This window comes from Ohtaekwangia sp., from assembly GCF_036568665.1.
GTDB lineage: Bacteria > Bacteroidota > Bacteroidia > Cytophagales > Cyclobacteriaceae > Ohtaekwangia.
In genome coordinates this window covers 1-42,224 of sequence record NZ_DATCSD010000334.1, presented here as the reverse complement: position 1 = coordinate 42,224, position 42,224 = coordinate 1, and the positions used below count along the sequence as shown (strand labels likewise).

The window sequence follows — 42,224 nt, the reverse complement described above, 5'->3', positions numbered from 1 at the left end:
AGTTGTGCTAATCCATTTCTGACCTGACCTCCTGCGCTATCAAAAAATCCTCCAATAAAAATGGTATTGGTAGAACTTTGCACAGCCATTGACATAATAATATAGTCTACCGCAGGTGCCCAACTGGTAGCAAGTCCTGTGGTAGCATCCAGTGCAGCGAGGCGTGAGCGGGGCTGGCCTCCAATGGAAGTAAATTCTCCGCCTACATATATAGTTGTTCCGGATATTTCAATCGCGCGTACAAAACTGTTGGCGTTAGGATTCCACGGCAGTAATGTTCCCGTAGAGAGATTAATGGCTGCAATAGAATTTCTGTCTTGACCATACACCTGGTCAAATATACCCCCGATATATAGGGTTGTTCCTGCTAACGCCAGCGCACTTACATATCCGCTTGGCTTGGGCGTGAAGCTGGCATCCAGTGTTTTATCTGCTTTAATGTGGATGAGATTTCCGACAGGTACGTTGTCCACCGCATCGATATAGCCTCCTATATACCAGCCGCCTTGTCCATCGGAAATGACAGAGGCCACTTGCCCGCTAATTGCCGGCATGTCGCTTGCCAGTGCTGCCGTGGTTGCGTCCAGTTCTACACCACATCCGGTATAGGCTCCTGCCTGTTGTATGCCAGACCCCATCAGCATGGTGTAGCCATTGGAATGGGCAATGCGGTCTACATTGTATTCCACATCATAAGCATCCAGCCGGTGGTCGTTAGATTGTGCGGCTGCAGGTATATATATAGCGGCTGCCAGTAACGTGAATGCAAGCGCGTATAGTTTTTGCATAGAGAGTGTTTTTTACGGTGATCAGATAAAATTTATCGTATCAGTTTCCGATGGGTTTCAGGTAACTTAAGCTTACCAGCAGTGCACGGTTTGTATTACGCGTATTATCGTTTGCCTGCTTCTGCAAATCCAGCAATCCCATTTCATAGCGGAAGTCGAGCGATAAACTTCCATTCTTCAATATATACTCAATGCGTCCGCCAGCGTTGGGGCCAATATCAAACCGGGAAGCGTTGCTCTTGCTGAAATCAAAATTTTCGCTCGACTGGTCGAAGCCTTGCATTTTATATTTACCGCTTATCCAATAGGCAGTATATATACCCAGTGTGAGATGGGCCTTAAAATTATCGAGCGATGGAATGATGAATCCATAGTCGATCATGATCGGTATTTCCAGGTAGTTGGCCTTAAGCTGATCGGTAATGGTGTTGCATACTTTATGGTAGTATCCTTTCTGGGTAAACTGCAGATCGACTTGTAAACCGAAATTAGTGTTGAGCTGTTTGAAGCTGGTGGCGCCAAAACTGAAACCGAAGTTTGATACTTCTTTCCACGGTGTTTTGGTTTTATAGTTGGAGAGTGTAGTGCCTGCTTTGGCTCCGATATAGAATTGCGCCTGAAGCAACAATGGAGTTGCTATAAGGAGAAGGGTAAATATTTTTTTCATGACAGGTAGAGTAGTAGAAGTTCAAAATGATACCAACAAGTGATCAATAAGGCTCCAGCACAAACTCTATAGTTGAAGGACCTTCTTTTATACTTGTATCACGATGGATGATCAATACGAGCTTGCGGGGCGTGAGGCTTTCAATGATCCATTCTTCTTTGGAAGCATCGGAGGGGATTAACTGAAGAATGGTATTGTTGTTTTTGATAGACCAGTTGCCGGAATCTGTTTTACCGCTAACCTGGATCCGGCTAAAGGAGGATGTGGTGTCGGTGGCTGGAGAGGGGCTAGTCAGGGTCAACCTGTATTGACTCAGATCAGAGGCGATGTCTTTTTCACCATCGATATATACCTCTGTAAGTTTCCAACCACCGGCAGCAATACACATCCTCGAGGGGCAGTCCGGAATATTTTCCGAACAGGATACTGAAGCCGAACCAACAGTTGCTAAAGCCAACGCAACAATTAATATTTTTTTTATCATACGCACAGTATTCTAATTACTCAAAACTATATCCAGCTGCAACTGACACGATCAGGTGTGTTTCATGGCTATACTATATAAGTGTGTATATATACCATTAACCTGACGGCCATGCAGTATATGTTTGCAATAACTAAAAAGAGAGAGGGTCTTTGCGCGTACATAACTTCTTAAAAGCCGATGGGCGAAGGTAGCAGATGCAAAGAGGTACTTGCATCACACGAAAATGTGAGCGTAAATTTTACGTGTTGTATAGTACAATTATACTATACCAGTTTCTCGTTGATGGCTTTTGATACGGCTTCAGTCTGACTACGCACCTGGAGCTTTTCGTATATATGTTTGATGTGAGTGCGCACAGTATCTATGCTGATGGAGAAGTGCGCAGCGATTAACTTGTAACTGTTTCCTTTGGAAAGACTCGCGAGAATTTCTTTCTCACGTGCGGTAAGCTGATAACGGTTGGCCTGGTCGGCCGGCAATTGTTGCAGTTGTGCTACCACGAGGCGTGCTATACCGGGGCTCATGGGCGCTCCGCCATTCATTACTTCGTGTATAGCCTCGATCAGTTTTTCGGGTAAGTATTTCTTTAACAGGTAGCCGGAAGCTCCTGCACAGATAGCATCGAGCACGTGCTTGTTATCGTCAAACACGGTGAGCATAAGTATATATACAGATGAGTCGAACGCGCGTATGCGCTTCACCGCTTCAATGCCGTTCATGCCGGGCAGGTCTATATCCATGAGGATCACTTCAGGTTGCAGGTTTTTTACCTGTTGCTCCACACGTGTTACTTCGCCAAAGCTCGATACGAGATTGAAATCGGGAGAAAGGGAAATCAACGCACTTACACTCTCGCGTAATTGCGGATTGTCCTCATATAAAAGAAGTCGGATTGCCACAACGCAATTTAGCGGATCGGCCCGTCAGTCATATACCCTGATTATGTGAGCGGTATCCGAAGGAAGATACTGGTGCCTTCCTGAGGTACGGATTCGATCTGTAAAACCGCGTGAATGGTCTCAGCGCGATAGCGCATATTCTTTAATCCGTTGCCCTGCGAGATAATATCTTTGTCGAAACCAATGCCATCATCGCTTATACGCAGGCGGATGCCCTGGGCAAAGCGCGTCAGGTGCACGATCAGTTTTTTACACCGGCTATATTTTGCTGCATTGTTGATGGCTTCTTTAAAGATGAGATAAAAATCTTTTCGCACGTTCAGATCCAGCCGTGCCGTTGCAAAATCTCCGTCTTCTATAAACTCATAGTATATATCCAGCGGTTCAAGAATTTCGGCCGTAAACTCTTTCATGCGGATAATTACTTTTTCCAGTGAATCATTTTCCGGGTTAATGGCCCACACTATATCGCTCATGCTTTCCTGCATCAGCGCAGCATTCTCGCGGATCGATCGCAGGCAATGTTGTGCTGCTTCTGTTTCGCGTTTCTCCAGGGCAATGTTGCTCATGATCTTGATGCTCGATAGCGTAGAGCCCATATCATCGTGCAGGTCGCGCGCTACTTTACTGCGGATTTGTTCTTCTACAAAATAGCGGCTGATCTTGGCACTGCAGATCGCAGCAATTTCCTGCACCATATTCAAGTGCCAGCGTTTATAGAAATTTTTCTTCGGATGTTCGGAGTCAATGATACCAAACACTTTTCCATCTACGATAATGGGAACAGTAAGCTCTGATAATCGCACCTGGTCATCTACTATATAGCGCCTGTCTTTGGCTGTGTCCGGAATGATTTCCGCTCTTCCGGTTTTGGCAACGGTACCTACTATACCTTGTCCCAATTCTACTTCTATAGGGTTAGAAACCCGGAAGGGCTCCAGGCTTTTGGGGCCGGCTGCTGCTTTCTGTATCAGCGTTTCGCTCTCATGCACCATGAGGTATACTACGCAATCTTCAAACTTGAGCAGCTCAACACAGTTGATAGCCACCGTCCAGAATACATCATTCACCGTGTTCTTGTGGAAGAGTGAGGTAGCAAACTGGTTGAGTATTTTTTGTGCTGTGAGCTTGCGTTGCAGTGTGATGATCCAGGAATATATACCATAGCCTGCAAAACTTACGGCTATAGCAATGAACCACCAGTCTTTCCAGAAGGGAGGCTTGATCGTGAAATAAATGGACGCAATGTTGGATGATGCCTTGCCGCTGGGATCAACTGCTTTTACTTCGAAGGTATATATACCATCGCCCAGGTTAATATAGTGTGCGTGATGGTTGTTGCCGGCTTCAATCCAGTCGTTATCAAAACCGTTCAGTTTATAGTAGTAGCGTACCTGCTGCGATAGAGTATAGGTAAGGGCAGCAAACTCTACCATCAATTCGTTTTTACGATGCGAGAATACTGGTTGCGATAACCCGGTAAATATACTATCGCCTAGCTGCGCTCGCGTGATTACCACCGGAAACTTCCCCGACCGTTGTACTAAGCTATCTGGATGAAATTTGATAAAGCCATTTCCGGCACCGGTTAATAGTTCTCCGGTGCTGCTTCGCGTAATAGCGCTGGTGAGATTGGCAAAAGGTAAACCATTGGTCTTGTCGTAGTGATGCAAAATTTTTCCATCGGTGCTGATGCAGGTAAGTCCTTTAAAAGTAGCCAGCCAGATGTTGCCGCGATGGTCGGCCTGCACCGCGTGGATTGTATTCTCCGGCAAGCCCGTTTCAATGGAATAGGTTGTTATACTCTTGCCAACGGAGGCGTTATACGAAAATTTACTCACGCCTCCGGAGGTTGTAGCGATCCATATATTTCCCTGGTTATCGGCAGCCAGATCATTTATCAGCGATGACCGTAGGTTATGCGCATTTTGCGCTACTGTGCTATAGCTGGTAAATTTTCGTGTCTTCAAATCGTATTGTGATATGCCGGTGCCATAGTCACCAATCCATACTGCGTGATGCTTGGGGTCTGATAGTAAAGCAGTAGGCCGCGAGGCAATGAGACCGTCCTCTTTTTCAGTGAGCAATCGCCATTCATGTTTGGCCGGTATATAGCGAAATACACCCAAGCGCATGGAAGCAAACCAGAAGTTACCTTCGGCATCTTCGGTCATCTCGTTGAAAAGATATTCTTCATTTTGCTGCGGAAACGGAAACGTAGTAAAGTGCTGATGGGTGGTATCCGAAACAAATATATACCGGTTGGTCAATACCCACAGGCGGTGACGGGAGTCTTCAAAAGTATACGAACAACGGGTGAGGGGTTTTCGGTCGATCGAGGTGACTGGTTTTGTTTCGCCACTGGCTTTGTTTACGGTGATCCACACGTTATGCGTATGTGAGCTGATATAGTATAGATCGTCATCGTCTTCATCCAGCACGTGATGTATACTTCCGGCTGAAGGTGTGGGTGTATCCGTAAATATAGGGGTGAACGAAAACAGGTCGGTGTGCTGATCGTGTACTTTTATACCTGCCGAGGTGCCCACCCACGTGATGCCTTCATTGGTAAATATATCGGTGATGGACTCGCGTTGCATGCTGAGCGGATCGGTATCATCGGTCAGTAAAGGTGCTGCTTCTTCAGTATCCGGATCAATGCGCCACAACCCGTTGGCAGTCGGCAACATGATCATATCGGCATGGCCGGGAGTATATTTCTTCCCCGACTGCGGATGGATCTCATTCAGCCGGTTGTTTTCTGTGCGGTATACATATAGTTTGTTTTGCCCGAAGAAGATGCGCTGCTGTTTCTCAGCATAATATAGTGCAATGAAATCGGCTACATCTTCGCCTCCGTGATAGGCAAATGTATTTTTGCGAGTATCAAAACTGAATAGCCCGGCCGTTGTGCCCAGCCAAAGTTCATGATCGGATTTACGCGCAATCTTTTTAATGGTGGTGTGTGAGCCGATCGATCTGCCGGGTAATGCTGTGTGAACAAACTCTCTCCACGGAAAACAATTGAACGTTCCGGTTGCTATATCGTAGTAACAGAGATCGCGTGCATCGGGAGCAATCCAGATACGACTTTGTGTATCGGCATATACATCCCAGATCAATGCGTTGCCCAGCGCATGGTTCTGTGCTGTTACAGGCGATGAGGATGTGAAGATGTAGAGACTGTCTTTTTCAGTATTCAGTACGTTGAGTCCGTTCCAGGTGGCAATCCATAATCTTCCCTGTTGATCTTGCTCGATCGCGTTGATGCGCTCGTGCGAAATAGTGAAGTGCTTATTGCCCGGGCGGTATATTCTGAATTGAAAGCCATCGTAGCGGTTCAGACCATTGGCTGTGCCGATCCACATAAAGCCGGTGCGATCTTTCAAAAAACAAGTAACGCGGTTGTCAGACAATCCGTGCTGCTCTGTGATCGTTTCAAAGTGATAATAGTACTGACCTTTCGCCAGGAAAGCAGACAACCAGAGCAGGATAAAAGTAACGAGGGGTCTCACAACTGAGAAAGTTAGTCATTAGCGCGATGAATTACGAACTGAAGCAGACAAGGTTTTGACAGAATGCAATTTAGCACGCTGGTCATACGTAATTCGTACCTCATTTTCATGGTTTTTATTTAGTTTTGCGGGAATCAGAGCATGGCACAGAACACATATAAATCAAATACATTTAAGAAACCGGAAAAGGAAAAAAAAGGCAAGGCATCTTCTAAGTCAAAAGTAGATCTGTCGTTTTTAAAAGATCCGCGCTTCAAACTGGCAACGGGCTTCTTCCTTATGATCGCGGGTGTGTATTTATTCCTCGCGTTGTTCTCGTTCCTCTTCACGTGGACAGCCGATTATGATATCATTCATCCGCAGGATAATGCATCGGTCATCGAATCGGGTAAAGGAATTGAAAACTGGCTGGGATATTATGGCGCAGTGATCTCTGATTATTTTATCAGCCGCTGGTTTGGTATCTCGGCATTCTTTATACCTCCGTTCCTTTTCATTGTAGGTTTTAAGGTTGTGTTCAATAAAGAGTTGTTGAGAATTTTTTCCTATACCATATTCTCGATTTTCTCCGGTATATGGCTTTGCCTGTTGCTCGGTTATATGATCTTTATTAATGAAGGTGTAAGCGAGTGGAGTTTTCTCGGGGGCGGATTTGGTCTTCGCCTTGCAGAGTTAAGCGAGAGTATGTTTGGCTGGGGCACATTTCTGATTCTGATCCTTTCGCTTTTTGTATTTATCATTTTCTATTTCAACGTAACGGCTATACCACTCTTTCAACCAAAAGATCCCAAGCCAATGGGCAACGATGCTATTCTCGATGACGAGAATCCTGCCATCGATAATGCTGCCACAGCTTCTGAATATACGGATGAGAAAGACAACTGGCCTGAACTGAAGAAAGGTGAGAAGAAGGAAGAGAAAAAAGAAGATGAGAAAATAGCAGAGCCCGTTCTGTTAGTAAAGCCTCCGGTAGAACCTGTTAAGCCGGTGAAGGAAGTAAAACTGGAAGTAGAGATTGCCGAGCCTGTAAAGAAGGAAGAGCCCGAGTTTATTATTGAAGAAACACTGGAGACGGACGAGCTTGCCGAAAAGCTTGTAGCCGAACAGGGCGTTTATGATCCTACACTGGATCTCAGCAATTTTAAATTTCCTACGCTCGAGTTACTCAATGAATATGATTCCGGTAAAGCAGGCGTAAGCCAGGAAGAACTCAACCAGAATAAAGATAAGATCGTTGCTACGCTGGTAAACTTCAAGATCGGTATACAAAGCATCAAGGCAACGATTGGCCCCACGGTAACCCTATACGAAATTGTGCCGGATGCCGGTATAAAAATATCACGTATCAAAAATCTGGAAGATGATATAGCGCTGAGCTTGTCGGCACTGGGTATACGTATCATTGCGCCTATACCGGGTAAGGGAACCATTGGTATAGAAGTGCCGAACAAAAACCGCGAGATGGTGAGCATTCGCTCGGTGTTTGCTTCGCAGGCATTTGCCAAAACCGATAAAGAACTTCCGGTGGCGATGGGTAAAACGATCTCCAACGAAGTGCTGGTGATCGATCTGGCCAAGATGCCACACTTGCTGGTGGCGGGTGCTACCGGTCAGGGTAAATCTGTAGGGTTGAATGTTATACTCGCTTCTCTATTATATAAGCGTCATCCATCGCAGCTCAAATTTGTGCTAGTCGATCCGAAGAAAGTAGAGATGTCGCTCTTCAGTAAGATTGAACGACATTACCTCGCGAAACTTCCTAACAGCGAAGAAGCAATTATTACTGATACGAAGAAGGTTGTGCATACCCTCAACTCACTTTGTATCGAGATGGAAAATCGTTACGAGATTTTGAAGGATGCCGGTGCCCGAAATCTGAAAGAGTATAACGCCAAGTTTGTGGCGCGTAAGCTCAATCCGAAAGAAGGCCACAGATTCTTGCCGTATATAGTATTGGTGATCGATGAGCTTGCTGACTTGATGATGACAGCCGGTAAAGAAGTTGAAACGCCCATTGCACGTCTAGCACAGCTCGCCCGTGCGATAGGTATACACCTGGTGGTTGCTACGCAGCGTCCTTCGGTAAACGTAATTACCGGTGTGATCAAAGCGAACTTCCCGGCACGTCTGTCATTCCGCGTTACTTCTAAAGTAGACTCGCGTACTATTCTCGATGCAGGCGGTGCTGATCAACTGGTGGGGCAGGGTGATATGTTGCTCTCTTCCGGCTCCGATGTTATTCGTTTACAATGTCCTTTTGTAGATACACCGGAAATTGAAAAAGTAGTAGAGTTCATCGGCTCACAGCGTGGTTACGATTCGGCCTATATGTTGCCGGAATACGAGGGCGATGATGAAGGTGGCGTTGCTGATGTAGATCTGTCTGACCGGGATGCACTGTTCGAAGATGCCGCGCGACTCATTGTCATGCACCAGCAGGGAAGTACTTCACTGATACAACGAAAATTAAAATTAGGCTATAACCGTGCAGGACGTTTGATCGATCAGTTGGAAGCTGCGGGTATTGTAGGGGCATTTGAGGGGAGCAAAGCGCGTGAAGTTCTCATTAAAGATGAGATGAGTTTGGAACAATTATTGACTGCATTGAAAGAAAAACACAATCAATTTTAACTTTGCAGACATTTTTAAGTTAACAAGGAATGAAAAAGTCGATTTTAGCCCTTTGCGCGATGATTTTGGTGATTTCAGCATCAGCGCAGTACGATCCGAAAGCACTTCAGTCACTGGATGCCATGAGTAAAAAATACAAAGCCATCCCGTCTTTTGAGGCGAACATTTCGTATGTACTGACCAACGATGTTGAAAAAGTGAACGAGGAATTTAAAGGCAAGATCACAGTGAAAGGTGATAAGTTCCGCCTGTCGTTACCGGAACAAGAAGTAATTAATAACGGATCTACCGTGTGGACGTACCTGCCGGAGGCAAAAGAAGTCAACATTGATAATTATGATCCTAACTCGGAAGATGTAAACCCATCCAAGATTTACGACATCTATAAAAAAGGATTCAAGTATCTCTACCTGCAGGATAAAACAGAAGGTGGCGTACTCTGCGAAGAAATTGACCTGGTGCCCGAAAAGAAAGATGCTCAGTTTTTCAAGATCAAGATGTTCATCACCAAGAAAGATAAAAGCATTCAAAGCTGGACGATGTTCGACAAAGGTGGTAACAAGTACAAGTATACCATCAGCAAGTTTACTCCGAACGTAAAGATTGAAGACAGCTACTTTGCATTCGATCCAAAGAAATATCCAGGCGTAGAAATTATTGATCTGCGCTAATATAGAATGATACAAGAAATAATTCTTAAAAAAAGGAAGCAGCCTGAACAAGGTTGCTTCTTTTGTTTTTAAACGTATTTACCTTTGCGCGCAAGTTTAATGTATATATCAACGGCCCATTCATGAACCGATCACAACTTTTTGAGCAGATTACAAAAAAGAAATCCTACCTCTGCGTAGGGCTTGATACCGATCTTCAGAAAATTCCGAAGCACCTGTTAGGCGCAGGCGATCCGGTGTTCGAGTTCAACAAACAGATCATTGATGCTACGCACAAATATACCGTTGCCTATAAACCAAATATAGCATTCTATGAAGCCCTGGGGCCGAAAGGGTGGGAAAGCCTGCAGAAAACACTAGACTATATACCGAAAAATATATTTACCATTGCCGATGCCAAGCGGGGCGATATCGGCAATACATCTTCACTATACGCGCGGGCATTCTTCGAACAAATGAATTTTGATTCGGTAACTGTTGCCCCCTATATGGGCGAAGATTCGGTAAAGCCCTTTCTAGAGTTTAAAGATCGCTGGGTAATTTTGCTGGCACACACATCCAATCCCGGGAGCAACGATTTTCAGTTGCTCGAATCCAACGGGCGCAAGCTATACGAAACGGTTATACTGAAGTCGCAGCAATGGGGAACACCCGATCAGTTGATGTATGTAGTGGGCGCTACACAAGCAGACAAGATGCAGAGTATACGCGCGCTGGCATCGGAACATTTCTTCCTCGTGCCGGGTGTTGGTGCACAGGGCGGTGACCTGGAAATGGTTTCGAAATTTGGTATGAACAAGCAATGCGGTTTGTTAGTAAACTCCGCGCGCGCTATCATTTACGCTTCTGCCGAAAAAGATTTCGCTGCATGTGCCGAAGAAGAAGCGAAAAAAGTGCAGGAGAGCATGGAGGTATATTTGCAGAAATATTTGTGATGTATATTTTGGTATAAGAAGGACTATATATCTCCCAATTGGGTGATTGACCTGCAAATGGCAAAGTTGTAAATCGGAGTTTGTTAGCTGATACATATACTCCGATGTCTGAATCTTTCCTTCACTACCTCTGGCAGTTTCAATATTTTAATAAACATACATTAACCACCAGCGATGGCGAGCCGGTATATATTTTCCATCCCGGCTATAAAAACACGCATGCTGGTCCTGATTTTGAGCAGGCACGTATTCGCATTGGTGATATAGATTGGGTGGGTAGCGTAGAAATACATATAGATGCTTCAGGCTGGATCGATCACCGGCATGAGCAGGACGCGGCCTATAATAATGTTATACTGCATGTAGTATGGAGTAATAACAAGCCGGCAATGCGTAATGATGGCACGTTGTTGCCTACACTCGAGTTGAAGAACCGTGTAGACCAGGAGTTGATCTTCCGCTATAAAAAACTCGCAGGCAACCCCGAAGAAATTCCCTGTGCATCGTCACTCCCGGCAGTTTCGGGAATTGTTATACTCTCCATGATGGATAAAGCTTTAGCAGAGCGATTGCAGCGAAAAGCATCTGTCGTATTCGATCTGCTAAAACAAAATCAGCAGCATTGGGAGGAAACGTGTTACCAGATGCTCGCGAAGAATTTTGGTTTCAAGATAAATGCCGATCCGTTTCTGCAGCTTGCACAAAATCTTCCTTACAAAGTATTACTAAAGCATGCCGATGCTGCGGTGAGTATAGAAGCGTTGCTCTTCGGTCAAGCAGGCTTCCTGGATGATGACAAAATACATGGCGATGATTATCTATCAATGTTGAAACGGGAGTATATATTTCTCAGCCATAAGTTTTCATTGCACGAGCGCAAGCTGAGCAAAGCACAGTGGCGTTTTCTTCGGCTGCGTCCTGCTAATTTTCCGACCATTCGGCTGGCGCAGTTTGCAGCATTGTTGCTGCATCAGAAAAATATAGTCAGTAAAATTCTGGAAGCCGAAACATATCCGGAACTGAAACAGCTCTTTGTAGCACAACAGTCGCCCTACTGGCGCCAGCACTATCAACCCGGTAAGCTGTCACGCGAAGAAATTCCGTGGCTCGGAGAGATGAGTATCGATAATATTATAGTGAACACCGTAGTGCCGTTGCTGGCTGCATATGGAAAGCTGAAGGATGATCAGGCCTATATCGACAGGGCCATCACCATATTGCAGGCAGTACCTTCCGAGTCCAATAGCATCGTAAGCCGATGGCAGGCGTTAGGTATAAAAACACTCACCGCCTTCGACTCGCAGGCTGCTATTGAATTATTTACCTGTTTTTGTTCTAAGCATAGATGTTTAGATTGCAACATTGGAGCGTCTTTGCTCAAGCCGGTTACATGATCGTTACAACAGTCGCCAATATACTTGTTATAGGGTCTATCGCATTTATGCTGTGGAGGCAGGAAGAATCGCTGCTGCGCAAAGTATACTGGCCTGCGCTTGTGTTGAAATTATTTTGTGGTATAGCCCTGGGGCTTCTGTATATATACTACTATAACATTGGCGATACGTTTGCCTACTATAAAGATGGTTCGGCACTGGCTAATGTAGCGCGAAGCGATGCGGAAGCCTATATAAAATTTCTCTGGAATGGAAACGATGCGTATCTCATCGTTAAGAGTCTGTATCTTCAGGAGCCTCGCGCACTCTTTATGAGTAAAATTACCAGCATCTTTTGCCTGTTGTGTGCCGATAATTACTGGCTGGTTTCCCTATACCTTTCGTTCGTGGCATTTTCAGGAGCATGGTTCCTAGTAAAACAACTGAGTCGTATAGATTCTATAGCGTTGCCTGCTATAGGAGCGTTTTTGTTTTTGCCATCTGCTGTTTTCTGGTCATCCGGAGTTATTAAAGAAAGTATAGCGATGGCATCGGTATATTTTATTACCGCGGTGTTTCTCAAAGCGTGGATGAAGCACCCCGTCAAACTATGGCACTGGCCGCTGGTACCGCTGGCGTTGTGGCTCTTATGGAGCCTGAAGTATTATTATCTCGCGGTGTTTCTGCCGGTAACCATTACCGGGCTCATTGTAAAGCGTATTTTACTTCCTCGTTTCACTGCTATACATCGCTGGCAATTTACCTTGCTCATCTGGCTGGTGGTGTTTACGGTGCCGCTCTATATAGCGAGTGTGGTGCATCCTAATTTTTACCCGGAGCGTTTCCTCGGAGTAATTGTAGAAAATTATAGAGCCTTTGCTGCGGCATCACCACCGGAAGATCGCATTGTGTATGAGCACCTCACGCCTCGTGCTTCGAGTATAGCCTTCTATTCACCGAAAGCATTAGCCTCCGGGTTGTTCAGACCGTTTCTGTGGGAAGCGCATAATGTAATGCAGCTACTGGTAGCTTTGGAAAATCTTGGTATGCTGGTGCTATTCATCATGGCTCTTGCGCAGTGGAAACACATGGTGAACTCTAAATACAGGTTGCTGATCTTCTCGGCTGCAGTATATATTGTCTTGCTCTGCATTTTTCTGGCACTTTCTACGCCCAACTTCGGTACATTGTCACGATACAGGGTGGGTTTTTTACCATTTTTCTTTTTATTGATCACGATCAACAATCCTTTGCTTAACAAGTTGTGTGCATTCGTGCAAAGATCGTGGCGTTGAGTGTTGTTCGGTAGAACCCTTCAATCTACCTTTGTCATTCTTTTAATTTGTCTATGGAGAATCCAGTGATCATTTTTGGCGCGAATCATCTCGGCCGCGCGGCTAAAGAAATTTTTGAAGCCAACGCCAATGTCGTTTATTGTTTTCTCGATGACGACAAGAAACTACACAACACAGAGATCGATAATGTTACCGTAATGGGCAGCACGGATGACGATGGTTATCTTAAACTGATCGGAAAAAAGTGCGAGGCATTTGTAGCAGAAGACGATAACAAATTGCGCAAGAACCTTGTTAAAATGCTGCAGGAAGTGCGCCATGTACAACCGGTAAACGGTATTCATCCTTCTGCGATCGTGGCTTCATCTTCGGATATGGGCCATGGTAATTTTATCGACCAGGGAGTAAAAATCGGGGCCGGAGCAAGCGTAGGTAATCATTGTCTGCTGCATGCCGGTGCTATACTGGGAGCTGAAGTAAAGCTTGGTGATTTTGTGCAGATTGGTGCCGGAAGTATAATTAGTGCCGGAGCAGAAATAGAAGACGAAGTGTTTATCGGTTCGGGCGTAACGGTTGTGTCGGGTATAACGATTGGCAAAGGTTCCAGAGTAGGAGCCGGTTCGGTGGTTATAGCTCCTGTGAAAGCCGGAGAAACTGTTTTTGGTAATCCTGCTCAGAAAGTAAATAGCTAGAAAAGAATATATAGTATATTATTGAGCCGTCTCGTTAACCGGTAATATTCACCCCCCTGGTACTATGCCTAAAATTTCGGAAACAGATCTGATCCTGAATAAAGACGGGAGTGTTTATCACCTCAGTTTATTACCTAAACATTTATCGGACATTATCATTACTGTGGGCGATCCCGGAAGAGTGTACCGCGTGAGCGAACATTTTGATGATATAGAGTTTGAGATGAACAAGCGCGAGTTCATCACACAGGTAGGTACCTATAAAGGTAAACGCGTTACCGTGATGAGCACGGGCATGGGCACCGATAACATTGAGATACTCATGACGGAGCTGGATGCACTGGTAAATATCGATCTGAAAACACGCGAAGTAAAAAACCGGAAGAAGAAATTAAAGATCATTCGCATTGGCACATCGGGTGCGCTGCAGGATGATGTACCGCTGGATTCTCACCTTGTAACCGATTACTCCGTAGGACTTGATAACCTGATGGCGTTCTATAACCTGGAGATGACGGAAGCCGAAGAAGAAATAGCTCGCGATATTCAAAAGAAGACAAGTGTTCCGTTTATGCCTTACGTGGTAAAGGGCTCTGAAACACTGCTGGAACAATTCGGTGATGACATGATTGTAGGGAACACCGTAACAACTCCTGGGTTCTACGCGCCACAAGGACGCTCACTGCGAACTCCTATAAAATTTCCGAAGCTGCTAGAAGAATTGAATTACTATCACAACAAGAGCAGCGATTTCTGGTTAACAAATTTTGAAATGGAAACAGCTGGCTATTATGCCATGGCTCGTTTGCTCGGCCACGAAGTGCTAAGCGTAAACGCGATCATTGCCAATCGCATCAAGAATAAATTTTCGAAAGATCCCAATAAAGTCATTGATGCACTCATCAGGAAAGTGCTCGACAGGATATAGTCAATACATTTACACGTGATTAGATAGTATCCTGGCTATACCGGGTATAGATATAGTATAGGTTGTTGCGGCTACAGGTAACTATTATCCCGTAGCCGAACAGATATACCGCGCTGAAGAAGCACTACAAACCAACTGTACTGTCCATCCGCATAATGTGCTTGCCAGCCGTGAGCGGATCATCGTTATAAAAGCCAGACAGAATCCGGTGTGCGATCTGTTCAATAATCAGTTCGTCATCCGATTTACCTTCCTTTCCCTTCCAGAAAATCCGGTTCGGGTGGCGTTTCATGTCTTCAACATAATACTTGGCACGGGTATACTGTTCGTCCGTGAAGGTGATCGTGAAGCAGGTTCTTACTTTATGTGTGTCCATAATGCGTACATTTTTACAATCGATATGCCAGTTAATTGTTTGTGAATTTTACTTAAAACCCGGATTGTCCCCAAAGCCCCGACCGTTGGCGAGCGAATATGTCCGCGGGTGGGACGAATAAAACCACACAAGGAAAAAATGACAGTGCAGGCAAGAGAATTGCGCTGCAAATATGTGGCAAGTTGGACTGTGGATTACAAAAACAGAGTGCTTGGGTGATTCTTTTAGAAAGAAGTTAAAACATCCGTCATGTTGGCATGTGATGAGCGATTCGCCCTGAAATTTGTGTTTATGGATTCAGAAGGGCTCATCTTTTTGGAGGAGCTCGCTTTTAAAAAGATTAACTTCGTACGGGAATTTTATATGAGAGATTGTACAGTTTTTACGCTTTCCAATGGATTGCGCGTGGTGCATAGAAGAGTAACAACTTCTGCTATAGTGCATTGTGGATTGGTATTGGATATTGGTAGCAGAGATGAAACACTAGTAAACCAGGGTATTGCGCACTTCTGGGAGCACATGGCCTTTAAAGGCACACGCAAAAGAAAGACACTCGATATCATCAGCAGCCTCGATTCTGTGGGAGGCGAACTTAACGCCTATACCGATAAAGAGAAGATCGCCTTCTATGCTTCTGTTCGTAAAGAGTACTTTGAGCGTGCAGTAGATTTACTGAGTGATATAACATTCTATTCCATCTTTCCGGAGAAAGAGTTGGAGAAAGAGCGTGGTGTTATACTCGAAGAAATGGCAATGTATCTCGATAGTCCGGATGAGTCGCTGCAAGATGAGTTCGAATCGATTGTGTATAAAAATCACCCCATGGGTATGAATATACTGGGGAGAGAAGAGACTATAAATGGTTTTCAAAAGAAGGATTTTACTACTTTTTTCAAGGAGCATATTAATACCCGAAAAATAGTTTTCTCTATTGTAGGCGATGTATCGCGCGATGAAGCAGAACGCCTGGCAAAAAAATACCTGGAGAATTTCAAGACGCACCAGCTCAATGGCAAACGTAGAAAATTTTCTTCATACAAGCCGGAGTACCAGGTGTTAGAGCGCATCGTTAAACAAGCCAAATGCGCTATAGGGGGGGAAGCTTACCCGATACGTCATGCCGATCGTATCCCCCTATATTTACTGGTAAATATACTTGGTGGTCCTGGTATGAATTCGCGACTGAACTTGTCACTTCGCGAACGTTATGGCTTGGTGTATTCTGTAGATGCGCACTATATACCTTATTCTGATACCGGCATGTTTGCCGTTTTCTTTGGTACAGAACCCAAGCAACTGGATAAATGTATAAACCTGGTGAAGAAAGAGCTGAACCGTTTTTGTGATAAGCCACTGTCGAAATCACAACTGGCAGCAGCAAAAGAGCAGATCAAAGGACAACTCGCGATGTCGGAAGAAAATAATCTTAGTCTCATGCTAATGATGGGGCGCAGCGTATTGCTCTATAACCGTGTACCCGAATTGGAAGAAGTGTTCGATACGATTGATGCCACCGATGCGTTAAGATTACAACAGGTAGCACAAGATATATTTGATGAGCGCAGGCTCAGCTATCTTACCATGGTGCCGGAGAATGGCAATAAGAAGTCTACGAAAGTGGAGGGGAAGAAAGTGAAGTAAAGGAAGTCTGAAAAGTCCGGAAGATGGGAAGTCCGGAAGGATTGAAAGCAGAGATGAACGTGTGTAGTATTGCTGATTGAAGTATATATAGCGATACCACGCGCCAATACATCTCTTCGATTTTACTTATCGTCTCGCTATCTTTCGAACTCCGGGACTTTCGGTCTTCCGACTTTTAACGAACGAATAAGCATGGATCTCATCAACGAACAAATACAAGCATACGCAGAGCATCATACATCCGTTGAACCTTCTTTGCTAAAGAAAATAGATCGCGATACACATGCCAAAGTATTAATGCCGCGCATGTTGTCGGGGCACTTGCAGGGCCGTGTGTTGTCGATGATCAGTCACATGATCAGGCCATCGTGTATTCTGGAGATTGGTACCTATACCGGTTACTCAGCCTTGTGCCTCGCAGAAGGATTGCAGGAAGATGGCAAACTGATAACACTGGATATAAACGAAGAGCTGGAAGATCGCGTGCGCGCATACTTTGCTGCCTCTGAACTTGGTAAGAAAATTGATTATCGTATCGGCAATGCAGCCGTCATTATACCGGAAATGCAGGAGACTTTCGATCTTGTTTTTATTGACGCTGATAAGGAACGCTATAGCTTGTATTTCGACCAGGTGATTGATAAGGTTCGCCCGGGTGGATTTATTATGGCTGATAATGTTTTGTGGAGCGGCAAGGTATTGAATGCAAAGCCTGATAAGGATACTCGTGCTATTCTGGACTTTAATAAAAAGATTCAGGATGATCCGCGGGTTGAAAATGTACTTCTACCGATCAGGGATGGTATTATGTTGATGAGAAAAGTATCTTTGTAAAACTTTTTAACCTCTCTTAGCATGATGAGATCAATCTTCGCGCTATTTTTTGCGGTTCAGTTTACCGTAGCAGCGCAGACACCTCAGGTACCGCACAAGATGCAGTTCGCGGATATGACGCTTACTATCCGCGATGATGCACGCAGGGAAATTCAGAAAGATGTAGATGCATTAACAGCATCGCCCAAGCACCACAATATAAAAGTGGAGCGGGCCAAAACATATTTCCCTATCATCGAGAAAATCTTCGCTGAAGAAAATGTGCCCGATGATTTTAAATATCTCGTGCTGCAGGAAAGCGCGTTGATAGCCGATGCTATATCTGTTTCCAAAGCTGTTGGTTTCTGGCAGTTCAAAGATTTTACGGCAATGGAAATGGGCCTTCGCGTTGATAAGGAAATAGACGAGCGAATGAATATAGTTTCGTCATCGCGAGCAGCGGCCCGCTACATCAAAAAGAATAATGTATACTTCAATAACTGGCTCTATGCCTTGCAGGCTTACCAGATGGGAGCCGGTGCTGTGCTGCGCAGTGAGAAGGATAGCAAGAGCGGTGAAAAGAATATAGAGATCACCAGCAAGACTTATTGGTATGTAAAGAAATACCTGGCCCATAAAGTAGCCTTCGAAGAAACTATAAAAGGTCAGGGGCAAGTACAGGTAGTGTCGTATCAGAATCAAAATAAGAAAACGCTGGCAGACCTCGCGAAAGAAGTATCAGTAGATGAAGCAGATCTTGTTATCTATAACAAATGGGTAAAGAGTGGAACGATACCGGATGATCGTATATATGCTGTGATGATTCCTGTAAAAGGAAATATTGCCGACTTGAAATTACCCGAGAATGCCGTGCTGGCAAAAGCGGGCGATGCGAGTGCCAAGAAGAGTGGTGAATCGAAGCTGGCTTCTTCAGGTAAAGATGTCAGAAAAAAGATCAATGGTATAACGGCACTTGAAGCAGTGGCCGGTGAAACGCCAACACAACTTGCTGCGCGTGCCGGTGTTGAGTTATCAGCATTCTTGAAATGGAATGATATATCTGTATCAGACCAGGTAAAGGGCGGACACTTTTATCTGCTCGGAAAGAAACGTGCACGTGCTGCTACGGCCTATCACACAGTCATGGTAGGTGATAATTTATGGAGCATTAGTCAACAGTACGGTGTGCAGATAAAAAAGCTGAAGCGCTATAACAGGGTAGATTCAGATGAAGAACTCAAGCCAGGCATGACAGTGTGGTTGTCATCGCGCAAGCCTAAAAATTCAGCTCCAGAAAAAACGGTTACTCCAACAGAAGTTATACAAGTTGACAATGCGCAAACATTTGCATGGAGTGTTGATCCTGCAGAGACGCAGGCCGCAACACAACCAGCTCTGATCGTTACCAAGCCTGCGCCTGTGGTGGTTGAGCCACCTGTAGCACAGCCCGAGCCTGTTATACCTGTAAAAATGCCGGAAGCTGTAGATTCTTCTAAAACCTTACAAGCTAAAGTAACGGTACCTCCACCCGCAGATACTGTAATACAACAAATCAAAGAAGTAGTCGTTCAGCAGCGGCCAACAACCCATACTGTGCAACAGGGAGAGACGCTATATGCGATTGCCCGGCAATATGATATGGGTGTGATGGACCTGGTGAATGCTAACAATCTTAACTTGCAGGAGAACATTCGGCCAGGTCAGGTGTTAAAGCTTTCTGAGACTCAACCGATTGAAAATAGTGTTGTAACATCTGATAAGGTCACTGAAATTGAACACCAGGTAAAAGCTACAGACACACTTTATAGTATAGCACGGCAATATGGTGTTACCATCAAAGAACTAATGGAGTGGAATAACAAAAAGGATTTCACGCTCGCGGTTGGAGAAAAGCTGAAGGTAAAGCAGCAGGCCAAATAGGCTTTTTTACTTTTTTTCTTTCTATTTATTACTTCTCTACCGGAATTTGTTAACCTCGTTCCCAAATATTCTAAAAAAGAATATTTTTGTGTTTCGTGAAATCGGATGTGTGGACTGAATTATTGATTATTGAATGCAAACAGACATAAAAGCTATTGATCTTGTAATGCTCGTAGATGATAACGACACTGATAATTTTATCAGTAAGCGTATCATTGAAATTACAAGGTTCGCCAAACGCGTAGAAGTGAAGGGATCCGGTAAGGCTGCGTTAGACTATCTGCGCGAGAACCAGAATGTTCCTGAAAATCTGCCCAGTCTCATCTTCCTCGACATCAACATGCCGATCGTGGATGGATTTGTATTCTTGTATGAATTTGAAAAATTCAATGAACTGGTAAGAAACAAGTGCAAGGTAATTATACTCTCAAGCTCCGATAACAAACGCGATATTGATAAGATCGTAAACAACAATCACGTTATCAAATTCATAACCAAACCACTGACAGAAGTAGCACTGGATGAAATAAAACTGAACAACATCTAGATTTCATTGTTTGGGTTTTAAGACCTAGTTTTGGTAGTAAAACCCCTAAAGCATGAAAGAAAAGATTGTTCTAACTGTTGTTGTTGCTTTAATACTTTTCGCAGCATCGTCTGCACAGGCACAGATCATCAAGCCTGATACACTTTCACACTGGCATAAGAAATTTAGTTTCGGGTTGAACTTTAACCAGGCCTCCTTTTCATCTAACTGGAAGGGAGGAGGTATAAATTCCGTTGGCTTCAATTCATTGGTTAACTACAAAGCGAATTATGCGAAGGGTAAATCGAAATGGGATAACGAGATAGACCTGCTATATGGATTTGTAAACAACTCTGGGCAGGGCTTTCGTAAAACATTAGATCGCATGTATCTCGATACCAAATATGGTCATGCACTCAATAAGAACTGGGATCTTTTTACATCACTCAACTTTCTCTCACAATTCTCCAAAGGGTATAAATATGAAAACGATGCAGCCGGTGTAGAGCAGAGGCTTATTATATCCGATATACTCGCACCTGCCTTTATTACTTCTGCATGGGGTGCTGAATATCATCCTACCAATTATTTCAAAGTACGCCTGTCGCCTTTTGCACCGCGTGTTACTATTGTAAAAGATCCTACACGTTTTACTCGCACCGTAGGTCCCGAACCGTATGGTGTAGACTCAACCAAGACTACACGTTTTGAGTGGCTCGCCTTTCAACTCCTCGCAGAGTTTGATAAAGAGATATTCAAGAATGTAAACCTGAAATGGCGTTACGTTATGTTTGCCAATTACGAAACATTGCAGTTGAAAACGATCGACCATCGCCTTGATCTGATGCTTACATCTAAAGTAAATAAATTCATTACTGTAAGCCTCGGGGGTATCTTACTATACGATTATGATCAGGACAGTGGTGCGCAGGTTAGCCAGCTCTTTAACTTCGGGTTCGCCTATACATTCCAGAATTACGAAGACCCTAAGTAGCATTTATATTCTATAGCGGAAAGGCTCGAAAAGTTCGGGCCTTTTTCATTTACGTTCCGCTATAATTTTAACTTGCATTACAGAAGCAGCACGCCTGTGTTGCCCAGCCATAAAACAGACTACTACTATGCCCAACGAAAAATTTAAAGACGCGATTTTAAAATCATACACCACAAACCTCCCTTCCATATACCTCGGAGCCGGTGTTTGTGATAATGAAATTATAGCAGAGGCAAAAGTACATCTGCCCATGCGGATGATGAATCGCCACGGATTAGTTACCGGTGCAACAGGGTCTGGTAAAACGCGAACACTGCAATTGCTTGCCGAGCAATTGTCGGCAGCAGGCGTTCCGGTGTTTATGCCGGATATGAAAGGCGACTTGTCGGGTATAGCAAAAGAAGGTGCTGTGAATGATAAGATACAGGAACGCTCGCGTGCCTTGGGTATCGATTATGCACCCACTGCATTTCCGGTAGAGATATACTCTTTAAGTGGTAAGCTGGGTGCGCAGATGCGCGCTACGGTTACAGAGTTTGGACCGGTATTGCTTACCAAAATACTGGAGTTGAACGATACACAGTCTGGTGTGCTAAATATACTCTTCAAGTATGCCGATGATAAGAACCTGCCCATTGTTGACTTCAATGATTTGAAGAAAGTATTGAACTACCTGACGGAAGGTCCGGGTGCTGCCGAAATAAAAAGTGATTATGGAAAAATATCATCTGCCACAGCGAGTACTATACTTCGTAAAATCGTTTCGCTGGAGCAACAAGGTGTTGACCAGATATTCGGAGAAACATCCTTCGATGTAGAAGATCTCTTCGAAAAAGTAGATGGTAAAGGCGTGATCAGTCTGTTGAATGTATCGGATATACAATCGCAGCCTGCTATATTTTCAACCTTCATGCTGGCCTTGCTGGCCGAAATATACCAGCGCCTTCCTGAAGCAGGCGATCTTGATAAACCTAAACTGATCTTCTTTCTTGATGAAGCTCATTTACTTTTCAAAGATGCACCAAAGGCATTTCTCGATCAGATAGATCAGGTAGTGCGTTTGATCCGCTCGAAAGGTGTAGGTATATTTTTCTGCACACAGCTTACACAAGATGTGCCGCCATCGGTATTGGCGCAGCTTGGTAACAGAGTACATCATGTTATTCGCGCATTTACTCCGAATGACGTAAAGGCGTTGAAAGAGACTATCAAGACTTTTCCCAAGTCGGAGTTCTATGATATGGAACAACAGTTTACACAGCTTGGCACCGGCCAGGCTTTTATTACCGTGTTAAACGAGAAGGGTATCCCAACTGAAACGGTAGTAACGCACCTGGCACCACCCGCTTCGTTTATGGGACCGCTCAGCGAAAGCGAGTATAAAGATCTGCTGAATAACTCTGACCTGTATAAGAAGTATAAAGATGCTGTAGACCCCCAAAGCGCTTTTGAAATATTGGGCGAGCGCATGCAACAAGCAGAGGAGGAGCAGGAAGAAAAAGCAGCCACTCCCAAACGAACCGCTTCACGCAGGCAAGAGAAATCAACGCTGGAAGAGGTAATGTCTTCGCCTGTTGCCAGACAGGTAGGCCGAGAGTTGGTGCGTGGTGTTTTCGGAATGCTCTTTGGCACAACCACGACTACGCGCAGAAGTTCACGCAAGCGCAGCGGTGGTTTCTTTTAACAGGAATGCGATGCTATATATAGCCGAGCATATATAGTATATAACAGGTATTAACGCTAACAGAATACACGATGTGGAATGATGATGATGATGAAATGGACGACTCCGATTATGATCCGGAGAAGGAGCGGAAGCGAATGGAAGCATTGCCTATATTTCAGAAGGCAGAAGAGATTCGTGATCTGACAAGGCGTATCATTGATTCCATCGATGATGAAGAAGTAAAAATGATTCACAGCAATATTATGCTGGAAGACTCCATTGTTATCCCTGCCAAGATTGCCGGGGCAGAAGCTATGGATGACTTTATCATGAAAATGGAAAATGCTACCATTATTAAGATCCACGCGCGCAGCCTGCTTACACAAACAGCCTCTTTAATATTTGAAGAAGTATTGCCCGAAGAGTATTTGCGACTATTGCGAAAGGAGATCGAAGCTTTTCGGTTGTTGTTCAGAGATTGGATTAAAACATTTCATAAGTCACCTAAGGAAGGCGATGGCTGGGGACTGTTTGTAGAAGATGATGAGTGATATTAGCATGTATAGCTGCTATGGCCCTGCTATGCGCTAGGCACACCGTTGTATTATAAAGTGCAGTTGCGATCCTCCGCAAGTGTCTCTTCTACGGTTACAAATAAAGTATTTGTTATATACTATACTTTCCGAGTACCTGATTTATCCGGTATTCGTCATCGCTGAATAGCGTTGGATCGCATATTTTGAATGCTCTAAAATAAAAGCCAGCATGCTGGTGAAATCGAATGCATTCTTTTGGTACATTTACTACGATTAAAAACCATTGCTAACAGTAGGAGAGAGTAACTCTGCTGTCCCGCCTCCACTCTTATTTTTTAAAACTCGTAACCTATTGATCGTGTATGGCATGGTTTAATCGTCTTTGTTTGGCGCTTGTATTCGTCTGTCTGGCCGGACAAGGGATCTCACAAAATATCATCAGAGCAGAAGCTGGTTTACTGGACGCCAGGAAGTGGAACTTCCGGGAAAAGAATTTAGCGCTCTCCGGCTATTGGACCTTTTACGAAAATCAACTCGTTTCTCCGGATCAAGTATATAGCACACGAGGTATGGATCATTTCTTCCCGGCTATATGGGGAGAGTCTTCTTCGGATAAAAATCAAACAGAATATGCTACATACGCTTTACGCGTACTGGTGCCGGACTCTATTCGCAAACTTGCATTAGAAATACCGCAATTATATTGCAGCTATACATTATGGGTAAATGGTTTAAAGGTTGCTTCTGCCGGCACGGTAGGCACAACGAAAGAAACCACACTGCCTAAATGGGTATATCAAACCACAACGTTCTCGGTTAACGCGAAAGATACACTCTCCATCGTTTTACAGATTGCTAATTTTTATCATCACAAGGGAGGCGCTAAAGACCCTATCCTGCTGGGCGATGCAACCCGTATAACACGGCATGTTTCCCGGTCAGTAACCATTAATGTAGTGGAGTCATTTATACTCTGCATGGCTGGTATAGCTTTCCTGGTTATATACTTTGCGAGGAAGCAGAAAGAAGTGTTGTTCTTTGCTTTACTCAGCCTTACATGGGCTGTGCGTTGCATGTTTTCCAATCTATACCCTGTAGTAGTTTTTTATCCGAATATAAACTGGCAGTTGCTGGTGCGGGTAGAATACTTCACGCTTTACTTTGCTATTGTGTGGGCTACGCTTTTTCTTCACTTCGTATTGCGAAAGCTGAGTAACCCGCTTGTAACCTATGCCATTGTTATACTCAATGGTCTCTTCATAATCTATACTCTCTTTACACCTGTCATTATATTCTCGCAGTGGATCACGCTATATTTAGCCGTAGCCGGTATAGCCGTGCTATATGCCGGAGTATTGATTATGCGTGCGCTGATGATCGATCACTCCGGCTCATGGTTTTTGATGGGAGGTATAGTTACCGGTATCGTTATATTCGGGTATGATATACTCGCCTATAATACAACCTTTGGCTATAACTATATATTCTTAAGCACCGGCTACCTGGTAATCTTTCTGCTAACAGCGATAGGGCTGTTCTTCCAGTTAGGCATATTGAAAAGTAAGCGCAGAAGAAGTGATGTGCTCACGTATGATGATCTGTTCAAGAACAACCGGTAACAAGCTATATATAGTATAGCTTGTTAATAGTCAGTATCAAGACCCAGCCGGTCTTTTAGTTCTTTTAAGATCGGATTCTTCTCTGCCAGATAATCGAATTTATCGCGGTTGGTATAAAGTACTCTTCCGGTTTCCTCCACTTCGCGTAGTTCACCAACAATCTGGAGAACGTTGTTCTTCAGTTTTTCGCGTACAAACGCAGAGAGCTCCAGGCGAAAACCATTGAACATCATTTCCTGCACGGTGTTGTGCAGATGTACCGTTACTACATTGTCTTTGAACTCATACGGCTGACCCAGCAGTTGATATTCCGCCTGGAATTTTTTCCGTAGTTCAGCAAAGTCATTCCACGCAGCCTGCAATTGTTGGGGTGTGAACGGTTCATTTACTTCTGCCTTTACTTCGTTGGCAGCAGTCTGTTCTTTTTTCGGTTCAACCTTTAAAAGGTCTGTTAGCTTAACCGTTGTTTTAGGAGCTGTTTTATACCGCGACTTCTCTGCGAAGTCTGGCTTCAATGAAATGGTGGGTATACCCGATGGCTCTTCCGGAGCAACAGGAGGTTCCGTGGCAGCGGGAGAAGAAGAAGTTGTAGTGGTTGTAGAAGTAGTAGAAGTAGCTTGCTGGGCTGGTGGCTGAGGTTCTTCTGCTTTCTCAGGAGACGATTCAGACTCTACACTAATTTTTTTTTTAAGCCTGCATCAGCAAGTCCATTGGAAAAAGAAAGTTGATCAGCCTTCAACACGCTGCCCACATGCGCCATTTTCATCAATGAAAGTTCCACTGAGAGACGCTGGTTCTTGCTGCCTTTGTAATGTATATCGCACTGGTTGGCAATATTCAACCACGTGAGTAATAAGGATGGCGGGCAGGTTTGTGCCTGCTGCACATATTTCTTCTTAACACTATCGGGCACTTCCATCAGTTGTACGGTGCGTGCATCTTGCGACACCAGCAGGTTACGCAAGTGTTCACTCAATCCGACAATAAAATTATGGCCGTCAAAACCTTTGCGCAGAATTTCATCCAGCAGCAACAACGGCTGTGTATGATTTTGTGATAGCAGGGCATCGATTACCTGGAAGTAATAATCGTAATCGAGAATGTGCAGGTTGCTCAACACATTCTTGAACATAACGCCTTTGCCGGAAGAGTATGTTACCATCAGGTCGAAGATGGAGAGTGCATCGCGCAAAGCTCCGTCTGCTTTCTGACTGATCAGGTGCAGTGCTTCATCTTCTGCAGGTATACCTTCATGCTGGGCGATCTTCTTCAGGTGATTGGCAATATCACTGATCTGAATGCGATTAAAATCAAAGATCTGGCAACGTGAAAGAATGGTAGGAATTACCTTATGCTTTTCAGTGGTAGCCAGAATAAAGATGGCATACGAAGGTGGTTCTTCCAGCGTCTTCAAAAAAGCATTGAAGGCCGCGTTGGAGAGCATGTGCACCTCGTCTATAATATACACTTTGAATTTTCCGAACTGAGGAGGATAGCGAACCTGGTCGATGAGGTTTCGGATATCTTCAACGGAGTTGTTAGACGCAGCATCGAGTTCGAAAATGTTGAGCGAATTATTTTCTGTTCGCTCTTCAAAACCATTGATGAGGCGTGCCACGATACGGGCGCACGTTGTTTTACCTACACCGCGCGGTCCGCAGAATAAAAGTGCCTGGGCCAGTTTGTTATTATCGATAGCATTTTTGAGCGTAGTAGTAATGTGCTCTTGCCCAACTACTTCGTCAAACCCCGTAGGGCGATATTTACGTGCCGATACAACAAAATTTTCCATGCGAGGGTGCAAGATAAAATTGAAATGACAATTAGCAATGGATTAACGTTGATAAGTATTTACGTGGGTATGTGTGTACGCTGATGCGTTTGTATGTGAAGATTTTAATGGCATAAGTGTAGAGAATTATGTGGAGATGGGGCTCGAAACTTTTTTCGTTTTATATTTGTCTCCCTTGTGCCGGACGCATTTCCGGTGTGTTCATTGAAACAAGAATGCATTTTCGTTTTTATACGAGACCAAAATGTTTTCCTGTTTGGAAAAAAATCGGGGCCGACCGGTTTTGACAGGATGTTTGAGGTCGTATGTAAGCATGCAGGCTCATAGGATGAGAGCCTTGAAAGATAGTCCTGAATCATACTTGGCGAGTCTAACTACGCCATGGCTGCTTAATTTAGCGATACGCTAAGTTACGCCTCGTCCCGATAAGATCGGGAAAGCCATCATCGCTCAGCATTGTCGTTTTGCAGGTGCTGGTTAGCGGTGTCGTAATGCAGAACTGCTCTGCGCGATGTTGCTAAGCGCGGCTAAGACACAGTAACTACGGTATAGTTTGGCTGTTGCCTGCCTTGCTGTACCCGACAATTAAAGTCAACTAAGCATGTAGAAGGTACGAGTTCATCTTCTCTGGACCAGAGTTCGATTCTCTGCGGCTCCACTTCTTTAAAAATATAAAGCCCCGATCTGCAAAGACCGGGGCTTTTATATTTATAGTCAATACATCAGGCCACCTATATCTATAGTTTCCTATATCATTGAAGAATCCATTCGATAGCAGCTTCGTTACTATTAAAATGTTTTGTTTTGGAACTTCAACTTCATTCAAAGATGAAGTATATATCTTGTAATGTTTAAAATAAAAAAACTCACCCTCGAAGTATATCTTCAGAGTGAGTTTTTTTTAGGTGGATCAATTCTTAGAAATTTCCCCTGTTAAAAGCTTTTCTACCTTCTACACGGCCGCCACCATAGTAATCTTCATTTTCCGGCATTGTACCAGAATATGTACCCTTCAATGTTTTGCCGTCATCAAATAAAATATCAAATGTTACTGTAAAGGAATTGGTACCCGTGATATCAGCACGCATAGTGCCGCTCACAACATTTTCCATTTCGTCAGGAGATCCAAAACCTTGATAAAAAGTTTCGCCATTATTAATGCTGTACTCTATCCACCAACCCCAGTCGTAATTATTCTCTTCTGTAAGCTGGAACGTTGTTCCCATCATTTCCTTTGGAATATCAATCCAGATATATTCGTTGGCATCATCAAAGGTACCATCATCTTCTACTGTTGGGAAGAACCAAAACTGATAACCTCCACCGGTTTCAGTAGTATAGTTTCCATAAACGGATGATTTTATTTCATTTCTTTCAGAATTATACAAGTAGCCGTTTGCAACGGTAACAGTACAGGTTGCAGTTTTATCAGTATTGTCCGTTGCAGTTACCGTAATAGTGGTAGTGCCAGGAGATACGGCTGTGATCTTTCCATCGGCATCAATGGTTGCTACGGCTGTGCTGCTGCTGGTCCAGGTAAGATTCTTGTTTTCTGCATCGCCAGGAGTAATCGTGGCTGTCAACGTAGAGTCCTCTCCAATAAAGAGAGTCATAGCGTTTGAATTTAAAGATACCTGTGAAACGCGCACGGTATCATCGCTACAAGAGGAGATTGCCAAAACTGTTGCTGACGCAAACAATAGACTGTAGATTTTTTTCATTAAGGTTACTTTTTGGTGATAATATTTTTTTCAAACGTAGCCCATTATACGGGGTTGTGTAAATGTGGTTACACCCAAATCTTGTGCGTGTAAGCATTCCGTTGTTTTTTAATGTTTTAACATCATACATAAAAATCTGGCTATACCTTCAGTAAAGAATAGAATGAGGCATTATGAATCAATCTGCGGGTAATTCTGAATTTCCCGATTGAATTTTAACGACTAGATATGTACTATATACCACATAAAGATGTGATAATTGAATATCTGTTGAAGTTGGATTTCCATTAACGCAGGCACCCGGTTATCGTGCCTACTTCTTTTGCAGAAGTGCACCACTGCAAATTCTGAGAAGTCAATTGTTCATCTATATATAATTACGGTAGCTCCTCCGGAGCTGAAGCAGCGTTTTAAACTAAGGTGTCCGATATATATCTGCTGCGAACGTTACGCGATAAGGCAATGGACTTCAGCAGTATGCAAATTTTGCTGGTAAACAAGAGCAGGTAAAATATCTGCACGCCTCGTATAGTACATTGCAACGGGCTATGGAATTGATAGACCAGATGCGTGGCGAATATGAACTGGAAGAAGCACAGTTTATTACAGAAGAATCGCTTCCTGTATATGAAGAGGCACTGGCTTGTATAGCCTGGCTTCAAAAATATAGTTCAAAAGAAAATTATAGCGAAGATACAAATATTGGAGAAGAGTCGCGCGTTGTTGTTGCTCGAAGAGCTGCAGTATAACCGGAGCGAATTTATACTGGGTATGCCGGATAGTTTGTTGATGAAAGAAAAGAGACTTAAACATAGGCTATACTTACTCAGCTTCCCTGTAACACGAATTAGTAAATCATTTGGCTATATCATCTCCCTGTGCAGCGTTTGCTCAGGATTTTTCTGTGTCCGGTAAATTGGTGAGTGATGAGCGAGGTATACATTCCATGCGTGCTCGGTTGAAAGTACGATCGATTCCTATTATTATTTTCTGTTGGCAGTTATCGCGGTTGCACTTTGTGCAGGTGTATATATAATGCTGAAGAGAAGATCTATAGCCCGGTAAAACTAAGGCCAATTAAAGATCTGAATATAGCGGTAGTATTTATATATACTATATTTTTATTTTGGTATCATTCTCCCGGGATCACCTCATTCACTACCAGTTTGGAAACTTTCATGTGCAGCTGCATGTCTGTTGATATTAATAAATTTTTTGTACTGTGGCAGTCTGCGGTACAAAGGTATATATACAGGAATGAGGCGATGGGAGACAGGTATTCCGGCAGGTGTAGGTTGGGTATAAAATAAAACTTCCCCAGAGCAAACGATGCTATCGTGAATGTATTTTACAGCGCGATTTCCTGTAAATTATTAATGGGCAGTTACAAATAAAAAACCGTTAATTTTACCAGATAACTCTTTCACCCCTCTGTGTTATGCAAATATTAAAATATCTCGGTAGTATGGCACTGGCGGTATGCGTGGTGGCCTGCGATAACAAGACAACAACTAAAACTGTGAACAACGAATCAGACAATTTTCTGGTAAAACCCTGGGAAGGTTCTTACGGTGGCGTTCCTCCTTTTGACAAGGTAACGCTGGATCAATTTAAACCCGCATTTGAAATCGCGATGAATGAAAAGCTGGGCGAGATAAATGCTATAGCAGACAACACAGCTGCTCCGGATTTTGAAAATACAATTGCTGCCTTGGAGCGGGCCGGTAAAAGTCTTGATCGCGTACTCACCGTGTTCTATATATGGTCGAACAACATGAGCGATACAACCTTTCAGAAAATTGAGAGTGAGATCAATCCTAAACTGGCCGCCTTCAATGATAAGATCGTTCAGAATGAAAAATTATTTGCGCGGGTAAAAGCCGTGTATGAGTCCGATGCGTTGAAGCAGCTTACACCGGAGCAACAACGGTTGGCATGGTTCGACTATACACGCTTTGTTCATTCCGGTGCACAGCTGGATGCTACCGCGAAAGCGCGACTGGCAAGTATCAACCAGGAGTTGGCAGAGTTATTCACCAAGTTCAGTCAGCATGTGTTGGCGGATGAAAGCAATATATACTTAACCATCTCGAAGAAAGAAGACCTGGCAGGTTTGCCGCAGAACCTGGTAGATGCAGCCAAAGAGTATGCGCTTTCTAAAAATCTGAACGATGCGTGGGCTATCGCAAACACACGCTCTTCTATTGATCCGTTCCTTACATTTTCTACCAATCGTGCATTGCGCGAAAAGGCATGGAAGATGTTTAAGAACCGTGGCGATAATGGCGATGCGAATGATAACAAAGCAGTGATCGCTGCTATACTTCAACTGCGGGCAGAGCGTGCTGCGTTGTTAGGATTTAAAACACATGCACACCTGATGCTCGATGATAAAATGGCGAAGACACCCGAGCGCGCTATGGAGTTGATGGAAGCTGTATGGAAGCCTGCTGTTGCCCGCGCGAAAGAAGAAGTAGCCGATATGCAACGCCTTGCCAAAAAAGAAGGTGCTTCTATTACGATAGAGCCGTGGGACTATAGTTACTATGCAGAGAAAGTTCGGAAGGAGCGGTATGATCTTGACCAGAACGAATTGAAGCCCTATATGCAACTCGAGAAATTGCGCGAAGGTATGTTTTGGGTAGCCGGTGAGTTGTTCGGATTTTCGTTTGTACCGGTAGATTCTATACCGGTATATCATCCGGATATAAAAGTGTGGGAAGTACGAAATAAAGCCGATAACAAAGTAGTAGGGCTTTGGTACTTCGATCCGTATGCGCGCAATGGTAAACGCTCCGGTGCATGGATGAATAATTACCGCGGCCAGTATACATTGGATGGTGGCGCTATACCGATCGTTTCCAACAACAGTAATTTTATAAAAGGTAAACCCGGTGAGCCGGTGTTGATTTCGTATGATGATGCCAAAACATTGTTCCACGAATTTGGCCACGCGCTGCACGGGCTTTCATCTAACGTAACGTATCCATCGTTGCAATCGCCCAATGTAGCCAGCGATTATGTAGAGTTTCCATCGCAGCTGATGGAGCATTGGTTTACTACACCCGAAGTATTGAATGCGTATGCGCTGCACTATCAAACCGGTAAACCTATACCGAAGGAACTGATTGATAAAGTATATAATTCGCGCACGTTCAACTCAGGATATGCCACGGTGGAATATCTGTCGGCAGCTATAGTAGATATGAAGCTGCACCTGGAAGGTTCTAAAAAAATAGATGCCGCTGCTTACGAGCGCGAAACACTGGCCGCTATAGGAATGCCTTCGGCTATAGCCATGCGCCACAGACTGCCACAGTTCCTGCACGTGTTTAGCGATGATGGATATTCCGCAGGATACTATAGCTACTTATGGTCGGAAGTAATTTCTGCCGATGCGTACCAGGCTTTTGTAGAAGCAGGCGGTCCGTATGACAAAGGCATCAGTAAAAAGTATTTTACGTATGTGCTCGCTGCGGGCAACACCATCGATCCTGCAGAAGCATATCGCCTGTTCCGTGGTCGCGATCCAAAGATTGATGAACTGATGGAAGAAAGAGGCTTGACACAAAAATTACCGGCAGCACGATAAAGTATAGCAGGCATGGTAATGCTATAGATGTTGCAACGCAACTATAGAATAAAGAGAAAGCATGCTGGTAAACAAAAGTAACAGTGCCAACATATAGTAATATCGGCTTTTAGTACGCATCAGGATTTTCCTGATATTCCCTAAGCGAATATCTGATACTGTGACTGTAGAAAAACTCTTCGATATCGAAATTCTGTTGTTTAAAACGGCTCTTTGTGAGCCGTTTTTATTTTAGGGGAAAAACGTTCCCAACGTATAGCCCTATCGTATGAACTAAATGTTCTAACGGCATTCTATAGCGCATATTTCTGATTTTTTAAAATCAGTATTCCCCTGATTTGTACTCTGTAAAGAGCCTGCATCTTTGCTATATAAATAAATCAAAACTGCCGTTATGAGACCGTTCGCACGAAGACCTCTTTTCATCAACTTTGATTCTTTTACCGATGGTGATCCTGATTTCAAAAAAGAAATCACCGAGCTGATGATCGACAACCTGCAGGAGATGCAGCAGGTATTGATCATGGCCTTCAAACAAAACGATGCAATAATCTTTCATCGTGTCTGCCACAAGATCAAAGCGACACTGGAGATGCTGGAAGATAAAGAGCTGTTGGAAATTGTAGAGCAACTGAAAGCGAACCTTACCAATGCCGACCAGGTAAATCTGCTCGACAGAATCTGTGTAGATATCATCGCCAGTCTGCAAGAACATAAATAAACGTTAGACCCATTCGCCCCTCAACGAATAGTCATCATGGACGAACTTGTATCCGACAAAATCGATATATTCCTTACGGTAGACCGGCAGACGATCAATAATTATTTCAATACGCACGACCCTGCCCCGATCTATAAACGACAGCTCAGTCATCAGTTGGAAGACTATATCCAGACATCGGTTATTGCGGCCAAGCGATATACTGCCATCTTCTACAAGTTTAAATGTATCAGCGAAATTGATAAGCAATACGCGCAGCCTTTAATGTATGCTATCCGTGCACACTATCAGAAGAAAAAGGAAATGCGCGAAAAAGAATTTAAACGCTTCAGAAACAGGAGCTGGTGGTTACTCGCGGTAAGTTTACTCATGGTGCTCATCTGTCAGGGATTTGTTCCCATGTTTCTGGACGAACATAACCGTCTTCATACAGCGTTCGGAAACAGCCTTGATATTTTCAGTTGGGTGTTGTTATGGAGACCCATCGATCTCCTGCTGTTTTACTGGAATCCGCATTTGAAAGATATATCCTTACTCAACAGGTTGGCTACAGCAGAACTAATCATCATTGAAAATGAAAAATAATATTCTTATTTTCATTATAGCACTGGCAGCCATACAGGCACAGGCGCAAACCGGTCTTGAACAATACTATTATGTTCAGAATAAAAAGGCCGTAGAGTTTGTGCCAATGGTACATTTTGAAACGAAGAACAACTGGTATGCCGAAGCCCGTTATAACTATGAGTGCAACAACACATTTTCATTATATGCCGGAAAGGAATTTACCGGAGAGCACAAAAAATTTACGTATTCATTAACACCCTTGCTGGGATCGGTAATGGGAGAGTTCTCAGGAGCTTCTACCGGCTTGAATGTAGCGATGCAATTGAAAGATATATTCTTCACATCGCAGTCGCAGTATACTTTTTCATATAACGATCCCACAAAAGATTTTGTGTTCAGCTGGTCGGAGCTGGGATATGAAGTATCGTCATGGATTTACCTGGGCCTGAGTATGCAGCACACGCAGATGATGCATTCCAATACGATGCAGTTTGAACATGGTGCTGTTATCGGTTTCACGTTTGGCAGATGGACCGTTCCCATCTATAGCTTTAGTACATTTGACAGCAGCCGCTATTTTGTGTTGGGTATAAACCTGGGAATTGGCAGCAATAAAAAATCTTCTAACATTTAAAAACGGATGATAACTATTTTGGCAGCAGCAACCGTTCTTGCAATTACACAGCTCTGGCTCGAGATTATTGGTCTCGCGGTAGTGGTGTGTATACTGCTTATATACTTCGCTATACGCATGAACCGGTTGAGGCATGAGAAAGCCGAACTGCATCGCCAGTTAAATGAAAAAGCTGAATTGTTATTGTATGCTGCCAAAAGAGAAAACAAAGCGCTGGCTGCCACAGCGGAAATAGAGCAATCAAAAAAGAATTTACTGAGCAGAATAAACCACGAGATACGCACACCCATGAATGGTATTATGGGGATGGTGACACTGCTGTCGGAAACTTCGTTGAGTGCAGAACAAAAAGATTTTAATGATACCATTCGCAACTGCGGAGAAAGTTTACTCACCGTAATCAATGATATATTGCTGAGCGATATACTGGCGCATGCTAAAGTAGAGTCTAATGCTGCAGCCCTGGAGTTGAAAGACTTTGATCTGCGTAACTCCATCGAAGAGATATTCGACATTTTTGCCAGCCATGCAGCACAGAAAGATATAGAGCTTATATACCAGGTAGATCATCGTATACCTTCGCAGATCATTGGCGATAGTGTACGCCTGCGCCAGGTGCTTACCAATCTCATTGAGAACTCGGTCAAATTTACCAAGCAGGGCGAGATCTTTGTTGAGGTATGGATACGAAACGAAGAAGCCAACGGTATGATGGACCTTGGTTTTGAAGTGCGCGACTCCGGTATAGGTATATCCGATAGCGAATTGAGATTTCTCAAAAATACCATTACACAATCAGGTGCACAGCAATCCGGTATAGGACTCTTCCTTTGCAATCGCCTCGTGGATATGATGGGCGGTGTGTTTGGTATAGAGAGCTGGGAGAACGAAGGCACAGTAATAAAATTTAATATACCGGTTAATAAAGGAACACACGAGCTGCGCAGCAACCCGGATATGATGGGTGTGGAAGGTAAACGTGTATTGATTGTAGAAGATAATGTTACGCAGCGCAATGTGCTGAAAGAAGAACTGGCATACTGGAAGCTGGTGCCGATCATTGCCGAATCCGGTGTGCAGGCGATGGAAATACTATCGCATGGAACAACTGTAGACCTGATGTTGGTAGAAATGCAAATGCCCGCCATGAATGGTTTGGAATTATCGCAGGTAATTCGTCAGCAATATCCATCGTTACCGATTCTGCTGATAAATGCGAGTGTCGATGAAAGCGTGAAAAAAAATCCGGAGATATTCAGTTCCGTTGTAAGTAAACCTATACGATACGATAAACTCAGCCAGCGTATACTCAGTGCGTTGTTGAACAAAGGCGATGTTGCTATGAATGCTACACCTGCCAAACCAAAGCTTACTACCGACTTTGCCAAGAAATATCCGTTGCGCATTCTTATTGCTGAAGATAACCGCATGAATCAGAAACTCGCTATGCGTGTACTCGGTAAATTAGGATACGATCCGGATATTGTAGAGAATGGTAAAGAAGTGCTGGAGGAAGTGAGCAAAGAAAATTATGATCTGATTTTGATGGATGTACAGATGCCGGAGATGGACGGACTGGAAGCAACCCGCATGATCCGCGTTTGTCTCGAAAGCCAGCCGGTAATTATAGCGATGACCGCCAACGCTATGCAGGGCGATCGCGAAGAGTGTATAAAGGCAGGTATGGAAGACTATATCAGTAAACCTGTTAACATGGAAGAACTCGTGATCTTGCTGGAGAAATGGGCTGTGCAGATCAAAGTAAACAATAATGCCTGATGTAGGCTATATATATAGCAGGAGTACAGTTGTGCGCACCATCATTATTATAGTAGCCATTCTTTTTGTCGGTTCCGGTGTAGCAGGCCAGGACCTGAGCTTTCGCCACATTGGCAAACACGAAGGTCTTTCGCACAGCAATGCTATATGTATATATGAAGACAGCCGCGGGTTTATGTGGTTTGGCACCAGTGACGGCCTCAATAAATATGACGGATATTCCTTTGCTATATATCGCAATGATCCCAAGGATAAAAATTCTCTGAGTAATAATTTCGTCAATGCCATAGCAGAAGATGCAAAAGGGCGGTTGTGGATGGCAACTGCCGGAGGTGGTATAAGCCGGTTCAATCGCGACAGTGAAAATTTTACAAACTATAAACACGATGCGGGCAATACCAATTCTATTTCGGATAATGAAATCTCCTGTCTGAAGATTGATCATGACGGACTTCTCTGGATCGGAACAGAAACGGATGGTATAGATGTCTATAACGAGCAGCAGCATACATTTACCCATTACCGCTATAGCAACAACGACACCTCGAGTCTTAGCGACAATGCTATTACCGGTATATGCGAAGATCACGCGCATAACATTTGGATAGCGACTACAAATGGACTCAATCTTTTTGATCGAAAGACCAAAACCTTCACGCACTTTTTTCATGACGATAAAATTCCGGGCTCGTTAAGCAATAGCAATATCAAGACACTTTACGAAGACCGCTGGCATCAGCTGTGGATCGGTACAAGCGGATCCGGACTGGATAAGTTCGATCCGGTAACCAAAACCTTTCAGCATTACAGACGCACGCAAGGTCTTGCCAATGATTTTGTAATGGCGCTGCAGGACGATGACAAAGGAGATCTTTGGGTGGGAACAGAGAATGGCGGCCTGAGTGTATTAGATCATCAGACCGATACATTTCATTCGTATTATCACGATGATATAGATCTGGCCAGCCTAAGCATCAGCTCTCTATGGACGATATATCGCGACTCGCGTGGTAATATGTGGGTGGGTACATTTTCGGCAGGTATAAATTTGTATAGCAGAGAGAGCAATAACTTTTCGCATTACCGGCACACCTCTGCACCTCAAAGCCTCAGCAACAATAAAGTACTGAGCATTTTTGAAGATTCCCAAAACAACGTGTGGATAGGAACCGATGGGGGAGGAGTAAATTTACTCGATAATAAGACCGGTGGATTTAAACACTTTCGTCATGAAGATAATAACCCGGCCAGTATAGCAGGCAATTATGTGCTCGATATATATGAAGACCATCAGGGTAATTTCTGGTTTGGTACATGGGCCGATGGTATAACGGTATATAACCCACAGAAGAATATATATAAACACTTTCGTCATGATCCGCGGAATCCGAAGAGCCTGAGCTCCGATAATGTTTTGTCGTTTCACGAAGACCGTGATGGTAATCTGTGGGTCGGTACATTTTATGGCGGTTTGAACAGGTTTAATCCGAAGGATAATTCTTTTACCCATTTTCTTCACGAAGAGAATAATCCCAATAGCATCAGCGGCAATAAAGTTTGCCTGGTATTCAGCGACAGAAAAGGAAAATTGTGGATCGGTACACAAGGTAACGGATTGAATATGTTCGATCCGCTCACACAGAAATTTACACGGTTCGTACATCAGGATAGTGTTAATAGCATTAGCAACAATGGTATAAACCAGATGCTGGAAGATGTTGATGGTAATTTCTGGATCAGCACCATGTCGGGCCTGAATTATTACAACACACATACAAACAAATTTACAGTATATCGTACCAGCGATGGTTTACCCAGCGATGCAGTATATGGTATACTTGAAGATGGTAGTGGTAATTTATGGCTGAGTACAAACAATGGTATATCTGAATTTACCCCGAAGACAGGCAAGTTCAGAAACTTTGGCAGTGGTGACGGATTGCAATGCGTGGAGTTTAAACAAAGTGCATTTTTGAAAAGTAAATCAGGTGCTATATACTTTGGTGGCGAAGACGGATTTATCCGCTTTTTCCCGGACAGCATAAAACAAGAGCATTACGAAGTGCCAATCGTACTCACCAATTTTCAATTATTCAACAGTCGTGTGCCGATAGCAGATAGTCTGCATTATTCACCACTGGCTAAAAGTATAACAGAAACCAAATCCATTACTTTATCGCACGATAATTCTGTTTTCTCCTTCGAGTTTGCTTCGCTGAACTATACAGCCAACGAACATAAAGTATACTCGTATATGCTGGAAGGATTTGATAGGCAATGGAGTCATGAGCAGGCAGTCCGTAGCGTTACGTATACCAACCTCGATCCCGGCAAGTATATATTTAAAGTGAAGGGAAGGGATATAGATGGTAACTGGACTACCAAGACCTTGCAACTGGCTATAACGGTAACGCCACCCTTCTGGAAAACATGGTGGTTTGCTACAGCCTTGATACTTACCCTGGTGGGCAGTGTTCTGATGCTTATTGGTATACGGATGCGCGCTATCAATCAACAACGTGAAGAGCTGGAGAGAGAAGTAGAGATCCGCACCACCGAAGCCATTCAACGCAAGGAAGCCCTCGAAGAGCAAGCTGAAGATATGCAGGTGCTGAACGAACAGTTGCAGGCACAGACAATGTTTCTTCAGAATATAAATCAGCAGATTGAGCATCAGCGCGAAGAAGCAGAAGCAGCACGTGCGGATGCCGAACGAGCCAACCAGGCCAAGAGTATATTTCTGGCAACCATGAGCCACGAGATCCGCACGCCAATGAATGGTGTGCTGGGTATGGCAGCGCTTCTCGCAGAAACAAAACTTACGGCTGAGCAACGCGAATATATCAGCACCATTCGCGGAAGCGGTGAAGCATTGCTTACGGTAATCAATGATATTCTTGATTTCTCAAAGATCGAGTCCGGTAAATTTGAACTCGACTATCACAGCTTTAGTATCCGCCAGTGTATAGAAGGTGTAATGGATGTATTCTCCGGTAAGGCTGCACAATTGGGATTAGACCTGGTATACTATATCGACCACGATGTGCCCGATCAGATTGTGAGCGATAGTCACAGATTACGCCAGACGTTGCTGAACCTCATTGGTAATGCGATGAAGTTTACGCACCAGGGCGAAATATTTGTAAGTATATATTTGCAGCAATGCCGCGACAATGAACTGGTGCTTTCCTTCCAGGTAAAAGACACCGGTATAGGTATACCTGCTGATAAACTTTCGCGCTTGTTCAAAGCCTTTACACAAGTAGATTCGTCTACTACACGGAAGTATGGAGGAACAGGATTAGGCCTGGTGATCAGTCAGCGCCTGGTGGAGTTGATGGGAGGGTCGATCAATGTAGAAAGTAAGCCCGGTGTAGGCACAGCGTTTACCTTTACCATAGCGTGTACTGCCAGTGATGAAGTAGTACGACAACCTGTATCACCAGCGATCGACTGTGAAGGGAAACGAGTATTGATCGTAGACGATAACCATACCAACCTGCGGATTCTGAAAAGTCAGCTTACGCAATGGAAACTTAATCCTGTACTGGCTTCATCAGCACATCTCGCACTGGATATACTTGGTAAAGGAGAAAAGTTCGATCTCGTTATAACCGATATGCAGATGCCCGATATGGATGGCGTGCAACTGGCGAAAGGTATAAAAGAAAATCACGCTCATTTACCGGTAATTTTATTGAGCTCTGTTGGTGACGAAAGCAAGCAACAGTATGCAGAGCTATTTTCAGATATACTGAACAAGCCGGTAAAGCAACATGCCTTGCGCCTGGCCATAAGCACGGCCATGCAACCGACACAACGAAATATAGTGGCGGCCGATACAGTAGCCAAGCCGTTGTTATCAGAGGAATTTGCAAAGAAATATCCTTTGCGTATACTCATTGCCGAAGACAACCCGGTAAACCAGAAGTTGTCTATTCGCATTCTGCATAAGCTCGGCTATACCAATGTAGAGATTGCCCAGAACGGACTCGAAGCCATCGAGAAATTTGATGAGAAGTTTTACGACCTCATCCTGATGGATATGCAGATGCCCGAGATGGACGGACTTGAAGCTACCCGCATGATTCGCTCAAAACGCTACCATCAACCGGTAATTATTTCCGTAACCGCCAACGCCATGCAAGGCGATTGGGACGAATGCATGAAAGCCGGCATGGACGACTACGTAAGCAAGCCCATAAAAATAGAAGCCCTGATAGCCGTATTGGAAAAATGGGCCGTACGCCTCGCCACCAATCCCACCGATATTACCGTTCGCTAAATATATACCTACAAAAATATACCCATGATCAAAAGACTCTTACTGATTGTATACCTGATGATCCACCTGATTGTTAGCTTGCATTTGTAGATCGCAAGGATATACATTCTTTTTAGGCTGCGTGGTATAGTATCAATAAGATGATACAATATAATAGTGTGAATAAGAAACCATACATTTTCTCTGATTCTTTCTTTGCTTTAGATCGTATAAAGATAGCCGAAACAATAAGAGCATATCCATAGAGCGCAATACCAAATATTTTGATCAGCAGATCAATAACTTCGAAAAAACCACCTAATGTTGTTATAGGGTAAATCGTTAGTATAACATAAGCGACCAGATAGATGGCACCAAACAATAGAATTGATATAATTATGTTGATCAGTAAAATTATGTAACGATTGGATAGTGTCCGTTTGAAAAAATCGATTGTCATGTAATTCAGCTCTTGTAATTATTATGGATTTTAGTATCATTGCCACAACAGGTCGCCCCTTGCTGTGCTTGTTCGTCTGGAGCACTGACAAATGCAAACTCTCCGTTATTGATTGACTCGCCTCCCTCTACAGAACTTGGCTTGGCTATGGTGAAATAACTCAATCCACCCGTTTCTGAAGCCTGCATAGCCGCATTATAAATTTCATTGCCCGTAGCGCCACGGATTATTGCGTTGAGCACGGCAGCAATACCATCTAGTGAAGTATAACTGATAGAACCATCTGAGCGATTACCTACATTTCCACCAGAATTTCCACTTCCACCGCCACCATCCCAAAATTCTGAATGATAATTACCATTCATAATCTAAATTGGGGTTCATGTTAATGGTAGCATACTGCGCTATGATCTGCTCCCAATCTATATACTGCCTCATCAGCCCTGTATGGTCATTATGTGTTACGGGGTTATTACCGCCATAAGCGAATGGAGATAAAGTGTGGTCTTGCAACGCCATCGGATCTACTTGGAAGAAGCGCCCCAAGGCTGCTTCGTAATATCATTGGCAAGTATGGACGCGATGAGATGAAGCCTTCTATCGAGACCGCTAAAAAGCTGGCAAATGCTTTAGAGGTTTCGCTCGATTACCTGGTGGGGGATGCCGAACTTAAAGTATTCGATAAAAAAACGCTTCAGCGTATTGAAGATATTGAGAAGCTACCAGAAGAGGAACGTAAAGTAATTTACAAAGTAATAGACTCGCTCCTGCGTGATGCTAAAACTAAACAGGCGTATGCATAAAAAAATAAAACCCGGCTCATGGCCGGGTTTTACCTTTACTATATATATAATTTCACCGCTTGTTGGTGAACCTACGCCCTTGCCTTCACACAACACCAACAGGATACCAGTAGGGGTCGCTCCGTTTTTTTGACATAATTTCATCAACCTATTTCCTGCATTCATTTCACTCTTCACAATGGTCAGATCTTTACTCACACCACACACTACCTAATTATCTCACGATAAAATGCAGTAAGATAGAAGATGATAAGTGCCGTACTAAAAACCATAAAATATAGAAATCCAAAAAAGTTTTCGTCTTGTTTCCTTCTTCTATTTACCAAGGTTCCTACAAACGAAATAGTGAAAATTACAAAGACAGCAAATCCATATCCAATCACTGAAAGTTGGATTGGCATAGTTAGTTGCTCGGCCAACGTTCGAATAGTCAAGTTGGCTATTAATGAAATAACGCACCACGCAATCAAAATGATCACCGCCGCTAATCCCAATAATTTTCCTAAAATCTGAAATCTTTTTTTCATTTTTTCTTCGGGGTTAAATTTGGAGTATGCCATTTACCTCCATCAACGAATGGAGATAAAAGTCACGTATTCGCTCTGCTCGATGCATTTCTAAAGCAAACTAAAATTCAAAGCCTCATGCAGTAAAAAACAAAACCCGGCTCATGGCCGGGTTTGTTTTGTTATAGACAAGTTAATGAATCATCTCCATTATCAAGGCACCATTCATTATCTATGAGTAAATATAGTTTCTCGTAGAGTTGGATACATGGCACTTCCGCACTGATAAATTTATCAACTGTTCTGTTATTCTTGTTTGAGTAAATCTGGTAATGTTTATTTAGAGACTTGGTGGAGTTATAAAAAAAGAATCCACTCGGATCAAACTGTAGTTCGTAGGGTTTCTCAGAAGA

General features: G+C 43.7%; 34 protein-coding genes, 1 other RNA gene and 1 pseudogene. 24 read left to right on the top strand and 12 right to left on the bottom strand.

The features are described from left to right. The 5 genes from VIN08_RS18940 to VIN08_RS18920 all read right to left on the bottom strand — a co-directional run. The coding region (locus VIN08_RS18940) for a hypothetical protein (RefSeq protein ID WP_331968187.1) at positions 1-788 on the bottom strand (788 nt) is incomplete at its 3' end. A gap of 40 nt (positions 789-828) precedes the next feature. Beyond that, positions 829-1,455 carry a porin family protein gene (locus VIN08_RS18935; protein ID WP_331968185.1) on the bottom strand — a complete coding sequence of 209 codons (627 nt, stop codon included), beginning with the start codon at positions 1,453-1,455 and terminating at the stop codon, positions 829-831. Positions 1,456-1,498: 43 nt separating this feature from the next. After that, positions 1,499-1,843 carry a lipocalin family protein gene (locus tag VIN08_RS18930; protein ID WP_331968182.1) on the bottom strand — a complete coding sequence of 115 codons (345 nt, stop codon included), beginning with the start codon at positions 1,841-1,843 and terminating at the stop codon, positions 1,499-1,501. Positions 1,844-2,205: 362 nt separating this feature from the next. After that, positions 2,206-2,841, bottom strand: a complete 636-nt coding sequence (locus VIN08_RS18925; protein ID WP_331968179.1) for a response regulator transcription factor — start codon at positions 2,839-2,841, stop codon at positions 2,206-2,208. A gap of 41 nt (positions 2,842-2,882) precedes the next feature. Further along, positions 2,883-6,356, bottom strand: coding sequence for a sensor histidine kinase (locus VIN08_RS18920; protein ID WP_331968177.1), 3,474 nt, complete (start codon positions 6,354-6,356; stop codon positions 2,883-2,885). Between the two features lie 141 nt (positions 6,357-6,497). Here VIN08_RS18920 and VIN08_RS18915 point away from each other — a divergent pair, with 141 nt between their 5' ends. From VIN08_RS18915 to VIN08_RS18885, 7 genes are all read left to right on the top strand, one after another. Continuing rightward, the gene (locus VIN08_RS18915; protein ID WP_331968174.1) at positions 6,498-8,987 is read left to right on the top strand and encodes a DNA translocase FtsK; all 2,490 of its coding nucleotides are present in this window, start codon (positions 6,498-6,500) and stop codon (positions 8,985-8,987) included. A 59-nt stretch (positions 8,988-9,046) separates the two neighbouring features. Beyond that, positions 9,047-9,658, top strand: a complete 612-nt coding sequence (locus tag VIN08_RS18910; protein ID WP_331968172.1) for an outer membrane lipoprotein carrier protein LolA — start codon at positions 9,047-9,049, stop codon at positions 9,656-9,658. Between the two features lie 122 nt (positions 9,659-9,780). Further along, positions 9,781-10,593, top strand: a complete 813-nt coding sequence (gene pyrF / locus VIN08_RS18905; protein WP_331968170.1) for an orotidine-5'-phosphate decarboxylase — start codon at positions 9,781-9,783, stop codon at positions 10,591-10,593. A 104-nt stretch (positions 10,594-10,697) separates the two neighbouring features. Further along, positions 10,698-11,987 carry a DUF2851 family protein gene (locus tag VIN08_RS18900; RefSeq protein ID WP_331968168.1) on the top strand — a complete coding sequence of 430 codons (1,290 nt, stop codon included), beginning with the start codon at positions 10,698-10,700 and terminating at the stop codon, positions 11,985-11,987. Beyond that, positions 11,984-13,261 carry a hypothetical protein gene (locus tag VIN08_RS18895; protein WP_331968166.1) on the top strand — a complete coding sequence of 426 codons (1,278 nt, stop codon included), beginning with the start codon at positions 11,984-11,986 and terminating at the stop codon, positions 13,259-13,261. Before VIN08_RS18900 ends, VIN08_RS18895 begins: the two co-directional genes overlap by 4 nt. 53 nt (positions 13,262-13,314) lie before the next feature. Then, the gene (locus tag VIN08_RS18890; RefSeq protein WP_331968165.1) at positions 13,315-13,953 is read left to right on the top strand and encodes a NeuD/PglB/VioB family sugar acetyltransferase; all 639 of its coding nucleotides are present in this window, start codon (positions 13,315-13,317) and stop codon (positions 13,951-13,953) included. Positions 13,954-14,017: 64 nt separating this feature from the next. Further along, positions 14,018-14,881 carry a nucleoside phosphorylase gene (locus tag VIN08_RS18885; RefSeq protein WP_331968163.1) on the top strand — a complete coding sequence of 288 codons (864 nt, stop codon included), beginning with the start codon at positions 14,018-14,020 and terminating at the stop codon, positions 14,879-14,881. A 124-nt stretch (positions 14,882-15,005) separates the two neighbouring features. Here the strand turns inward: VIN08_RS18885 and VIN08_RS18880 are convergent, their stop codons facing one another. Beyond that, positions 15,006-15,257, bottom strand: coding sequence for a hypothetical protein (locus VIN08_RS18880; RefSeq protein WP_331968161.1), 252 nt, complete (start codon positions 15,255-15,257; stop codon positions 15,006-15,008). A 363-nt stretch (positions 15,258-15,620) separates the two neighbouring features. Here VIN08_RS18880 and VIN08_RS18875 point away from each other — a divergent pair, with 363 nt between their 5' ends. The 8 genes from VIN08_RS18875 to VIN08_RS18840 all read left to right on the top strand — a co-directional run bounded on the left by VIN08_RS18875 (position 15,621) and on the right by VIN08_RS18840 (position 24,972). Further along, entirely contained in the window at positions 15,621-16,898 is a 1,278-nt protein-coding gene (locus VIN08_RS18875; RefSeq protein ID WP_331968159.1) for a pitrilysin family protein, read from the top strand. Between the two features lie 192 nt (positions 16,899-17,090). Further along, complete coding sequence (locus VIN08_RS18870; protein WP_331968157.1) at positions 17,091-17,732, top strand: O-methyltransferase; 642 nt, start codon at positions 17,091-17,093, stop codon at positions 17,730-17,732. 21 nt (positions 17,733-17,753) lie between these two features. Then, positions 17,754-19,631 (top strand): LysM peptidoglycan-binding domain-containing protein, encoded by a 1,878-nt coding sequence (locus tag VIN08_RS18865; RefSeq protein ID WP_331968155.1) that lies wholly within the window; start codon positions 17,754-17,756, stop codon positions 19,629-19,631. A 133-nt stretch (positions 19,632-19,764) separates the two neighbouring features. Further along, positions 19,765-20,178 (top strand): response regulator, encoded by a 414-nt coding sequence (locus VIN08_RS18860; protein ID WP_245840463.1) that lies wholly within the window; start codon positions 19,765-19,767, stop codon positions 20,176-20,178. A gap of 52 nt (positions 20,179-20,230) precedes the next feature. Beyond that, positions 20,231-21,151: a DUF3078 domain-containing protein gene (locus VIN08_RS18855; protein ID WP_331968150.1), complete on the top strand. Its 921-nt coding sequence runs from the start codon at positions 20,231-20,233 to the stop codon at positions 21,149-21,151. Between the two features lie 127 nt (positions 21,152-21,278). After that, positions 21,279-22,835 (top strand): helicase HerA-like domain-containing protein, encoded by a 1,557-nt coding sequence (locus tag VIN08_RS18850; RefSeq protein ID WP_331968148.1) that lies wholly within the window; start codon positions 21,279-21,281, stop codon positions 22,833-22,835. A gap of 71 nt (positions 22,836-22,906) precedes the next feature. Beyond that, positions 22,907-23,368, top strand: coding sequence for a hypothetical protein (locus tag VIN08_RS18845; protein WP_331968146.1), 462 nt, complete (start codon positions 22,907-22,909; stop codon positions 23,366-23,368). Positions 23,369-23,715: 347 nt separating this feature from the next. After that, the gene (locus VIN08_RS18840) at positions 23,716-24,972 is read left to right on the top strand and encodes a 7TM-DISM domain-containing protein (protein WP_331968144.1); all 1,257 of its coding nucleotides are present in this window, start codon (positions 23,716-23,718) and stop codon (positions 24,970-24,972) included. Positions 24,973-24,995: 23 nt separating this feature from the next. Here the strand turns inward: VIN08_RS18840 and VIN08_RS18835 are convergent, their stop codons facing one another. Then, positions 24,996-25,487, bottom strand: coding sequence for a hypothetical protein (locus tag VIN08_RS18835; protein ID WP_331968142.1), 492 nt, complete (start codon positions 25,485-25,487; stop codon positions 24,996-24,998). Positions 25,488-25,642: 155 nt separating this feature from the next. Beyond that, the gene (gene dnaX / locus VIN08_RS18830) at positions 25,643-26,764 is read right to left on the bottom strand and encodes a DNA polymerase III subunit gamma/tau (RefSeq protein ID WP_331968140.1); all 1,122 of its coding nucleotides are present in this window, start codon (positions 26,762-26,764) and stop codon (positions 25,643-25,645) included. A 269-nt stretch (positions 26,765-27,033) separates the two neighbouring features. Here dnaX and ssrA point away from each other — a divergent pair. Next, positions 27,034-27,425, top strand: a transfer-messenger RNA (tmRNA) gene (gene ssrA, locus VIN08_RS18825). 256 nt (positions 27,426-27,681) lie between these two features. Here the strand turns inward: ssrA and VIN08_RS18820 are convergent. Continuing rightward, entirely contained in the window at positions 27,682-28,485 is an 804-nt protein-coding gene (locus tag VIN08_RS18820; protein WP_331968138.1) for an Ig-like domain-containing protein, read from the bottom strand. Positions 28,486-29,033: 548 nt separating this feature from the next. Between VIN08_RS18820 and VIN08_RS18815 the strand changes: the two genes are divergently transcribed. The 7 genes from VIN08_RS18815 (at position 29,034) to VIN08_RS18785 (ending at position 40,063) form a co-directional block, all read left to right on the top strand. After that, the gene (locus VIN08_RS18815; RefSeq protein ID WP_331968136.1) at positions 29,034-29,234 is read left to right on the top strand and encodes a hypothetical protein; all 201 of its coding nucleotides are present in this window, start codon (positions 29,034-29,036) and stop codon (positions 29,232-29,234) included. Between the two features lie 689 nt (positions 29,235-29,923). Continuing rightward, complete coding sequence (locus VIN08_RS18810) at positions 29,924-32,077, top strand: M3 family metallopeptidase (RefSeq protein WP_331968135.1); 2,154 nt, start codon at positions 29,924-29,926, stop codon at positions 32,075-32,077. Positions 32,078-32,471: 394 nt separating this feature from the next. Beyond that, the gene (locus VIN08_RS18805) at positions 32,472-32,798 is read left to right on the top strand and encodes a hypothetical protein (protein ID WP_331968133.1); all 327 of its coding nucleotides are present in this window, start codon (positions 32,472-32,474) and stop codon (positions 32,796-32,798) included. Positions 32,799-32,834: 36 nt separating this feature from the next. Then, a complete protein-coding gene (locus VIN08_RS18800; RefSeq protein ID WP_331968131.1) occupies positions 32,835-33,383 on the top strand; it encodes a hypothetical protein in 549 nt (182 codons plus the stop codon). Continuing rightward, complete coding sequence (locus VIN08_RS18795) at positions 33,373-33,999, top strand: hypothetical protein (RefSeq protein WP_331968129.1); 627 nt, start codon at positions 33,373-33,375, stop codon at positions 33,997-33,999. The genes VIN08_RS18800 and VIN08_RS18795 overlap by 11 nt, the downstream gene beginning before the upstream one ends. 6 nt (positions 34,000-34,005) lie before the next feature. Then, complete coding sequence (locus tag VIN08_RS18790; RefSeq protein WP_331968128.1) at positions 34,006-35,778, top strand: response regulator; 1,773 nt, start codon at positions 34,006-34,008, stop codon at positions 35,776-35,778. Beyond that, the gene (locus VIN08_RS18785; RefSeq protein WP_331968126.1) at positions 35,771-40,063 is read left to right on the top strand and encodes a two-component regulator propeller domain-containing protein; all 4,293 of its coding nucleotides are present in this window, start codon (positions 35,771-35,773) and stop codon (positions 40,061-40,063) included. Before VIN08_RS18790 ends, VIN08_RS18785 begins: the two co-directional genes overlap by 8 nt. 444 nt (positions 40,064-40,507) lie before the next feature. Here the strand turns inward: VIN08_RS18785 and VIN08_RS18780 are convergent, their stop codons facing one another. Together VIN08_RS18780 and VIN08_RS28660 are read right to left on the bottom strand one after the other, a co-directional pair. Next, positions 40,508-40,867 carry a hypothetical protein gene (locus VIN08_RS18780; protein WP_331968124.1) on the bottom strand — a complete coding sequence of 120 codons (360 nt, stop codon included), beginning with the start codon at positions 40,865-40,867 and terminating at the stop codon, positions 40,508-40,510. Further along, positions 40,857-41,051: pseudogene (locus VIN08_RS28660) on the bottom strand (hypothetical protein); the annotation flags it as partial. The pseudogene VIN08_RS28660 and the gene VIN08_RS18780, both read right to left, overlap by 11 nt. On the opposite strand from VIN08_RS28660, the gene VIN08_RS18775 reads away from it, so the two are divergent. Beyond that, positions 40,991-41,305 (top strand): helix-turn-helix domain-containing protein, encoded by a 315-nt coding sequence (locus VIN08_RS18775; RefSeq protein WP_414693301.1) that lies wholly within the window; start codon positions 40,991-40,993, stop codon positions 41,303-41,305. The pseudogene VIN08_RS28660 and the gene VIN08_RS18775 sit on opposite strands and share 61 nt — an antisense overlap. Positions 41,306-41,511: 206 nt before the next feature. Here VIN08_RS18775 and VIN08_RS18770 read toward each other — a convergent pair whose 3' ends face one another. Beyond that, a complete protein-coding gene (locus VIN08_RS18770; RefSeq protein WP_331968122.1) occupies positions 41,512-41,832 on the bottom strand; it encodes a hypothetical protein in 321 nt (106 codons plus the stop codon). Between the last annotated feature and the right edge of the window lie 392 nt (positions 41,833-42,224).

What these genes read in the sequence shown, in the direction of transcription:
- VIN08_RS18810 (WP_331968135.1), top strand. Translation starts at nt 29,924, where the DNA reads ATGCAAATATTAAAATATCTCGGTAGTATGGCACTGGCGGTATGCGTG.
- VIN08_RS18770 (WP_331968122.1), bottom strand. Translation starts at nt 41,832, where the DNA reads ATGAAAAAAAGATTTCAGATTTTAGGAAAATTATTGGGATTAGCGGCG.
- VIN08_RS18900 (WP_331968168.1), top strand. Translation starts at nt 10,698, where the DNA reads ATGTCTGAATCTTTCCTTCACTACCTCTGGCAGTTTCAATATTTTAAT.
- VIN08_RS18860 (WP_245840463.1), top strand. Translation starts at nt 19,765, where the DNA reads ATGCAAACAGACATAAAAGCTATTGATCTTGTAATGCTCGTAGATGAT.
- VIN08_RS18855 (WP_331968150.1), top strand. Translation starts at nt 20,231, where the DNA reads ATGAAAGAAAAGATTGTTCTAACTGTTGTTGTTGCTTTAATACTTTTC.
- VIN08_RS18875 (WP_331968159.1), top strand. Translation starts at nt 15,621, where the DNA reads ATGAGAGATTGTACAGTTTTTACGCTTTCCAATGGATTGCGCGTGGTG.
- VIN08_RS18935 (WP_331968185.1), bottom strand. Translation starts at nt 1,455, where the DNA reads ATGAAAAAAATATTTACCCTTCTCCTTATAGCAACTCCATTGTTGCTT.
- VIN08_RS18930 (WP_331968182.1), bottom strand. Translation starts at nt 1,843, where the DNA reads ATGTGTATTGCTGCCGGTGGTTGGAAACTTACAGAGGTATATATCGAT.
- VIN08_RS18790 (WP_331968128.1), top strand. Translation starts at nt 34,006, where the DNA reads ATGATAACTATTTTGGCAGCAGCAACCGTTCTTGCAATTACACAGCTC.
- VIN08_RS18785 (WP_331968126.1), top strand. Translation starts at nt 35,771, where the DNA reads ATGCCTGATGTAGGCTATATATATAGCAGGAGTACAGTTGTGCGCACC.
- VIN08_RS18850 (WP_331968148.1), top strand. Translation starts at nt 21,279, where the DNA reads ATGCCCAACGAAAAATTTAAAGACGCGATTTTAAAATCATACACCACA.
- VIN08_RS18805 (WP_331968133.1), top strand. Translation starts at nt 32,472, where the DNA reads ATGAGACCGTTCGCACGAAGACCTCTTTTCATCAACTTTGATTCTTTT.
- VIN08_RS18845 (WP_331968146.1), top strand. Translation starts at nt 22,907, where the DNA reads ATGTGGAATGATGATGATGATGAAATGGACGACTCCGATTATGATCCG.
- VIN08_RS18840 (WP_331968144.1), top strand. Translation starts at nt 23,716, where the DNA reads ATGGCATGGTTTAATCGTCTTTGTTTGGCGCTTGTATTCGTCTGTCTG.
- VIN08_RS18865 (WP_331968155.1), top strand. Translation starts at nt 17,754, where the DNA reads ATGATGAGATCAATCTTCGCGCTATTTTTTGCGGTTCAGTTTACCGTA.
- VIN08_RS18780 (WP_331968124.1), bottom strand. Translation starts at nt 40,867, where the DNA reads ATGAATGGTAATTATCATTCAGAATTTTGGGATGGTGGCGGTGGAAGT.
- VIN08_RS18820 (WP_331968138.1), bottom strand. Translation starts at nt 28,485, where the DNA reads ATGAAAAAAATCTACAGTCTATTGTTTGCGTCAGCAACAGTTTTGGCA.
- pyrF (WP_331968170.1), top strand. Translation starts at nt 9,781, where the DNA reads ATGAACCGATCACAACTTTTTGAGCAGATTACAAAAAAGAAATCCTAC.
- VIN08_RS18775 (WP_414693301.1), top strand. Translation starts at nt 40,991, where the DNA reads ATGGAGATAAAGTGTGGTCTTGCAACGCCATCGGATCTACTTGGAAGA.
- VIN08_RS18870 (WP_331968157.1), top strand. Translation starts at nt 17,091, where the DNA reads ATGGATCTCATCAACGAACAAATACAAGCATACGCAGAGCATCATACA.
- VIN08_RS18800 (WP_331968131.1), top strand. Translation starts at nt 32,835, where the DNA reads ATGGACGAACTTGTATCCGACAAAATCGATATATTCCTTACGGTAGAC.
- VIN08_RS18815 (WP_331968136.1), top strand. Translation starts at nt 29,034, where the DNA reads ATGGAATTGATAGACCAGATGCGTGGCGAATATGAACTGGAAGAAGCA.
- VIN08_RS18795 (WP_331968129.1), top strand. Translation starts at nt 33,373, where the DNA reads ATGAAAAATAATATTCTTATTTTCATTATAGCACTGGCAGCCATACAG.
- VIN08_RS18915 (WP_331968174.1), top strand. Translation starts at nt 6,498, where the DNA reads ATGGCACAGAACACATATAAATCAAATACATTTAAGAAACCGGAAAAG.
- dnaX (WP_331968140.1), bottom strand. Translation starts at nt 26,764, where the DNA reads ATGGAAAATTTTGTTGTATCGGCACGTAAATATCGCCCTACGGGGTTT.
- VIN08_RS18880 (WP_331968161.1), bottom strand. Translation starts at nt 15,257, where the DNA reads ATGGACACACATAAAGTAAGAACCTGCTTCACGATCACCTTCACGGAC.
- VIN08_RS18890 (WP_331968165.1), top strand. Translation starts at nt 13,315, where the DNA reads ATGGAGAATCCAGTGATCATTTTTGGCGCGAATCATCTCGGCCGCGCG.
- VIN08_RS18910 (WP_331968172.1), top strand. Translation starts at nt 9,047, where the DNA reads ATGATTTTGGTGATTTCAGCATCAGCGCAGTACGATCCGAAAGCACTT.
- VIN08_RS18885 (WP_331968163.1), top strand. Translation starts at nt 14,018, where the DNA reads ATGCCTAAAATTTCGGAAACAGATCTGATCCTGAATAAAGACGGGAGT.
- VIN08_RS18895 (WP_331968166.1), top strand. Translation starts at nt 11,984, where the DNA reads ATGATCGTTACAACAGTCGCCAATATACTTGTTATAGGGTCTATCGCA.